This window comes from Bradyrhizobium sediminis (genome assembly GCF_018736085.1).
Taxonomy (GTDB): Bacteria; Pseudomonadota; Alphaproteobacteria; order Rhizobiales; family Xanthobacteraceae; genus Bradyrhizobium; species Bradyrhizobium sediminis.
Window position 1 is genome coordinate 1281403 of sequence record NZ_CP076134.1, and the last position, 56420, is coordinate 1337822.

The 56420-nt window shown below is 60.6% G+C and carries 49 protein-coding genes and 1 tRNA gene (2 of these 50 only partly in view); 26 read left to right on the forward strand and 24 right to left on the reverse strand.

Going from position 1 to position 56420, the window contains the following annotated elements; genetic code table 11:
* Positions 1 to 490, forward strand: the 3' portion of a protein-coding gene (locus KMZ29_RS06160) for an AI-2E family transporter (protein ID WP_215622897.1). Its footprint begins 563 nt before the window's first position; the window shows 490 of its 1053 coding nt (coding positions 564-1053); its start codon lies beyond the left edge, outside the window; its stop codon occupies positions 488 to 490.
* A 19-nt stretch (positions 491 to 509) separates the two neighbouring features.
* On the opposite strand, the gene KMZ29_RS06165 is transcribed toward KMZ29_RS06160, so the two are convergent.
* Complete coding sequence (locus KMZ29_RS06165; RefSeq protein WP_215622898.1) at positions 510 to 2015, reverse strand: lysozyme inhibitor LprI family protein; 1506 nt, start codon at positions 2013 to 2015, stop codon at positions 510 to 512.
* Positions 2016 to 2283: 268 nt separating this feature from the next.
* Here KMZ29_RS06165 and KMZ29_RS06170 point away from each other — a divergent pair, with 268 nt between their 5' ends.
* Entirely contained in the window at positions 2284 to 3963 is a 1680-nt protein-coding gene (locus KMZ29_RS06170; protein WP_215622899.1) for a flavin-containing monooxygenase, read from the forward strand.
* Positions 3964 to 3989: 26 nt separating this feature from the next.
* On the opposite strand, the gene KMZ29_RS06175 is transcribed toward KMZ29_RS06170, so the two are convergent.
* The gene (locus tag KMZ29_RS06175) at positions 3990 to 5582 is read right to left on the reverse strand and encodes a gamma-glutamyltransferase (protein ID WP_215622900.1); all 1593 of its coding nucleotides are present in this window, start codon (positions 5580 to 5582) and stop codon (positions 3990 to 3992) included.
* A 99-nt stretch (positions 5583 to 5681) separates the two neighbouring features.
* On the opposite strand from KMZ29_RS06175, the gene KMZ29_RS06180 reads away from it, so the two are divergent.
* Complete coding sequence (locus KMZ29_RS06180; RefSeq protein ID WP_215622901.1) at positions 5682 to 6455, forward strand: enoyl-CoA hydratase-related protein; 774 nt, start codon at positions 5682 to 5684, stop codon at positions 6453 to 6455.
* A 163-nt stretch (positions 6456 to 6618) separates the two neighbouring features.
* Positions 6619 to 7731 (forward strand): Fic family protein, encoded by a 1113-nt coding sequence (locus KMZ29_RS06185; protein ID WP_215622902.1) that lies wholly within the window; start codon positions 6619 to 6621, stop codon positions 7729 to 7731.
* Between the two features lie 158 nt (positions 7732 to 7889).
* Here KMZ29_RS06185 and KMZ29_RS06190 read toward each other — a convergent pair whose 3' ends face one another.
* Positions 7890 to 8429 carry a GNAT family N-acetyltransferase gene (locus KMZ29_RS06190; RefSeq protein WP_215622903.1) on the reverse strand — a complete coding sequence of 180 codons (540 nt, stop codon included), beginning with the start codon at positions 8427 to 8429 and terminating at the stop codon, positions 7890 to 7892.
* A gap of 703 nt (positions 8430 to 9132) precedes the next feature.
* Here KMZ29_RS06190 and KMZ29_RS06195 point away from each other — a divergent pair.
* Positions 9133 to 11157: a hypothetical protein gene (locus KMZ29_RS06195; protein WP_215622904.1), complete on the forward strand. Its 2025-nt coding sequence runs from the start codon at positions 9133 to 9135 to the stop codon at positions 11155 to 11157.
* A 103-nt stretch (positions 11158 to 11260) separates the two neighbouring features.
* Here the strand turns inward: KMZ29_RS06195 and KMZ29_RS06200 are convergent, their stop codons facing one another.
* The 4 genes from KMZ29_RS06200 to KMZ29_RS06215 all read right to left on the reverse strand — a co-directional run bounded on the left by KMZ29_RS06200 (position 11261) and on the right by KMZ29_RS06215 (position 15015).
* A complete protein-coding gene (locus KMZ29_RS06200) occupies positions 11261 to 12244 on the reverse strand; it encodes a S1 family peptidase (protein ID WP_215622905.1) in 984 nt (327 codons plus the stop codon).
* 119 nt (positions 12245 to 12363) lie between these two features.
* Positions 12364 to 12630 (reverse strand): HGGxSTG domain-containing protein, encoded by a 267-nt coding sequence (locus tag KMZ29_RS06205; protein WP_249779841.1) that lies wholly within the window; start codon positions 12628 to 12630, stop codon positions 12364 to 12366.
* Positions 12627 to 13328, reverse strand: a complete 702-nt coding sequence (locus KMZ29_RS06210) for a hypothetical protein (RefSeq protein WP_215622906.1) — start codon at positions 13326 to 13328, stop codon at positions 12627 to 12629. The genes KMZ29_RS06205 and KMZ29_RS06210 overlap by 4 nt, the downstream gene beginning before the upstream one ends.
* Before the next feature lie 478 nt (positions 13329 to 13806).
* The gene (locus KMZ29_RS06215; RefSeq protein WP_215622907.1) at positions 13807 to 15015 is read right to left on the reverse strand and encodes a tyrosine-type recombinase/integrase; all 1209 of its coding nucleotides are present in this window, start codon (positions 15013 to 15015) and stop codon (positions 13807 to 13809) included.
* 1032 nt (positions 15016 to 16047) lie between these two features.
* Here KMZ29_RS06215 and KMZ29_RS06220 point away from each other — a divergent pair.
* Both KMZ29_RS06220 and KMZ29_RS06225 read left to right on the forward strand, forming a co-directional pair.
* On the forward strand, positions 16048 to 17301 hold the full coding sequence (locus KMZ29_RS06220) for a helix-turn-helix domain-containing protein (protein ID WP_215622908.1): 1254 nt from the start codon (positions 16048 to 16050) through the stop codon (positions 17299 to 17301).
* 60 nt (positions 17302 to 17361) lie between these two features.
* Positions 17362 to 17922 carry a hypothetical protein gene (locus KMZ29_RS06225; protein WP_215622909.1) on the forward strand — a complete coding sequence of 187 codons (561 nt, stop codon included), beginning with the start codon at positions 17362 to 17364 and terminating at the stop codon, positions 17920 to 17922.
* A gap of 588 nt (positions 17923 to 18510) precedes the next feature.
* Here KMZ29_RS06225 and KMZ29_RS06230 read toward each other — a convergent pair.
* The 3 genes from KMZ29_RS06230 to KMZ29_RS06240 form a co-directional block, all read right to left on the reverse strand.
* Positions 18511 to 18747, reverse strand: coding sequence for a hypothetical protein (locus tag KMZ29_RS06230; protein WP_215622910.1), 237 nt, complete (start codon positions 18745 to 18747; stop codon positions 18511 to 18513).
* Between the two features lie 19 nt (positions 18748 to 18766).
* On the reverse strand, positions 18767 to 19111 hold the full coding sequence (locus tag KMZ29_RS06235) for a DUF3768 domain-containing protein (RefSeq protein WP_215622911.1): 345 nt from the start codon (positions 19109 to 19111) through the stop codon (positions 18767 to 18769).
* A 165-nt stretch (positions 19112 to 19276) separates the two neighbouring features.
* Complete coding sequence (locus KMZ29_RS06240; RefSeq protein WP_215622912.1) at positions 19277 to 19540, reverse strand: hypothetical protein; 264 nt, start codon at positions 19538 to 19540, stop codon at positions 19277 to 19279.
* A gap of 266 nt (positions 19541 to 19806) precedes the next feature.
* Between KMZ29_RS06240 and KMZ29_RS06245 the strand changes: the two genes are divergently transcribed.
* From KMZ29_RS06245 to KMZ29_RS06265, 5 genes are all read left to right on the forward strand, one after another.
* On the forward strand, positions 19807 to 20274 hold the full coding sequence (locus KMZ29_RS06245; RefSeq protein ID WP_215622913.1) for a hypothetical protein: 468 nt from the start codon (positions 19807 to 19809) through the stop codon (positions 20272 to 20274).
* Positions 20271 to 20834 (forward strand): hypothetical protein, encoded by a 564-nt coding sequence (locus tag KMZ29_RS06250; protein ID WP_215622914.1) that lies wholly within the window; start codon positions 20271 to 20273, stop codon positions 20832 to 20834. Before KMZ29_RS06245 ends, KMZ29_RS06250 begins: the two co-directional genes overlap by 4 nt.
* Positions 20835 to 21362: 528 nt before the next feature.
* A complete protein-coding gene (locus KMZ29_RS27070; protein WP_215622915.1) occupies positions 21363 to 23780 on the forward strand; it encodes a helicase HerA domain-containing protein in 2418 nt (805 codons plus the stop codon).
* Complete coding sequence (locus KMZ29_RS06260; RefSeq protein WP_215622916.1) at positions 23773 to 23982, forward strand: hypothetical protein; 210 nt, start codon at positions 23773 to 23775, stop codon at positions 23980 to 23982. Before KMZ29_RS27070 ends, KMZ29_RS06260 begins: the two co-directional genes overlap by 8 nt.
* A 134-nt stretch (positions 23983 to 24116) precedes the next feature.
* Positions 24117 to 25076 carry a replication-relaxation family protein gene (locus KMZ29_RS06265; protein ID WP_215622917.1) on the forward strand — a complete coding sequence of 320 codons (960 nt, stop codon included), beginning with the start codon at positions 24117 to 24119 and terminating at the stop codon, positions 25074 to 25076.
* A 27-nt stretch (positions 25077 to 25103) separates the two neighbouring features.
* On the opposite strand, the gene KMZ29_RS06270 is transcribed toward KMZ29_RS06265, so the two are convergent.
* The 7 genes from KMZ29_RS06270 to KMZ29_RS06300 all read right to left on the reverse strand — a co-directional run bounded on the left by KMZ29_RS06270 (position 25104) and on the right by KMZ29_RS06300 (position 33238).
* Positions 25104 to 27407 (reverse strand): NACHT domain-containing protein, encoded by a 2304-nt coding sequence (locus KMZ29_RS06270; protein ID WP_215622918.1) that lies wholly within the window; start codon positions 27405 to 27407, stop codon positions 25104 to 25106.
* Between the two features lie 212 nt (positions 27408 to 27619).
* Positions 27620 to 28855 carry a type IV secretory system conjugative DNA transfer family protein gene (locus KMZ29_RS06275; RefSeq protein ID WP_215622919.1) on the reverse strand — a complete coding sequence of 412 codons (1236 nt, stop codon included), beginning with the start codon at positions 28853 to 28855 and terminating at the stop codon, positions 27620 to 27622.
* A 1103-nt stretch (positions 28856 to 29958) separates the two neighbouring features.
* On the reverse strand, positions 29959 to 30237 hold the full coding sequence (locus KMZ29_RS26965; protein WP_215622920.1) for a type II toxin-antitoxin system RelE/ParE family toxin: 279 nt from the start codon (positions 30235 to 30237) through the stop codon (positions 29959 to 29961).
* Complete coding sequence (locus KMZ29_RS06285) at positions 30227 to 30475, reverse strand: hypothetical protein (RefSeq protein WP_215622921.1); 249 nt, start codon at positions 30473 to 30475, stop codon at positions 30227 to 30229. The genes KMZ29_RS26965 and KMZ29_RS06285 overlap by 11 nt, the downstream gene beginning before the upstream one ends.
* A 7-nt stretch (positions 30476 to 30482) precedes the next feature.
* The gene (locus KMZ29_RS06290; protein ID WP_215622922.1) at positions 30483 to 31937 is read right to left on the reverse strand and encodes a replication initiator protein A; all 1455 of its coding nucleotides are present in this window, start codon (positions 31935 to 31937) and stop codon (positions 30483 to 30485) included.
* Positions 31938 to 32068: 131 nt separating this feature from the next.
* Positions 32069 to 32650, reverse strand: a complete 582-nt coding sequence (locus KMZ29_RS06295) for a hypothetical protein (protein WP_215622923.1) — start codon at positions 32648 to 32650, stop codon at positions 32069 to 32071.
* 96 nt (positions 32651 to 32746) lie between these two features.
* Positions 32747 to 33238 carry a very short patch repair endonuclease gene (locus KMZ29_RS06300; protein ID WP_215622924.1) on the reverse strand — a complete coding sequence of 164 codons (492 nt, stop codon included), beginning with the start codon at positions 33236 to 33238 and terminating at the stop codon, positions 32747 to 32749.
* 140 nt (positions 33239 to 33378) lie between these two features.
* On the opposite strand from KMZ29_RS06300, the gene KMZ29_RS06305 reads away from it, so the two are divergent.
* Together KMZ29_RS06305 and KMZ29_RS06310 are read left to right on the forward strand one after the other, a co-directional pair.
* Complete coding sequence (locus tag KMZ29_RS06305) at positions 33379 to 34737, forward strand: McrB family protein (RefSeq protein WP_215622925.1); 1359 nt, start codon at positions 33379 to 33381, stop codon at positions 34735 to 34737.
* A gap of 170 nt (positions 34738 to 34907) precedes the next feature.
* On the forward strand, positions 34908 to 36041 hold the full coding sequence (locus KMZ29_RS06310) for a 5-methylcytosine restriction system specificity protein McrC (RefSeq protein WP_215622926.1): 1134 nt from the start codon (positions 34908 to 34910) through the stop codon (positions 36039 to 36041).
* Between the two features lie 14 nt (positions 36042 to 36055).
* On the opposite strand, the gene KMZ29_RS06315 is transcribed toward KMZ29_RS06310, so the two are convergent.
* The gene (locus KMZ29_RS06315) at positions 36056 to 38461 is read right to left on the reverse strand and encodes a DNA cytosine methyltransferase (RefSeq protein WP_215622927.1); all 2406 of its coding nucleotides are present in this window, start codon (positions 38459 to 38461) and stop codon (positions 36056 to 36058) included.
* Positions 38462 to 38627: 166 nt separating this feature from the next.
* Here KMZ29_RS06315 and KMZ29_RS06320 point away from each other — a divergent pair, with 166 nt between their 5' ends.
* Positions 38628 to 38891, forward strand: coding sequence for a helix-turn-helix domain-containing protein (locus KMZ29_RS06320; protein WP_215622928.1), 264 nt, complete (start codon positions 38628 to 38630; stop codon positions 38889 to 38891).
* Positions 38888 to 40144, forward strand: coding sequence for a hypothetical protein (locus tag KMZ29_RS06325; protein ID WP_215622929.1), 1257 nt, complete (start codon positions 38888 to 38890; stop codon positions 40142 to 40144). The genes KMZ29_RS06320 and KMZ29_RS06325 overlap by 4 nt, the downstream gene beginning before the upstream one ends.
* A gap of 76 nt (positions 40145 to 40220) precedes the next feature.
* Here KMZ29_RS06325 and KMZ29_RS06330 read toward each other — a convergent pair.
* From KMZ29_RS06330 to KMZ29_RS06340, 3 genes are all read right to left on the reverse strand, one after another.
* Positions 40221 to 40296: transfer RNA gene (locus KMZ29_RS06330), tRNA-Ile, on the reverse strand.
* A gap of 183 nt (positions 40297 to 40479) precedes the next feature.
* Positions 40480 to 41670: an ABC transporter substrate-binding protein gene (locus tag KMZ29_RS06335; protein ID WP_215622930.1), complete on the reverse strand. Its 1191-nt coding sequence runs from the start codon at positions 41668 to 41670 to the stop codon at positions 40480 to 40482.
* A gap of 136 nt (positions 41671 to 41806) precedes the next feature.
* Positions 41807 to 42691 carry a substrate-binding domain-containing protein gene (locus KMZ29_RS06340; RefSeq protein WP_215624163.1) on the reverse strand — a complete coding sequence of 295 codons (885 nt, stop codon included), beginning with the start codon at positions 42689 to 42691 and terminating at the stop codon, positions 41807 to 41809.
* A gap of 85 nt (positions 42692 to 42776) precedes the next feature.
* Between KMZ29_RS06340 and KMZ29_RS06345 the strand changes: the two genes are divergently transcribed.
* The 5 genes from KMZ29_RS06345 to KMZ29_RS06365 all read left to right on the forward strand — a co-directional run bounded on the left by KMZ29_RS06345 (position 42777) and on the right by KMZ29_RS06365 (position 48255).
* The gene (locus KMZ29_RS06345; protein WP_215622931.1) at positions 42777 to 43469 is read left to right on the forward strand and encodes an ABC transporter permease; all 693 of its coding nucleotides are present in this window, start codon (positions 42777 to 42779) and stop codon (positions 43467 to 43469) included.
* Positions 43470 to 43471: 2 nt separating this feature from the next.
* A complete protein-coding gene (locus tag KMZ29_RS06350) occupies positions 43472 to 44194 on the forward strand; it encodes an ABC transporter ATP-binding protein (protein ID WP_215622932.1) in 723 nt (240 codons plus the stop codon).
* A 22-nt stretch (positions 44195 to 44216) separates the two neighbouring features.
* On the forward strand, positions 44217 to 45053 hold the full coding sequence (locus KMZ29_RS06355; protein ID WP_215622933.1) for an ABC transporter substrate-binding protein: 837 nt from the start codon (positions 44217 to 44219) through the stop codon (positions 45051 to 45053).
* A 108-nt stretch (positions 45054 to 45161) separates the two neighbouring features.
* Complete coding sequence (locus KMZ29_RS06360) at positions 45162 to 46286, forward strand: molybdopterin-binding protein (protein WP_215624164.1); 1125 nt, start codon at positions 45162 to 45164, stop codon at positions 46284 to 46286.
* Positions 46287 to 46299: 13 nt separating this feature from the next.
* The gene (locus KMZ29_RS06365; protein ID WP_215622934.1) at positions 46300 to 48255 is read left to right on the forward strand and encodes a molybdopterin biosynthesis protein; all 1956 of its coding nucleotides are present in this window, start codon (positions 46300 to 46302) and stop codon (positions 48253 to 48255) included.
* A gap of 172 nt (positions 48256 to 48427) precedes the next feature.
* Here KMZ29_RS06365 and KMZ29_RS06370 read toward each other — a convergent pair whose 3' ends face one another.
* Genes KMZ29_RS06370 through fdhD form a run of 3 tightly spaced genes read right to left on the reverse strand, consistent with a single transcriptional unit; the run spans position 48428 to position 50700 of the window.
* Positions 48428 to 49165, reverse strand: a complete 738-nt coding sequence (locus tag KMZ29_RS06370; protein WP_369810080.1) for an SDR family NAD(P)-dependent oxidoreductase — start codon at positions 49163 to 49165, stop codon at positions 48428 to 48430.
* 25 nt (positions 49166 to 49190) lie between these two features.
* Complete coding sequence (mobA, locus tag KMZ29_RS06375) at positions 49191 to 49760, reverse strand: molybdenum cofactor guanylyltransferase MobA (RefSeq protein WP_249779925.1); 570 nt, start codon at positions 49758 to 49760, stop codon at positions 49191 to 49193.
* A gap of 49 nt (positions 49761 to 49809) precedes the next feature.
* Positions 49810 to 50700 (reverse strand): formate dehydrogenase accessory sulfurtransferase FdhD, encoded by an 891-nt coding sequence (gene fdhD / locus KMZ29_RS06380; RefSeq protein WP_215606580.1) that lies wholly within the window; start codon positions 50698 to 50700, stop codon positions 49810 to 49812.
* A 220-nt stretch (positions 50701 to 50920) separates the two neighbouring features.
* Between fdhD and mobB the strand changes: the two genes are divergently transcribed.
* From mobB to KMZ29_RS06405, 5 genes are all read left to right on the forward strand, one after another.
* Entirely contained in the window at positions 50921 to 51448 is a 528-nt protein-coding gene (mobB, locus tag KMZ29_RS06385; protein WP_215622936.1) for a molybdopterin-guanine dinucleotide biosynthesis protein B, read from the forward strand.
* A gap of 9 nt (positions 51449 to 51457) precedes the next feature.
* A complete protein-coding gene (locus KMZ29_RS06390) occupies positions 51458 to 52714 on the forward strand; it encodes a molybdopterin molybdotransferase MoeA (protein WP_215622937.1) in 1257 nt (418 codons plus the stop codon).
* A gap of 60 nt (positions 52715 to 52774) precedes the next feature.
* Positions 52775 to 53023 (forward strand): sulfurtransferase TusA family protein, encoded by a 249-nt coding sequence (locus KMZ29_RS06395; protein WP_215605219.1) that lies wholly within the window; start codon positions 52775 to 52777, stop codon positions 53021 to 53023.
* Positions 53020 to 54675, forward strand: coding sequence for an OFA family MFS transporter (locus KMZ29_RS06400; protein ID WP_215622938.1), 1656 nt, complete (start codon positions 53020 to 53022; stop codon positions 54673 to 54675). The genes KMZ29_RS06395 and KMZ29_RS06400 overlap by 4 nt, the downstream gene beginning before the upstream one ends.
* A gap of 97 nt (positions 54676 to 54772) precedes the next feature.
* A protein-coding gene (locus tag KMZ29_RS06405; protein WP_215622939.1) for an NADH-ubiquinone oxidoreductase-F iron-sulfur binding region domain-containing protein crosses the window boundary here: on the forward strand, positions 54773 to 56420 show its 5' portion. It continues 56 nt past the right edge of the window; only the first 1648 of its 1704 coding nucleotides appear in the window; it begins with the start codon at positions 54773 to 54775; the stop codon falls past the right edge of the window.

The window sequence follows — 56420 nt, forward strand, 5'->3', positions numbered from 1 at the left end:
GTCGGAAAGCGAGTTCGGAAGGGTAGCCGACCGGGTCGTCGACACCATTTTCGCCACGGTGCTGGGGACGGCGGCCGTGGCCGCGCTGCAGGGCGGGCTCGGTGGCGCGATGTTCTGGTGGCTGGGATTGCCGGCGCCGGTGTTCTGGGGCGTGCTGATGGGACTGCTCGCCATCGTTCCATTCCTCGGGGCGTTTGTGATCTGGGCGCCGACGGCGGCAGTCCTCGCGCTCAGCGGCAATTACTCCTCCGCCATCATTCTGGCGGTCTGGGGCACCATCGTCGTCGGCCTGGTCGACAATGTCGTCTACCCGATACTGGTCGGCAACAAACTCAAGATGCACACCGTGCTTTCGTTCATCGCCGTGGTCGGCGGCCTGATGCTGCTGGGCGCGCCCGGCGTCGTGCTGGGCCCTCTCATCGTCGCCGTCTCCCTGACGTTGATCGAGATCTGGCGGCAGCGAGCCGCGGATCGCGTCGAGGCGGCTTAGCGCGCAGGAAGCCCCGAGCTTACCGGATCGAGCCGCCGAGGTTGTCGATGTCGGGCGAGGGGCGGGCGGGGAACAGCCGCGCGGTCGACGAGTTGGTGTAATTGCGTTTGCATTTCGGCTCGTCGGCCTCGTCGGAGCCGTCGCGCTTTCTGGCGAAGACGTCGTCCAGGCGGTTGACGATCAGGCTTGCGTGATCGCGCTCCAGCGTATCGGGGTTCTTGTCGGGGTTCTTGCGTCCCGATCCGGAGCGAAAGGCGCCGTTGACGATCTTGCCTGTCATCTCGTAGTCGCAGCCGGCCTTCCAGTCGCCCTGGTCCCATTTCCAGCCCTCGGCCTTCAGGCCGCCGTCCTTTGTCGCGGTCACTTTCAGGATCGCGTTGTAGCCGAGCCAAATGCCGGCCAAGCCGCTGCGCTTGTCGTCGAAGCCGTCGAGCAGCGCGATCCGTTCGCGCTGCAGCCGGTCCAGCTTGTCGCGCGCGTCTGACGTGAAATGCATGTAGGACGTTGTCTTCTCCCAGGCGGGATGCAGGAACTGCGGATACTGGTTGGTCTGCGAACCGACCCAGTTGCGCTGGTCCTCGGTCAGGGCGCGGCGCGTCGCCTCGTCGAGCCGCGGCAGCAGCGCTTTCCACGCCCGGTTCAGCTTCCGGTCGTTTTCGGCCAAATCAGGATCGGCGCAGATCTCCTCGTCGCTCGCTGTAATCGGCCGCGTGCAGTCGAAGGTCGGCGCAACGAATGAAGCGTCGGCCTTGTCCGCCGCCGCCACCGCGTCCGGTCTGCCGTCGGCGAAATAGCTCGCGGTGACCTGCCACATATATTCGCAGCTCGGCCGCTCTTCGTCGAGCCATTGCTGGCCGCCGATCACGCGTAATGTCTCGCCCTGACGCCTCATCTTGATGCCGCCGCCCTCCGCCTTCGCCGGCTTCGCATCGTCGGGCAGGACGACGCCGGTCAACCAGCCTCCCGGCCCAGGCCTGACTTCAGCCATCGCCTTGCATTCCCGGCGGCGGTCGCTGCCGGTGCCGTAAACCGCGCTGGTGTCGATCGCCAGCCGATAGCCGCCGTCGGCCGGGGTCACGGTCACGCTGCCGAAGGCATTGACCCATCGCCCGGCGACGCCGGGGCGGCCAAAACCTTGCGCTACGCCTTCGAGCGTGGTGGCGCGCCGGCGCAGCGTCGCCACGAACGCCTCCCGAAAATCGTCATCGGGTTGTGTCATCGATTCCGCCGCATTCAGCATGATTTCATTGAACCATGCCTGGTCGCGCTTCAACAGCGGCCGGATCGTCGCCGGCGCCTTGGCGAGCGCAACCTGCAGCGCCTTCTCGATTCGAGCGGTCAGCGCGTCCAGATCCATTTCCGTGCAGGCGGCGGACGAGGCCGCCGCGCCGGCGCCGCCGCACAGTCCGAGCAGGGTCGGCCCGTGACTTGAGGCGCGCAGATATTCGTCCATGGCGTTGGCGGAAACGGGTACCAGACATGCGGCGGCGACGGCCAGTGCCGAGAGACGGCGTGAAGCGGACATGGATGTCAGGCCCTCGAAGGCGGGCGGAATGCCGCTCCCGCGCTTTAAGTCGCACCGTTTGCGGTCGAGGTTCAGGCCGATCTCCGCGGACGGGCCTCAAACAGGCCGATCTGGCGTCTCGCTTTCAAACAATGTTCTACGGCTGATTTCCACGCTGCAATCCCGGCGTCCTGACGCAAGTGCAAAGCGCGGATTACTGGTATAGTAAGCACAAAAGCGCCGATGTCGTCTGTCGTCGACGTCAAAAAGACATGGACCGGAGCGGAGCATGACCGAGGAAACCAAGTCACACTACGAGGTCATCGTCGTTGGCGCGGGTGTGGCCGGGATCTATCAGATCAAGCGGCTCGCCGACCTCGGGGTGGATGCCCTGGTGCTCGACGGAGCCTCCGACCTCGGCGGCACTTGGTACTGGAACCGCTACCCGGGCGCCCGGTTCGACTCCGAGAGCTACACCTACGGCTATTCGTTCTCCAGGGAAGTGCTCGACGAGTGGCACTGGAAGGAACGGTTTTCGAGCCAGCCGGAGAACCTGCGCTATCTCAACTTCGTCGCCGACAAGTTCGGCTTGCGCAAATACATGCAGTTCAACTGCAAGGTCGAGGCGGCGCATTTCGACGAGGCGCGCGACCTGTGGCGACTCCGGATCAGCGACGGCCGCGAGCTGACCTGCCGCTTCGTCATCATGGCGGTCGGGCTGCTCTCGGCGCCGACGCTGCCGCGGATTGAAGGCATGGACCGCTTCAAGGGCCGCTCGTTCCACACCTTCTACTGGCCGCACCAGCCGGTCGAGATGGCCGGCAAGAAGGTCGCCATCATCGGCACCGGCGCCACCGCCATCCAGATCATCGGCGAGATCGCCGACAAGGTCGGCGAACTGACGGTGTTTCAGCGCCGGCCGAACTGGAGCGCGCCGCTCAACAACTCGCCGATTTCGGACGCGGAGATGACCGACATCCGCTCGCGCTACGACGAAATCTGGGCGACCTGCGCCCGCACCCCCGGCGGCTTCGAGCATGAGCCTGATCGCCGCGGTTTCTACGAGGTGACGCGCGAGGAACGGCTGAAGCTGTGGGACCGGCTCTACGACGAGCCCGGTTTCGGAATCTGGCTGAGCAATTTCCGCGAGATCTTTACCGACGAGGCGGCCAATGCGGAGTTCTCCGCCTACATTGCCGACCGGATCCGCCGCCGCGTCAGGGATCCCGTGGTCGCGGAGAAGCTGATCCCCAGGGATCACGGCTTCGGCGTGCAGCGGGTGCCGCTGGAGACCAATTATTTCGAGGCCTATAACCGCAGCAACGTGCACCTCGTCGATATCAGCGAGACGCCGATCGAGCGGATCACCGAGACCGGCCTGCGCACCAGCGCGCGCGACTACGACTTCGACATCATCGTCTATTCCACCGGCTTCGACGCCATCACCGGCGCGTTCGACCACATCGACATCAGCGGGGTCGGCGGCGAGAAATTGTTCGACAAGTGGAAGGACGGCCCGTCGACCTTCCTCGGCATGCTGGTTCACGGCTTCCCGAATCTGTTGATGCCGACCGGGCCGCAGAGCGGCTCGGCGTCGACGAACTTTCCGCGCGGCATCGAAACCGGCGTCAACTGGTGCACCGCTCTGCTCCAGCACATGTGGGACCGCGGCTATGCGCGCGCCGATGCGACGGCCGCGGCCGAAGCGCGCTGGACCGCCCACGTCACCAAGATGTATTCGATCATGCTGATGCGAAAGGCCAAGTCCTGGTTCACCGGCTACAACTCCAACGTCCCCGGCCACGAGCAGGGCAAGGTCCGCTACTTCGTCTACAATGGCGGCGCGCCGAAATATGTCGCCGCCATCAGCGAGGTCGCCGCCATGGGCTATGAGGGGATCGTCCTCACCCCGGAGATACGGCCCTCGGTCAGGCCGCTGGCCGCGAGCGTCGATGCCAAGGCGGGCTGATACGTTCGCCGATCAGACCGCTTCATCTATCCCTCCGCCACCGCGTCGCCCCAGGGCTGCGCGATTTCGGTGGCGCCTGAGTTGGTCTCGCCGTTGCGCAGTACCACGCTCGGGCAGGCGAACTTCATCGGGAACGTCTGCACCCGCGCCTCTTCGTAGTCGAAGCGTCCGCGCAAGGTTTCCCGCACCTGCGCCGGCAGGCGAACGTCGCCGATCACGACCGCGCCTTCGCTGGCATCGATGCGCGGGGTGTGGATCGCCGATTCCAGGTCCATGCCGTAATCCATCACGAACGACAGCAATTGCGTCACCGCCGGCAGGATGCGTCGTCCACCCGAAGCGCCGACCGCGAGCCGCCGGCCGTCGGCGGCCTCCGCCAGTACCGGCGTGTAATTGGTCAGGCAGCGCTTGCCCGGCTCGAGCGAGTTCGGCTGGCCCGGCGTCGGATCGAACCACATGATGCCGTTGTTCATGGTGATGCCGCTCTGCGGCGTCACGAATTTCGAGCCGAAGGTCGACAGCAGGGTTTGCGTCACCGCCGCCATGTTGCCGTCGCGGTCGACGATCGAAAAATGCGTGGTGCAGCTGGGGGCCAGATGCTCGGCGCCGAGCGCGCGGCGGCCGTCGGCGTCGCCCATGTCCTGCAGGCGTTCGCGATAAGCCGATTGCAGCGCCAGCGCATATTCGGTGTAGGCGGCCGCATCCGGCCCATTGCGCCCGGGTTTCAGGTTCTGCTGCAGCAGGCGCAGCGTATGCGCCAGCGTCGGGCCGCAGGTCAGCTCCGGCGTCGCGTAGACGTTGCCGCCGCGATAGGGAATGGCCAGCGCTTCGCGCCCGTAAGCGCGGAACGCAGCGAGGTCTGCGGCCGACAACGAGCCGCCGGCGGCCTGCACGTCGGTTGCGATGCTGCGTGCGAGGTCGCCCTGGTAGAAATCGCGCGGGCCTTCGGCGGCGAGGTAGGACAGCGTCGCTTTCAGCCGGTCCTGCGGCAGCCGCACGGTCGACTTGATGCCCCATTGCGCGTTCGGCGGCAGGCCGTCCTTGAGATAAGCGGCGGCGCTGGCGGGGTAGCGGCGCAGGTCGGCAGCGGTGCTCGCAATCATCAGCGTGGTCCACCAGTCCACCGAGAGGCCCTTGCCGGCGAGATCGACGCTCGGCGCCAGCAGGTCCTGCCACGGCATCCTGGCGTGGCGGCGATGCGCCTCCTCCATGCCGGCGACCACGCCGGGCACGGCGATCGAGCCGGGGCCGTGCAGGTTGCGGTCGTCCGTGACCCGCGGCCAGGGGAAGATGTCGGAGGCGGCACCTTCGCCGGTCAGCGGATAGTCCGCAGGGTTGAGGCTGTTCGGCGCGCGCATGCCGTAGTCGATCACCTCATAGCGGTTGTCGCGGGCGCGGTAGAGCACCATCACCCCGCCGCCGCCGACGCCGCTCATCCAGGGCTCCAGCACCCCGAGCGCGAACGTGGTGGCGATCACGGCGTCGACGCAGTCGCCGCCATCAGCCAGCACCGCGGCGCCGATCTCGGCGGCCTTGCGCGACTGCGCGGCGACGATGCCGCCTTTGGAGGATATGGCGGGTTTGCGGATCTGCTGGGCGTTGGAGAACTGGTCGCTCATGGTGTCGCCTTGTTGTTCTTGACCTTGCGCCGAGTTGGCGAAGTGCTGCCAACAATGCCACATTGCCAACGATCGAGACAAACGCGAAGGAGAGCAAGCATGGCCGGTGTGAAGCAGACGCGGGACGGCGCCGTCGGCCTCTTGACCCTGAGCGAGCCGGCGAGCCTGAACGCCATGACGCCCGACCTGCTCGGTGCCTTGGCTGCGGCCATCGCCGAGATGACCGCTGACGCTGAGGTGCGGGCGCTGGTGCTGACCGGCGAGGGCCGCGGCTTCTGCTCGGGCCAGAACCTCAAGGCGTCGGAGGCGCTGGGCAGCGACATCGCCGCCGGCGTGATGCGTTTCTATTGGCCGGCGTTCCGGGCGCTGCGCGAATGCCGCGTGCCGGTCGTGGTCGCGGTCAACGGCGTTGCGGCCGGCGGCGGCTTCAGCCTGGCGATGGCAGGCGACATGATCGTCGCGGCGCGTTCGGCGAGCTTCATCCAGGTCTTCAGCCGCATCGGCCTCGTGCCCGATCTCGGCTCGACCTGGCTGCTGCCGCGCCTGATCGGCCGCCAGCGCGCGCTCGAACTGATGCTGCTGAACGAGCCGCTTTCCGCCGAGCGGGCGCTGGAATGGGGCCTGGTGCGGCAGGTCGTCGATGACGCGAACCTGCTCGACGAGGCGGTCAAATTGGCCCAGCGCCTCGCCGCAGGACCGACCCGGGCGCTGGTCGCGACCCGCGCGCTGCTCGAGGAAAGCGAGCACGCGACTTACGCCGCACAATTCCGCCGCGAAATCGAGACGCAGGCCGAGATTCGCAAGAGCGAGGATGCGCTGGAGGGCCGCAATGCGTTCGTGGAGAAGCGCGCGGCGCGGTTCAGCGGGAGGTAGTGTTCTTTGCTCTGCGAGTTCCAGTCCGGTCTTCGCTTTTGCTTTGCTCGAGCTGCGTCGGACACGCTTCCAACTTCCCGCGTCGAGACCCATGAGCTATAGAATTTGTTGCTATAACTCATTTTTAGCGTAATAATGAGTTATAGAGAGGCGCCCAAGGCTCATGAGCTGGAACTGGGAAAAACCGGATTGGCCGAATTTCACATATGATTCAACGGCTTTGGCGCCGCTGGAAGAGCGGTTCCTGCTCCAGTCCGGAGAGTTCATCGGCGCTTTCAAGCATATAGGGGCTGATGACCAGGATATCCTCAAAATCGAGCTCATCAGCGACGAGGCCGTAAAAACCTCCGAAATCGAGGGCGAAATCCTCAACCGCGACAGCGTTCAATCGTCGCTGCGCCATCAGCTTGGGTTGGGAGCAGAAGGGCCCGGCATAACACCGGCTGAACGCGGCATCGCGAAAATGATGGTCGATCTCTACCGCAGCTTTGCGGACTCACTTACCGACAAGACGATGTTCGACTGGCACCGCATGTTGCTGGGCGCCGACAGATCCATCCGGGTCATCGGCGGCTACCGGACGCACGCCGAAGCCATGCAGGTCGTCTCGGGCCCGATCCATGAACCCACGGTGCATTTCGAGGCCCCGCCGTCCAGCCGCGTGCCGGACGAGATGAAGCGGTTCGTCACTTGGTTCAACGATACTGCGCCCGGAGGCAAGACTCCGTTGTCGCCGCTGACGCGCGCCGGCGTTACCCATCTGTACTTCGTGTGTATTCACCCGTTCGAAGACGGCAACGGCCGCATAGGCCGCGCCCTCGCGGAAAAATCCCTCGCGCAAAATCTTGGTCAACCCAGCCTGATTGCGCTCGCCTATACGATTGAGCGGAAGCGCAATGATTATTACGCCTCCTTGGAGCGCAATAACAAAGAGACCGAGATCACCAGCTGGCTCAAATATTTTGCGAACACGATTCTGGAAGCCCAGAACAACACCATCAGGCGTGTGGATTTCTACGTCGCCAAGGCGAAGTTCTACGAGAAGCATCGCGGCACGATCAACAAGCGTCAGGAGAAAGTCATCGCCCGGATATTCCGCGAAGGCATCGACGGCTTCAAGGGCGGCTTGAGCGCAGAGAACTATATCAGCATTACCGGAACCTCCCGCGCCACGGCGACGAGAGATTTGCAGGATCTTGTCGAGAAGGGCGCATTGACCAAGACCGGAGAGCTGCGTCACACCCGGTATCAGCTTAATTTGGCCAAGCCGTCGTGAACTGCACGGGGGCGCGTAGCTAGAGTCGTGTTCGCTGTCGGACGAAAAGCGGAAGTAACCTGCTCAAGTTGAGCTTTTCGGCTCGTGACCCAGCGCCGGCGAGAGAATGCTCTGATCCTTTCGTGTGTACGATAAGTCAGGCAGCGTCAGGCAGGGGGTCAAGCGTTTGCTGGCCTTCGCCGATGTCCTGGAACGTGTACAGCGATTGGCGAGCGATAAATCACAACCTGGTCGCCGTGATATATCCCGCTCCTCTCGAGGATAAATTCTGCTCTTTCCAGAACGTGCCGGGACGCCGTATTCTCGACAGCTACCACGCCGACCAGGGACGGCAACTTGAGCTGCACCAGACCGAGGTTCATCAGTGCCTTCGTGATTTCGCTCGCCAATCCCTGGCCCCAAAGTGCGCGCTTGAACGTGTAGGCAATCTCGACCTCGTTTACGCCATCGAGGACGAGATGTCGGATCCCCGCTCGCCCGGCGAACTCTCCCGTATGCGTCCTCAATACCCAGAGCCCAAATCCATGCCGCTCCCAATGTGCGATGTTGACGGTTAGGTACGTCTCCGTCGCCTCCGGTGAACGCACGCCACCCAGGTAGCGAGAGACGTCCGGGTCGAGGTGCAGCGCCACCAGGTCGGCAAGATGGCCTTCGTGTAGCTTCTCCGCGGTCAACCTGCTGGTGCTGAAGTGTTCCATGGAACTCAATAGCTGCCCGCACCTTTCATTGTCGAATCGTATGGAAAAACGTCGATCGCTGGATGAAATTCCTTCTGATCACTGCGGGCGCAGGTCGCCACCCGCGCGCTGCTCGAGGAAAGCGGGCATGCGACTTACGCCGCGCAGTTCCGTCGTGAGATCGAGACGCAGGCCGAGATTCGCCGCAGCGAGGACGCGCTGGAGGGCCGACGGGCGTTCGTGGATAAGCGCGCGGCGAGGTTCAGCGGGAAGTAGGCATTCTTGGGCCAGCGAAGTCCGTCTTCGCTTTCGCCGCGCTCAAGCTACGCCGGACACGCTTCGTCCTGGCGTGGTTTGCCGAGCCGTAGCTCGCGGGCCGAGTAGCCCACCTTTGCCCCATGGGCTCCGGCGTGGCGAGCCTTCACTCGCTCGCGCGTATGCGGACTACGAAAGAACGATTCGGCTAACTGCTTGATATCACATGGGGTCGCTTTTCAAGAACGACTCGGTTTCCCCTCTATGAACGCCTCGATTTGGGGGGCGACAAGAACGATTCGATTTCGTTATGTTGCTGGAGGCAAAGATAAATTCATCCAGAATTTTGTGAATTTATTGGGCTTGGATTGCCTCGGATTTAGTTCAGGTCACTGACAATCTGGATACACAAGCGAATTGTGCAGAACGCCCGCCTCAACTACCGTGATCCAAGGATAGGAGGGGGGGTATGGCAATAGAGACGCTTTCGCTTTCCTTTTCGTCGTGGCGGGAAGGACTGCTCGCGCTGGCCGGCGCCCTAGAGGATCCCCACCGCGAACGGATCGTGGTCGATAGACTTGAGGCGACCGCCGCGAGAATAGGGATTAAACCACGGGACATTTGTTCGCTGGCACTGCTTGTCACATCGCGGGCTCGTATCGAATCCTTTCCGCGACCCGCACCGCCTCCCGAAATAGCTCGCTTGATCGAGGTCGCAAACGCGAGTGGCGAGCTCAATCGGCTAATGGTGGGCATCGTCGACGATATCGAGTCCCGGCAGGAGGCCCAGAAGAGAAAGGTCTTCTCCGCGTTCCCGGAAACCGATCCGAGACGACTACTGAACGATACGACCTTCGGGTCCGCTGCCGCCGAGTTATCAGACGTCGCGCAGAGGCTGGGCGAAGCCGATCCATTTTCGCGCATGGCTGTTCGCTTGTCTCTGTGGTTCAAACGCTTCGACGACTTTTCGCGTTACGGCTGTCCCTTTCCCCACGATGGTTGGGCAGTGGTCGGTCTCGTTCGTCGCCTCGCCGAGACCCTCCAATGCGATGATGCGGACAGGGTCAAAAGGCTGATCGCGATCTGGTCTGGCGACGTGGAGGTGCTGTCGGGTCGCGAAGGGGTCGAAGCCCTGACTTCGCTGCTGCCAGGGCCGGACAAACTATTCGGCATGGATAACCTCGACGTCATTCTCGTCTTGGAGATCCTCGGAGAACTGGCCGGCGATAGCGAGAATTTCGACGTCGAGATGATCGAGGAGATTCCACGGGTCCTCGAAAGACTGCCCAGACGCTTGGACGATGGCCGACCGAGGACGGCAGACTTGATGGCCTGGCTCGACGCGCAAGAGCCCGACGGAAGCAATCGCTTTAGACTGGTCTACGATCCAGGTCCCGCATTCTCGTCGGCCAAGTATTCCGATCAGGCTGACGTCCTCGAACCTTTGCTCGAGGCGACGCTCGAACTGACGAGTCAGGCCGGTCATTCGGTCTTTCCGACCGGACCGTTGCCCATGCGGGGGACAATTTTTGAGCCCGGGCGGAAGATGAGGCGAACGCTTGAGGAAAAGGCTCCAGAGGCCTTCGAGTTGTTCAGACTGTTCGGCATCGGAGGCGATCGGAACGAGATGGACGGGCCGCATCCCTGTCAATCCTTATGGACCGGCGATCACGATCCTAGCGCGATAACGTTTCCCGAAGTAATCGCCAATGCTGCCGAGCGGGGGGACCACGCTCTGTGCGACATGTTAATCGGCGGATGGCTGTTGTTTTGCACGCTTCATCGCCGCGAACCGCTACCGGACCTCGTCGTACTTGCTCGGCTGATAACAGGGTTGCCGGCCGATCACCGGTCGAGCGTCTACGCAGTTCTTGGTATCCTCAAAAGGGAGTCGGCCAACATTCCGCAATTGCGCCGCGACGTCGGCGGCGTCTTGTCATGGCTTCCGCTGATCGACACGGCGCCGCAGGAAGACTTCTCGTCGATCCTGCGCGAGGTGTTTTCTCCTGCAGTTTGGGACACGATCGGACGCGAGGAAAAGGATAGTCTGGTCGAGGCCGAGTCCTTGTTCCTCCGGGCCCGTCGCATGCGACAACATGAACGGAATAGAGAGCCTATCGACGCGATGATCGTCCGCTGGTCCAGGGTAGCGGAGTCCATCCTACGGCGCGTGCTTTCGGTGTTGGGTACACCTGCAGAGGGGAGACCTCTAGGTCAACTGATCAGGGCGGCGAAGAAGACCTTGGAGCAAAAGAGCGGTTCCTGGAGCCCGGAAGACCAAGAGCGGTTTCGGTTCCTGCCGGTCGCGCTGCACGAACTCGACCGCTTAGATCTGGTCAACAAGAAGGGCGTCAAACATACCGACGGTCTGGAGTTGAAGTGGACGCACGTCGTCCAGATTCACACCGGTATCCATTGGACGATGAAGACCCTATTGGAAGCCGAACTCGGTCCCGCAGATCACGGATCAACCAAGCTTCGCTTCGTGGAGTAAGCTCGGAAGGAAAGGCGTCGGGCGAAGACCGATACTTGCGAGCAGGTCTTCTCTTCCCCGCGGCCCACTCCTATACGGTTCCGTCCCTTGTTGGCGTAACGCGCTATTGTGCCGGTTCGGTAGGCTTGATTGAGGCGGGCTCTTGGGGCTTCTTATCTCCACCGATGGCCGCCCGCATTTTTACCAACGGTTCGGAGTACAGAATATCGTGCAAAAGGTGAGCGGGTGTAACCGCGGCAATGCCGATGTTCTGAGTTGAGAAAGGAATCACAGCTGTCGGGGACTGCCTAAACTGAATTGGTGATCCATTCAGGAATGTGCCTCGCATAACCCCGGCGAGCTTAATGTCTGCGCCGGTGAAAAGCTGGCCCGGAATGCGGTCTGGCCCCAAATAGAAGAATACGGGGGAACCACTATTACCTCCGTAGGATTGCGTTTCAAGAAGGTACAAGTCTGCCTCTTGGATTGGTTGGCTCGGTCCATCTCGCCATGGAATCTTTTCGTCCGAAATCATGGCTACTCGCCCAAAGCGAGCGATTGGGAAGTTCTTGCGCTGCCCGTAAAAGCTAGTGAACAATCCAACAAAGAAAACGTCGGACCCTTCGCCTATCTTAAGCTCTTTGAGCGACTGTTTGGTGGTTAGCAGTTCCTCGCCGATGAATCTGAAGTCCAAAATGCGTTCGTCCAACGCGACCGGAACAACGGCAAGGTCTACCGTAGCATCACTGTGAGTGTAGACATTCGAAGCTCCCGGTAAAACATCTAGGGGTGCGAGATTTGGGTCTCCCTCTTTTGAATTCACCCGGACATAGACTCTTTTGCGATATCGACCTTGTTCGTCCTTCAGGACATGCTTGGCAGTAACAAAATAGATGCCCGACTTCGTAGGGTCTTCCAGCTTGATTCCGATAAAAAAACCGGTCCCCATAGGTATTGGCTTTTTTGAATCGTCTCTCGCTACATTCCCAGTGTCGTCGGCGTGGAAGATAAACGAGACGACCTTCGTAACATCTGGCGGGAGCGGAGCGGCACTTGCGGGCACCCACATGCCCGCAGCCGCGAATACAACGGACAAGAGCCACTTCATACTCCGCTCCCATAATTCCACCGATTCGACTAAACTTATCACGAATAAGCAGCTTTCTCGCTTCCGTTTAGCGAAACCCGCAACGCTGCCGAAGGTGGTGGTGTTCAAACCTACTCAGATCACTTCATCTCCTGCAGCAACTTCCGCGCTTCGCCCAGCAAGGCCCGAATCTGCTTGCGCTCGGCAATCGCCTCCCCGGTGAACAGGCCGTGCCGGCGCGCGTTCCGGTTTCCTTTTTGAGCGCCGGATCCCGGCGCACCGCCGTGCATGCGGCAGCGCCGCTTGCCGCGCACCGCCGGCGAGCGGCACGATCCGCCGGCGTGGGTTTTTGCGCCGCACCGCGGGCTCGCCCGCATCGGGCCGGTATTGCGGGCGTGATTGCTCAAGCCTGGGCCCGCCGCTCGGCGTGCCCGTCCGACACGATCACGTTCGCATGCTGCGTGACGTTGCCGACGATGGCGTTGCCGCCGTCCGCGACCGACACGTTCTGCACGGTGATGGCAGGCTCGCCATTGTCGCGATAGCGGTTGAGCGCGTCGATCTGGGCCGGAAACGTGCGGGCCAGCCGGGCCAGTGCGCGCCCGGCGCTGTCTTGTTGAGCGATGTCTTCCGCGTTGGCGAGGTGATGGGCGCATCGCATCGCCATCACGTGAACGGATACCATCTGCGCCACCAGCATGGCCTCGACGGAATCCCTGGGCTTGATGCTCTTCACCATCGCAATCATGAAGGCGAGGTTGACCTCGTCTGGTCTCCCGCCCTTCACGCTGGCCTTCACCAGTTGCCGGAGCATGCCATGCATCGCATCGCGATCGGCGACCCCCAATGCATCAGCCATCAGCTGTTCGCCAAGCTCCGGATCCGGATGGTCGATCGCGAATCCGTGTGACGAGAGTTTTACCCGCAGGGGCGGGCATCGCCCTTCGGTGCTCGCCCGCCCGCTACGCACAGCGCCTGCAGCAGCCCTGGTTTGACCGGTTGCGGCCAATGCCGTTGCCTTGTCGGGATCGGAAATTGCGTTCACGTCGATTTCTCCTCGGGCGCGCGCATGGCAAGCGCGCGGGTTGCGGCAACGCGCAGGCAATCGTTCGCTGCGGCGAGCCGGTGCAACTTCAATTGTCGGGATTTTTGGCTTGCAATCGCGCCGAACAGCCGTTTGGCAGGGCCAGGGGCGGTTCTAAAAATTGCGCGATAGTGGAAGTGTGCCGGTGATTTGCCCGACGTGTCAAAATGTTTTTGCCGACCAGGCATCCATGCCGGCGACCCCCTTGTTACTTTGCATGGGGTTGTTTTCGATATTTTGGTTGGGAGCGAGAACCGCGTCGGCCGTGCGGTTGGGAAGTGTGGCTCGCCGAGCCGCAGGCTCGCGGGTCGAGCAGCCCGCCTTCGCCCTTTGGGCTTCGGCGCGGCAGCCTTCACTCGCTTCGCGTTGGATAGACCTTTGCTGGCTTGCCGAGCCGTAGCTCGCGAAGCGAGCGAAGGCTGGTGGGCCCGGCAGGACTCGAACCTGCAACCAGACCGTTATGAGCGCCGGAAAGAGCCTTCTTGCAGCGTGAATGTCCTTATTTTCCAGGCATCTTGACGACGTTCGTGCTCATTTCTGTCACTCGTTTCTGAGGCATAACTGAGGCGGTAGGCTTGGCCGCAATCTTGGCTACGGCATCTTTCATATGGTCCGGGTGATGGTGGCCATAGACCTCGATCAGCATCTTCACCGACATCCCAAGGAAGCCGGCCGACTCCCAAGGATCGGCCGCATTCTGCATCAGCCAAGTTGCTGCCGTATGACGCAGGGTGTGGGGAGATACGCCCTTTCCTAGTTCGGCCAGTGTGACGGCTCGCTTGAAAGCGGTTTTAACGGACTTGACCGGCTGCCCATTGAACTCAACAAAGTATCGCTGGATGATGCCGCAGCGGTGCCACCGTCGGAGGTGCGCCAGCAAACGAGAAGGGACGCGGACGGGGGTTTGGCGCTTATTCGTTTCTTGCTTGCCGTGTGCGCGGCGGTAGTAGACGCCGCGCTCCAGGTCAACAAATGAGCGGCCAATGGCAGGGGTAGGGGATGCTGACGCAATAGCCGCGGCTCGGGTGCCGGTGTAGAGACCAATCAAGATGAATCTGGCCAAATGCCGAAGTGGTCGCTTGTCCGTCTCGATTTTCTGACCCTTCAGCGGTCCGCGATGTACCGTCTGAATTTCGCGAGCTCGCCAGCAGGACCAAATAAGGGACGCCGCTTCGGCTCGTGTCAGCCATCGATCACGTGGCGGTCCCTTCCTAGGCAGCTTTACCTTGACGACGCCGCGGTGAAAGCCTTCGTCCGCGTGGTGTTCGACAGCTGCACGAAGATCCTCTAGGTCGCGTCGAGCACCACCGGTATTTCCGCGTTCCTTAACGTATTCGTTGCACTTGGCCTTCGTGATCTCCGAAAGCGTAAGCTTGCCCCAAAAATCTTTGAGGCGGCCCATGCGGGCGATGTACTTCTTGGCATCGGGATTATCGATGTACAAGTCAGGGCGGTCGTCGATAAAGATCGAAAGTACGTCCGCGATCGGAATTCGCTCTAGCTCGCGCTCCTTCCGTTGCGGCGCGTATTTCTGAGCGATGTAATCCTTGAGCGCCCGCTCAGCCTTTGCAACTTCGCGCTCAGAGCATCCAGTGGCGTAGTAACCAATGCCATCTCGGATGACCCATGTTGCCTGATGGGTGAGCCGGCCATTCTTGTATCGCGCCGGCCTGAGATGGAGTCGGGCGCCTTTGCTTCTACGCGACATCGCTCGCGCATCCTCCGTATCTCACCGAGTGTGACAAACAGTCGTCCCGCGATACGCTCGGAAGTCAGCCGCCCCCGTCTGATCTCACGCCGAAGACTATTGGCCGTCAGTGAACCGTCAGGAAAGGCAAGCCGTGCGGCAACTTCGAGCCGAAGAGGAACATCCTCAGCCACTGACCCAAGCGATTCTATGGTGTCCAGAGTCATAGGTCACCAGATTTTTGCTCCGTTTCAACCGAGAAAGCTTAGCGTACGTCGGGTAACCGACGGCGCTCATGAGAGGAAGCAAACCTAGGGGGAGGCAATTTTGTTACGTTGCGGACGGAATTCTTTCGTAAAATGCCTTGTTCGAAAGACCAGGCGACGAACGCCTGTATCAATACGAGAGTGAAATTTCCAAACCTCCAACCGCGCTCACGAGCCGCCTTATCGCGCAACCTGCTAGCGAAGGTGGCGCTGATTCTTTTCAAAGGCGTACATGCCTCCCGAGCTGGCATCCAGACGATTATGGTTTGAAAACTCATTCGCACTGACAGAGGGTAGATGCGAAACTGATCTGAACTAACGAATTCACGCAAGCCGTGGATAAGGGACGTTTGCTGTGGGGTTAGATCGCTTTGGGTTGCATTTTGAGTTGCCTGGGGCATGGCACACCTACCCACAAGCACAGCTTGAGAACTTGAATTCGGACGAGCCGCAGCACAGCACAAGGCATTCGCCACTGCATTGGCGCTGTCGTGGGGTAGCCAGCCCAGTCCCAAGCTGCGGCTCGGTATCTTGACGCCGGGAAGATTGTGGCTCTAAATTATTGCAACTATTGCGAAATTTGGGTTCTATGGCAGTATTAGGCATGCGCGCGACTCCGGTGAGAGTTGCGGCCGATCGAGTGGCTCTGGTAAAGCCGACTCGGTGGGCCCCAGGGGATGATTCCCCTGGGGTTCTCTGTCTCATATGAGCTTGGTCCGTTACATGTCGTCGAGCTGCGGGATTCTTCTGTCAAAGAACCGCAGAAAACCCGCAAGGGAAGAAACAAATGGCCGGCGCGGGGGGGACTATCGGAGCGAGGATCCGCTACTACAGAACAGCAAATAATCTAACTCAGGCGAAACTCGCTGAAGCAACAGGGGTCAGTGACGGCCAGGTCTCTCGTTGGGAAAACGGAAAGGAAATTCCAAACCAAACGAGCATAGGTAGGTTAGCAAGTACGTTTGGTATCCACGTCCGCGCGCTTACAGTGGGCGATAAAACCACGTGGCCTCCCCATGACTCCGCGGAGGTTCGTGAGGAGACTTCCGGCCACGATTCGAACATTTGGAACTACCCGAAACTCCGAACTCTATTTTTTGAAGAGCGGATAGCGCGCGGGCCATTCTCGTACCAGGGAGAAACCGTGCTCCTCTACGAGCCACGCCCCTTTCGTAGTTTTCAAACGGTAGCCCTGCACAGGGCCTCATTTGAGGGCACGGGACTTCCAGAGAAGCCCACACTTTCGGATCTCCTCGCGTACATCGACAGCCTGCGCTCGCGCTTCCGTCCGGACGTTATCGAGTATTTGATCCGACGTGCCAATATGCCCAACACGACCTCGGGGATTAAGTTTTCCGATGAAAAGGTTGGCGTCGAAATGATTAGCCTACCAACGCCGATCCACCGCCAGGTCGCGCTCTCGGTGTTTTGCAGTTCGTTTTGGCTAGAGCGCGAACTTAATCGTCGAATTGTCTTGCCAAGCGTCGAGTCGGCACTCTTAGAACTAGCTCGACGCGAATGGCACCACTGTCTGATGCCTCATGTTCAGGTTGTGGATCTGTACACACCCAGTACCTTGTACTTGGAGATGGCGATAATAACTCAGGACGAAGACTTGTTGCTGTTGCGGAAAGCGCCGAGTGTGCCAAATTTTTCTGTATGGTCTTGTTCTGTCGAACGTGGATTTCGATGGGGAAACGCCATTCGTGAAGCGGAATTGCCCGTTCAAGAGGCGCTAAACACCTGTCTTGGAGAGGAATTACAACTAAGCAAAGCATCCGTGTGTGATTGGGGGCTTCTCGGTATAGGACTTCAGGTACACTTAAACACTTGCATACTGGGTTTCGTAAAGCTGTCCCTTTCGACTCGGCAACTCCAGGATCATCTCAATGAATTCATCCAAGATTCGGATCACTTCACTGAGTATAAATTTCTGCCAATGAGAGAAGTTTGGAGCCAGTTAGCGGACATGGAGAACGAGTTGCACCCTTCGGCTTTATTGAGAGTGCACTTGGTGCTGAAGGCATACGGCCATCTCTGAAAGGACGAATGCTAGGAACACCGCAACAATTGAGCTGCCGGCGTTTTGAGATCTCATTTTATGAAGAAGGTTCTGTACACCTGGCTAGAGGGACCTGTTGCCGCCTTTGCGGTGCTTTGCGTTGTCTTCCCATTGGTTGTCTTCCCGATAGTGCTCTTGCTTGAGCTCCTCGGTGTGAACCCGGTTCAATGGTTCGGGGAGCTGGCGGTGGCGCTACGCGTGGTCGCCTTTCTAGCGGTGGGTATCTTCCTTTGGAGTTTCTCGCGTCAGATTGAGCGGGATCGCGGCAAATGGTTAGCGGAACAAGCCGAGAGGAAAGCTAAGGCATTGCAGACGATAAAGCAGCCGTCCTATTGGTCTAGCAAGACAGAGTTGTCCAAAGAGCCCGGTCAAAGGTTACAGTCTCCGGTCACGCCGGAAATTATGACTTTGAGGAGGTATCTCGCGAAACAGAGAGTTAAGAATGAAATGAAGAGCCAAGGATTGCACGTAAGCCAGTTCACGGCGGCAGACGTTTCCAAAGCCGCCGACGCGCTCCTTTCAGTGCATGGCGAAAGCCTACTTGACGAGGCAATCCGTCTCAGTCGAACCATGAACCTTGGACGTCGCCGCCGACATTAAAAGAAAATCCCACCTCATTGCTGGGTGGGTGGTTTGCCTCGAAGGAACACGCCGCAAAACGTTTCAAGGTGGACGTACAGCTCGCGGCCTAGGTCCCTTTCTACCATCTCTCGTAGGTCAACGTAGGGACCTTGCCAGTCGCCGCCGTTGGTCGAGAAGTAATGGCCGTCATGGCGTAACTCGACTTCGAGTGCCCAGAGTACCTGGGTGCGAGGATAGTCACTCATCCGCTAATGCCCTCAGTATTCGCTCAACGTACATTTCGATACGGAGTTTAAGTCGCTCGTTCTTGGTTGCTGCGTGGAGCGCCATGAGGTCTGGAAGCAAGTCGTGTAGAACCTGCTCCATTAGAGCGCAGTTGCCCATTGCAAGCTCCTTGATGAGTTTAGCCCCGCCCGCTGGTGGAGCACTGCGTCGACTTGAACGACGTACAGGGGCGATCTCGGACGGTCCCCCAACAAAGGAATAGCGCTCGCCTGCGCATGATCCGTTGCTGGCCTAGGCGGGAGGAGCGGGGCTAACCGGTGAACTTCTGACCCTATTATATCGCCCAAAGAAAAAGGCCCCGTCAAAGCGGAGCCGAAGCAACTATCGATCGCGCCGGCCGCGGCTGTTGTCGCGCCGTTGCTGCGGAGGCGGGTCTTCTTGGCCGTCCCGCGGCGGCCGAAGAACAATCTTGCCGTCGATCGGCAACGCCTGAAGGACAACGTTCAGGCCCTTCCTGTCTTGATGCTCGAACGCGGCACCGATGCACAGCCAGAAGTCGTCCTGGCCTTCGCGCTTGGATACCGTGTAGGCCTGATACGTCGGCTGTTGATTAGCCATTGCGATCTCCTTCTGGGTTTCAATACTCCGACGAAAACATGAGCGTCAGCACGCGCGTAGTTTTGGTTGGATCGGCGGGGTCTTCCGAGCCCGCCTCCATAGTCTCATCGTAGTAGTCGATCTTCCAAAAGATCGTTTCATCGCCGACTTCGATGCTGCCGAAATCGTGCTGACCATGCGGGTCGTTTTCCCGATCAAACTCGGAAAACTGTTGAACCGCTAGGACTGCTCTTGCCTGCAGATCAATCGGCAGCGCTGCGACGCCCGCGGTCATGACAACCCGACCACCAAGGAAGGTGGATCGGAAGAAGTCATTGAGGACACGAATGCGCCGCGACTGATCACTCGCTTCTGCGGTGCTCATGGTGGGGCTCCTCCATCTTCGTTGTCGTCGACGTCTTCAGAGTCATGCGGCGAGCAGGAAGTCCCGCAGGTCGGACAACGATCGTCACAGGTAGCCGACCACACGTCTTGCCATCGCGTCCCGCAGGGGCAGCGATAGAAGTTCCGAAAGAGGGCCATGGCGACCTCAGCTAAGCTTGTGCGAAGTGCTGGTCGTCGGTTCGCCAATCCGCACATGCGCGCGGATGAGCGCAATCAATTCGTCGAACGATGAGATAGCGCTGTCGACCACTTCGATGTCGACAAGTTCGGGCTCTTCAGGATCAACCGATGTTGCCGTGATCGAGGCGAAGACTCTGCCGTCGGCAGTCTGCGACAGTGACAATCTGACGAATTCGGGGGCGGGGAAGAGAGGCGTAGCCGCATGCAAGCGGCTCGTGATGTCAAGCATCTGGTTGCTCCGTGTTGCGACCGGCGCCCGGAAATCAGGCGGCGGTAGCAGCGCGGGGCTCTAATTGAATCGTACCCCACCAGCGCAGGACCGCAACCGCTCGCCGTTGACAGAGCGACACGACTCTGCGAAGAAAATGTCCAGTAAGCCATTGAAAATACGGAATAAAATGGACTTAGACGAGGGGGGATGCGGCTAACTCCAAAGAGGCACAGGAGAATTTTTGGGACTGCAGGAAATTCGAGAATCTTAGCGAGGAGTAACAGATGGACGGCGTTTCGTTCGCGCTCTTGATTGGTGTGGTGTTGGTTGCCGCCTTCCTCATCTGCGGCCTCCTTATCGACAACCAAAATCTGAGAAACCGGCGGTCTTGGGAAGAACGCGACCGAAAACTCAAGATTAAAAGGCTGCGCGAAGAAAACGAGATTATCGCGCTGGAGCAGCACAAGAAATTCCTTGAGGAAATCAGGCCGCTCAAAACGGAGGCGAAGGGCGCAAGCCTGCTCAAAATTCGCGATGAACAAACCGTCGACGCGCTCCTGGCACGCGACGCACTCTCAAAGACCATTGAAATGCTTCGCGGCGCTCCACGCCTGATAGACGGCAACCCGCTCGCATCGTCCGTAAGCGCTTTGGTGGAAGAGATTGAAAATCGGCGCGCCGACGGCGCCGAAACCACTGAGCTCGAAGAGATCGTGCGGCAGCTGCGCACAATTCCGGCAGGACGGTCATGACGGGTGGCCAGATCGCTTTCGCATTCGTCGTTGCCGTCATCGTCGTTCTGGTGATGCTCTATTGGGACGAGCGGTCCAAGCCTGCGCCTGCCGATCCTGAAGCGGATGAACTCCTTGCAGAAATCGCCGCCCTGCAGAGCGCGGCGGATGACGCGGATCGCTTTGCAGCCGCTCTTCGACGGGAGCATGCCGAGCTCACGGGTCCGCGAGACACGCTGCGGCATGCAATAGCGGTCGTTAATGCGGCGCGTACGGGCTGGCACTCGATGCAGTCGCAGCAAACCAATAACTTGCGCTTGCAGCAGGAAGTGCTGGTGGCTGCGCACGACCGCGATTCGAGATGGATCGATGCATTCCTGATGGCGCAGGCCCGCTCGGAGATTGTGGGAGGAGGGAAGGAACGGAAGGACTTGGCGGGCGAACTCCAAGGCAACCTTCGCGCGCTGATCGAAGAGAAAAAGGCAGATGGGGCAGAAACCCGAACGCTCGAAGAGCTGCTGCGGGCACTGGATGCCTACACGATAGAGACCAACGCGAGAGGCTCCCATGAACGCGTATGAACGCCGGCAACGCTACTTGAGAGGCCTCAAGAACGAGGTCCACCGACAAAAGAAGCGATGCCGAGAGGCGCTATGGCGAGCGCGAAAGTCAGCTTGCGAAATACGCTACCTGCAAAATGCCTATGATGAGCAGTATGTCGAGCTCATAGCTGTCTTGACCTCCCTTGAAGGTTCAATCCGAGAGGGGAGTGCGGAGAGCATCCTCGTGGCCCACCACGGGAAGGGAGCGGGCCAGGTGCTCCGCGGGGCTTCGTCAGAGCGTGCTCGTATGTGCCAGCTAAATATTCAGCGCGTGGACGTCTGGCTCGCTGAATTTGGACGCGCGGTCGATGATATCGATCAACCGGCTATTCGAGCGGCGGTTGCCCCTCTCTCGACGGAGCTGAGGAACATACCAATATGAAGAGTCCGGCCAGCCGCATCGCTCAAGCGCAAGAACGACTTTGGACGCGGTTTCCGCAGCTCCGGCCCAGCCCGCGGTCCACGGTAAACGAGCCTCGGCTCGTGCTCGGCCGGGACGGCGCTCAGATGCCCTTTGGGCTCGATGTCCGTGCGCTCTCTGGCCACGTCGGAATTGTCGGCGGCATTGGTGGCGGCAAGAGCAACGCCATGCGCCACATCGGATGGCAGCACATGGAAACCGACGGTGCACTAATCCAAATCGATCCGCACGGTACCCATGAGGATTCACTACATCGAACGACGATCCGGCGGGCAGTCGATACTGGACTGTATAAGCGCCAGCGGGTCTGCATCATCGATGCGAACAGCGAATGGTGTACCGGGCTACGGCTTCTCGCCGGCACACCAGTACCGAGCGTTATGGCCGATCACATGATCGAAGCGTTTGAGCGCATGCAGGGCGACGAAACGCTGCTTGAGAAACCCACGCTGCGACGCGCGCTGCATGGGCTGCTTGCCGTGCTCTCGGAATTGAAGCTCTCCCTTGCCGAAGCCGATCTGCTGCTGGATCCGGTCGACCCACACGGGCTGCGAGCCTGGGCGCTCGACAAGGTGCGGGACCGGTATGCCGCAAAGGCGCTGATGCGGCTAGAGCGCCTAGCCAATGAGCCGCGGCTCATGAAGGAGTTCGAAGTCGAGACCATTGGCACAGAAAACCGGTTGGCTCCGCTCCTTTCGTCGCCAGCGATGCGAGCGATCGTCGGCTGTCAGATGCTCGATATGGTCGATGTCCTCGATGCTGGTGCCAAGGTGTTTATCAACACCGGCGGGCACGACGCCGCGAGCGAAGCGGCCGGCGACCTCTTGGGCAAGCTCGTCTTGCGCGCCGTGCTCTTTGCCGCAAAACGAAGGCGGACTGCCACGCCGGCACTGGTCATTGCGGACGAGTGCGCCCGCTACGTCAGCCAGGACTGCGAAAGGGCACTCGCAGAGCTCAGGAAATACCGCGTCGGATTGATCCTGGGCTTTCAAACGTTTGCCATGTTGGGCAAGCCCGGCGACCCGGTCCGCGAAGCGATCGAAAAGATACCCGCAACGCGCATGGTGTTCCGATTGAACTCGATGGAAGAAGCCACGGCGCTCGCGCCGGAAGTGATGGAACTCAACCTCGAAATGCCCGTCGAAGTGCTGAGGGCGCCGGCCGTCGTGGGATACGAAGTACGCCGGCTGCAAAGCGCGTCTCAAGGTAGCGCACTTACTCATACCCGCCAGGCGGCGACGACCCAAACCGAAGGCACGGGGACAACGGATACGATAGGTGAGGCGACCGGCGACAGCTACACCTACGGCACCAACCAGGCACGTTCGCACACTCGCTCGGCCACGAACAGTCTCGGGCGAAACTACGGTGCACAATACAGTCAGGGGAAAAGCTCCAGCCAAGCCGAAATGAAGGGAGAATCGCACAGTGAAACAGATAGCAGGTCGGAGACCGTCGGCAGCAATTACAGCCGTTCTAGGTCGGAGGGCGAGTCATCGGGTGAGGTGACGAGCGACACGCACAGCCACAGCCATACGCGAGGCGGTGGTCGCAGCAACCAAACGAGCGCCTCGCGCGGTTCCAATTTCGCGCAAGGCTTCGAGGTCGATGTGGATATTTGGAGATCCGGGGAGCAGCAGTACCGGAGAGCCGTGGGCTGGCCGGGAGATGCCAAGAGCCGCAACGTGCAGGCCGGATATAACGAGAGCACTTCGCAGGGAACAGCAGCCGCGGAGAACTGGAGCGAGTCGGATGCAACGAGCACTGGCCGGTCCACGCAGCAGAGTTGGTCGACGAGCGTTTCAGAAGCGGTAGGCGAGAGCGAAGCTCGGTCTCGCGGCCAAGCCGTACAGCGTGGCCGCTCACGCAGCACGGCTGACACCGTCGGCACATCAGAAACGACCGGCATCTCATTTGGAACAAGCGAACAGCAGGCAGAGGGCGAAGCAGATACCGAAAGCTACGGAAGCTCGCAGGCCTGGGGCACTCACAAGGACCGCAGCCGCAGCCACGCAAGGTCGGTACAAAAATCGATAGGTCAAATGAAGGGTGAAGCCCAGGCGAACGGCACCACGCTATCGCGGGGCTGGTCAGAAACGCTGGCTCCGATCCTAGAGGTCCGACCTACCTCGGTGCATAGTCTGCCGAACGTGACGTACATGGCGGCGCGTACACTGTGCACACTGCCCACCGGCGTTGCCGTGGTGCGGACCATCAGAGGAAACCGGGTCGACGCCGCTGTGGTGCTTATGCCTGAGCGCCGCAGTCCGCCCGTGACCGACCAGCAATATGCTGCCGATCTGTCATTGCTCGTGCCCCGAAGCGAGGTCGGCCTGCCAATGCGGAATGCCGAGCGGGCGATCGAACAACGTCAGAGTGAGCTCATTGAAGAGGCACAGCTGTGCCGGCTCCCTCCACCTGAGCCGGCATCGGCCGCAGAATTTAGAGTGCCCATCAAGAAAGTCACCAAACCTAAGTCCAAGAAAGGAACGAAAGATGATTGAAGAGAAGATTGCGCGAGTGAAAAAGCTCATCGAGCAGCGCGAGGCTATCGATGCCGAGCTCGCTACCTTATTCAACGTTTCGACAGCAAAACGGGGTCGGCCGAGAAAGGATAGTGGGGCAGCCGAGGAGGGGAGGGAAGAGCGGAGCGAAGCCACGCAGAAGCTCCAGACTGACATTCTGTCTCAATCTCGTCCGTCGTAAGCATGGGAGGCAAGCTGCTGCCGGAGCGGAAGCTGTCAAGGGCGGGTGACCCGCCGCGCAGCGGTTCCCTTGATAGCGAAGCAAGGCAGCAATGCTCCCCACAGCTGGAGACAATCCCGGGGTAGAATTGCGTGATGGAAACGCTCTTCGGCAAAAAGCAAAGGGTCAATCGATTCCGACGGACAGACAGTCCACGCAACATGCGATTGACCGAGCGCGACTTGAATCTCATTCGTCACGTCGCCAAGCACCGATTCCTAACGACCGAACAACTGCAGGCCTTGGATGGCGGAAGCCAGCAAAACGTTAGCCGAGCTCTGCGAGCCCTTTATGACCACGGCTATCTCGACCGTCCCGGCGCACAAATTGCGTCAATAGTGCTCGATGGCCCCAAGCCCACGGTGCACGCGCTCGGTAAGCGTGGCGCTCAAGCGCTTCGCGAGCGCGGCCATAAGACAAGTAGCGACGTGGACTGGACCGAAAAAAACAAGCGAGCTGGCGCGGTGTTCATTGAACACACGCTCGAAAGAGCGTCATTTATGACCGCAATGGAAATCGGGTGCCGGGAAAAGCCCGGTATTGAGTTGTTGGACGCATCAGCAATTATTGCACAAGCCCCCGAACCTACGCGACGCGCACGCGAGCCACTGCGCTGGGTAGTTGAGCGTCTCGAACGCGGCCGAAAGGAGATATTCTCGGTGGTACCAGACGGCCTATTTGGCTTGTCATTTCCTGACGAAACCGCGTCGTATTTTCTGCTGGAGATCGATCGGGGTACCATTCCTCTCCGCCGCACGGACACGTATGGGACGGCGGCATGGCGAAAGAATATCGAATACAAATTCCGAACCTACTACGAAGGGTGGCGGGCGGACCGCCACATGAAGCAGTTTGGCGTAAAGCAGCTGCGCGTTGTCTGGGTGACGAGCTCGCAGACCCGCCTTGAACACATGCTCGAACTCCAGCGCGACGTTGCGGGCGGAAATGGATCTGCATTTTTCTTGTTCGCGGACAATGACCATTTGCGGTCATCCAATCCGCTTGACCTTGAGTGGGTGAATGGAAAAGGCGAGTTACTCAATCTCGCGGCCTAGGACTTCCTGAGCGTGGTACTAGAAGATTCAAAGTTCCCTGGCCGCCTTGACCAATGGGTCGGGAGAGGTCATTGGGGCTGCCAGTATTTGACGGACTCGAAATGTTTCGGTTCTATTTGGCCTCCACAAATCTAAGCCCCGGTATCTTGATTTCTCGGCAATAGAAAACCTCGCAATTAGGTTGAGGACCTCAGGAACGATGCGCTCCGCTCGTGAATCAAGTGCGCCGCGGTAGAACGCTGCTTCTTGTCGTCCAGAGCCCGGCTGAAGAAAGAGCTTTCTCAGCACGGTTAGGAGTATCTTCAAGCCTTCTGGAATATCCAAGTGAAGTATCTGAGCAGCTGTATTTCCTCCAAGAACGAATGATGAAACATCACAGTCTCTGAAATTCATGGGAAGATCACTCCCCCCAAAGAAGCCGTCGAGTGTGCCGAAGACACATTTCTCGAACTGAGGAAGGTTGTCTGGGTGCACATCTCGCGAAATCTCGCAAGTATTAAATAGACAATCCTGAAAAATCAAATTTGAGAACTTGCGGGAGAAATCGTCGATCAAGAGATAGTCACAAACCGCGGCTCTAATAATGGCCTTATCTACCAGTGCGACCTCAGGAGAGCGGGTTAGGATATTTGCCAGATCCATCGCGAGCTGAGAATTTATGTCTGGGTTACAGGCGACGTTGAGCGCGTTCAGAAAGATTGCTGGCTTGATGGTTTGAGCGGATATCTTGTTAGAGACAATATTGATTGCGATTTCGCCTAACGGACAGACGACTGACTCGAAGGCGTTTGCCGCAGAAGCGTAGGGATGCTCCACATAACGAATGACATCGCCCGCGCGAGCAGCATCCGCAATTTGCGGATCCACAAATTCCCGAGAGCTGTCTTCAAGCGAGGAGGGACCTAGCGCGGGAAGTCTCAGAATAAATTGCTGTGCGGCGTCATCAGGAGGAAAACCTGCTACATCCCGAAAGGTATTTTGTATTGTTAGGATATCGATTCGGCCTCTTCCATCCTCCGTTGAGCGTGCAATCGTCGCAAGTCTCTCGATGATCAATCTAACAGTCGTCGGGTCAAGCCGACTATCTTGCTGTGCTTCTCGCTCGCAGATCATAGCCAGTAGATGATCCCAACCTTCTGCAGGCCCGAGATCGACCGACTGTTTAGCGGCAGACGCTTGCAAAAATCCTCTTCCCGCCAAATAGGCTAGCAATAGCGGGCGACGTGGCATCCAGTCTGGGAGGGGGCTCGCAATTCCCAATAAGCTCAGAAACTCTCTTGCTTGGGCCTCCGAGAAATCTTGGGTGTACAGAATCTGGAAGCCACGCTCCACCCCCAGCGATTTTGCCATTTCCTTCGTGCTATCGAAGAAGTTGTGGCGACCGGCAACTATGATTGAGGTGTTTGAAGGTGATTCGGACACAAATCGCCTAACTAAAGTCATTCCACTGAAACGATGAGCTTGAACTTTTTGTAAAGATCCTCCCCAACCCGTCGTGGCCATTTCGTCGAAACCGTCTAGCAGCAAGTTGACCAACCCACCACGCCATGCCCTGACAAGGTCGCTCGAGCTACCGGGATAGCCAATAATTCTGGCGTGGCGCTCAAGCGCTTCAACTGGCTCGGACTGACCCGTATGATCTCTGAGATTCAAATAAACGGGCACGACATGTGAGGTGTTACGAAGGTATGCGTCGTTGCATCTGAAGAAAAAATTACGGAGCGTCATGCTCTTTCCGGAGCCATACTCACCCAGAAGGACAGTTCGCGTGACACTCCCAGTGATGAGGCCCTGGATGTAGGAGTCCTGATTGATTGCGGTTTGCGCGGCTTCGTTGAAGAGATCAATTGGAATGATCTTTGCGTCCGTAATGGCGGCCTTGGTGATCGGATCGGCCACACTTCCAAACCGATATGGCACACGGCATCTCAAGTATTCGGCGCCATTAAACAGCTGACTACGAAATTGTTCAAAGCCAAGGATTCTTACGCTGTGTTCAAACCTCTGGATCGCCGTTCGCTGGTCTGCCGTCGGTTCGTCTCTCGTAACGAGCCATCCGTTGACGTGCTTCCGGCTCGTTTTTCGGTACTTTTGGACTAGCTCAGCGGTTTTCTTCGCATCCTCGACAGCTTTGTCACGCGAACGCGAAATCGTGCACTCAACTACGTGAACAGCATCACGTGTTTCGAACACGCCGTCGCGCTCGCGGTCATCAACGATTTGAGCGCCGCCGAATTGAGCCTCGGACCAGAGTAGCCGGGCTATTCGTCGAACATCTTTTTCAAAATTCTGTCCAGAGAGCGTCAGCTTAGGCCTCCATACGGTCTGCAATAGGGGAATTCGCGTGGCGCCTGCTAAAGAACGGGAGCCCGCCCAGAGGAGCTTTCAAAGTTTGCTGCTGAATAGTTAAACCAAGAGCCTCCTGATAATGGTACCACCCACGGTGGTGGCGTCAATATTGCTCAAGATTGCAAATTTATTGGAGGCATTGGGTCCACATGCAAAAGATCCCAATCATCTCATAGATGGAAGGAATGCGCCGGTCACTTCGGCCGACGTTGATTGTGGGCTCTGAGAGAGCGGCCGAAATTTCTGCGGCTTTGAGCGACCGTTAGCTCTTTTCGGTTGAGCGGAAGAAATAGCCGCGGCTCGATAAACGCGACCCGGTTGTTGTCTTCCAAGCGACGCAGCCAAGCCCGGAATGGTGGTTGGTCAACGAGTTCTGGTGCCGGCAGTGGATGAAATTCGGGTGCCAGCACCTCGGCGTCCGCCGCAGAGACGCGGAACGCCATGAGCGTGCCAACGTTGCCAAGCACTGACGCACGCACCGTGGGGGAGAGCTGCTCGGTGTATTGGCCGACGAGGCAGAATCTGGTTTTGAATTTGCGAGACTCTGAGAGGAGGGAGGCGAGCGCATCGGTCGCGAACGATTGGACCTCATCGATGTGGCAGTAAAAGGGAACACGCTCTTGCTCGGGTATCTGGGAGCGGGCCATAGCGGTTAGCTGCAAATGAGAGATGAAGAGTGACCCGAGAAGGTTGGCAGCCTGCTCACCAATTTGTCCTTTGGCCAGGTTGGCAATGAGTATTCGGTGATGGTCCATCGCGTAGGCGAGGTCAAATTTCGGAGCGTATTGCCCCAGGATATTTCGCACGGGAGGGGAGGCGGTAAACTGTCCAACCTTGTTCAAAATCGGCGCTGTTGCCTCGGCTAAAAGCCGTTGATCGTAGCTTGGAAATTCCTGCTGCCAGAACCGGGCGACGATGGGGTCCGTGACTTTCCGGACGAGTCGGTCGCGAAACTCCTGGTCAACAAATACGCGCGATAGGTCGGTCAGCACCGGCCGGGGGCCGGCGAGCAATGCGGAAATGCCCTGAAATAGAAAATATTCGAGCCGCGGTCCCCAGCTGTCGCTCCACAAGTGTTTGAATGTTGAAACGATGCCGGCGGCGGCGAGCGCGTGCCGCTCTGGCGGTACGCCCGCGAGCGGATTAAATCCAACCGGAAAGTCGGTGTCAGCCACATTTAGGTAACAGACATCGTTTGTCCGGCTCGGGGGCAAAGCATCCAATATTGCTTGAGCCAGGTCGCCGTGGGGGTCGAGCACGGCGACACCTTCGCCCGAACAGATGTCGTGCATTGCTAGGTTAAACAGCGCAGTGCTTTTGCCCGAGCCGGACTTCCCGACAATGTATACATGCCGCTCGCGCTCTTCGGGCGAGAGAGCAATGCCGCCGCCGGTCGACGATCTGGCGATGATTGGGGGTTGGCGCTCCATAAATCCGGGACAGCCCCTCGTGCGAAACACCCGCGGATGCGATGTGTCGGCCTGAGATCCCAAGAGCTCGTGTTGTGGAGTAGGCCCACCATGGGCCAAATGGAGAAGGGGAGAGGCCCGCCGGGCGTGCTTGTGGAGGAGCGTTGCCGGCGCGGTACGCAGGGGCTGTCCCGAGCCGTGAGCGGGACCGCCGCTCTATGAAGTATACGGCTGCGTCGAAGTTGGTAGGGTGTGGATAGCCATGGTTAGCACATCGCCGATGTGAGTACCGAGGAGCGCCAGCGATCCGCGTGAGAAATTGTGCCTTCAGGTTGGGATCGGCCGAGCTTTACCCCCCGCATTTGTCGGCAGACCGCACACCGTAGGGCGCCCCAGCGCCCAAGGGCACCCGCCCCAGCGGGTGTGCGGTCGGCGGCGAAGCCGCCCGACCCCGTGCGCCCAGCCGAGCACCGCAAAGCCTCACGGCTGCGGAGCGCAGCCTCCGCGTGCTCTATCGCGCGGAGGTCGGCGATTTTGCCCGTCCACGGGCAAAATTCGCGGAGAGCCCCCAGCTCAGCCTAGCTTTGGCAAACGCACGCTACAGCGCCGTGTTTGCAGGCTGAGTGGGGGCACGGGGTCGGGCGGAAAGCCCGACAAATGCGGGGGGAAAGAGTGAGCACCTGCAAGGATTTGCGGGTGCGGAGTAAGGACGCGAGGGTACAAACATAGATGTACCCCTGTTTGTACCTCAACGATCGCGCCTTTCCTTATTCAAAGAGAACACACCCTGTGTATTGAATATATTAGATTCTATTAGAGCGGAGCGATGATTTCACAATAGCTTTTGCTTGCAACGTATTTTGCCGATGTACATCGAAAATCGTTGGGTCAAACCCCCCAGGACGTTGGGTCAAACCCCCCAATGTCTTGGGTCAGACCCCCCGGGTCTGAGCAACGATATCCACACCGGACGCAGCCCGTTATTCAACCAGTCTTATGAGAGGTGGCTCGTTGACGGATTTCAATTTGTGTGTCGGAAAACAGATATTGTCCGACGCTTATATATGGCTCTGTTGAGCCATATTTTGGCGACGCCTTATTTTGTGGCTCTGCTGAGCCATTTTTCAAAACGGTCGACGCGACGTGTGGCGAATGTGGATCACCTGCAGCTCCATCCCGTGCGATCGGTAGAAAATTCGGTACGGCAGCCCGGGCACCGCTGCGGCCCAGAAGTCACGATCAACTAGCTTCGGTGCGATATCTGGAGCGAGTGAAATCCGTCGAATGGCGAGGCGTAAGCGGGCTTCGACGACGCCAGCGATTTCTGGAGAGGCTACTCTGCCGTAATAGCCTGCGATTGCGTCAATGTCGGCGAGGGCCTGCTCGGAGTACCTAACCCTCATGACTCCTGAATTTGGCGAATGCGGCCTCGACGGCCTTCTCTGACGCGAACTGTCCCCTATCAATTTCCGCTAGCGCAGTGTCCAATACGCGCAATTCCTCCTCGCTCGCGTGGTATTCTCCCGAGCGCCACTCATCAATCTGTCGGGCCGCATTATCGAGCATCTCAAGGTCATCCTCAGACCATGAGGCTACCCTTTCGTTTATCTGATTGAGTATTTTATCGGCCTTTTTGCTCATTTCCCTATTATACCACATTCGGCCTATCGCTGCCGCCTCGGCGGCTAGCATCCCAGGTGGCTAAGTCATCGATCTTGTCAGGATACCGTTCGGCCGTGATGCGAGCCCGCGCCATGTCAGCCAGATAGGATTTCATCGGACCACTTCCCTTCTCCCCCAGTTCACTCTGAACGAGAGCCAATATTGCCTGCTGTTCGTTGAGCGGCAGGGACGCAAACAACGCGTCTGCGGCTCTTCGCCGGTACGTGCTGTACTCGATGCGGTCATCTTCGGCGCGCTTCTCGGCGGCAGCCCGCTCGGCGGTCTTAGCATCGCTCCGTCGGCGTTCCTGGCGGTTGATATAGCTGGTTAGATACTGCTTAAGGCCTCCAAGCGTCTTCACGTCAAAACTTGTCTTCTTGGCCTCCGAAAGCGCGTAGGAGAGGAATTGGGGCATCTCATCGAATGAGACCTCAGTCAGTAGAAATTTGGCCGTCTCCACGTCCTTAGACGGAACATAAGGTATGGCGGAGGTCGGCTGGCCGGTCCTCTTTTCTAGAAACATGTACGCAACCTTGAGCGGCTCGGCTGTTTCCTGTTTGTCGCTTTGGAATTCGAACTGCATTTCTGGCTGATGTCGACCACGATAAAAGCGATCGTAATCATGAATAAACGCAATACCCGGACGGAAGGTCAGGATAAGGCCCTTGCCGTCTGCGGCGGCTGCAATGCTGTAGGAAGCCAGAAAGCCCACTTCGCGCAATTTGCGAAGATGCGACCCTAACTGATCTCGCTCAATGACAGATGGCTGGGTGTGCACGGTGATGCCGCCGAGCCATTCGGTGCAGATGTCCTCGTAGCGCTTTCTGAATGTCGGTCGTTTGCGCGGATTGTCCGTGTACAAGTTTGCGAAGTGGAAGAAGAGGCGCATGTAGAGCGCTTGACCAATCGTACCGAGTTCAGCCATGAGCGTATGATTCAGACACGTAAAATGCTCATCGTTCAGTGACGAAATTATCGGGCGAGCCAGCGTTACCGTGCATCGCTCAACAGGATCATGCTCGGACTCCCTTCGTTCGAGATACACTTCCGGAAAGATATTGAATGTGTGCTCGGCGAAATGACCTCCACTCGTTTTAAAAGCGGTACGGACAAAGGCGTATTGAATTTCGTGAAGTGCTCGCGTCAATTCCTCGCTGTCGCGACCACCCCACTGCTTGCGTCCGATTAGGCGGACGAGTTCGCGTTTCGTGAAAGAGATATCACTCTGGATCGGCCGGCCGTAATTTGAGTGCTTTTTTATCAGCGCCACAAAGATTTTGTGCGCAAGTGGTCCGGGCTGGCCAAGCGCTGGATCGGGGCGAATATAAACGGCTCTATCTTTAACGTTCGAATTGAGCGCAATCTCTCGTGTTCGTGTCGAAGCGCGCTTCGGATCGTGACAAAACAATGCACCGGAAACACGCAAGAGCGTGTTCTCCATGTACAGCTTTTCGACTGGGGTAGGCGCTGCCTGGCTCGTCGTTTTCGTTTCGCTTGCTGCCATAAATCGGCAGCTAAATTATATCCCGAATGTTGGCGCGGGTCCTTTGCTACCGTGTGGAGAGCGGCCTGCTACTGTATCTCTCCCCCATTTCGGTTCTCCGGAGCAATCAGCAACGGTGCGAGCATTGATTGAAGGCGGTGGATCAGAGTGTTCGTTTCCTTTGATCGCTCCGTAAGCTCGTGTATCTGGGTGTTCTTTACCGAAATCTCGCCGCGCAAGAAATCGTTCTCGCGTTCCAGAGCTGCGACATATCGCGAATCTTCTTCACGAACAGTCGCGACTTGTCGCGTCTGGTCGGGACTTGTCGTCGCTTGTCGCGGCTCTTCCTGGACCTTATTTCCCAACGGCCGAATGGTCGCGTCCGGTCGCGAATTGTCGCGACTAGTCGCGCCCGGTCGCGACACTTCTTTAATGTATTTTATGTGCCGCTCAACAGAGTAGGGCGCGACAAGATATCTCTCGCCGGTTGGCGTCTCCGCCTTATGGCAGTCGAGTTTATCGAGGGCGCAATAGCGCTGGATAGCGCGCGGGGTGCGGGGAAAGCCCGCCTCCTCGTACATGTCCGCGACCTCATCGATCGACAGGGAATAGAGCTCGTTGGGCGAACGGTCGCGACTTGTCGCGTCCTGTCGCTTCTGATCGTCTTCCATGGTTTGATGATAACCGGCAGCCCTCCACCTGCCGCCGGTTATCCCCACCGCGATGCACGCTCAATGTGACGGCTAATACTGAAGCTTGCTGAAGCGTTACACGTTCCAAGCTCCGGTAATATCCTGTTTGGGCGACGTAGTTGTTAGCCAATCAGAGACGCGGTCCGTTAGCTCGTTTAGGTTCAATCTGGCTCGACCTCGCAATGCGCATTCCCAAACCTTGAGGATTCTCCAACCATCGCGCTCCAGCTCAATTTCGGCAGCGATGTCGCGATCGCGATTTCGCAGAATTTTTGCGTTCCAAAAAACGGCGTTCGTCTTTGGCATCACCCCCTTGGGACAATCGTGGCCGTGCCAGAAGCAGCCGTGGACGAAAATAATAGCTCGGTGCGCGGGGAATACGATATCCGGGGTACCTCGCAGAGTTTTCACGTGCAGACGATAGCGGAGGCCACGCGCGTGAAGCGCCTTCCTTAATATCAATTCCGGCCCAGTATCGCGCCCCTGAATACGCGACATGTTGTAGCTTCGCTGCTGCGAAGTGAGTGGATCCGGTAGTGTCGCTCTACGCTTTGGATCGCGATTCATTTCTTGCTCCACCTTACACGCGCATTGGTAACAGACGGAATCTCTGAGCAAAATATCTTCTCCGCCAGATCTGTCCCTTACTGGGGTGACTCTGCCTGTCGAATCGCCACTATTGCGGTAGTCTTACATTCGGGGGCTCCATGGCAGTTATGAAGGTGTTCGCCGGATCGCCCGGCACTGGCAAAACCTGGAGCGCGGCTCGCGCCGCAGTCGAATTGCTGCGACCGGGTACGGCTGCTTCCGACGTCCAACGCGTTCATGAACAGCTGGTCGAGGAGGGACGTATCGTCTGGGTGACCTTCCACCCTAGCTATTCTTATGAAGATTTCGTTGAGGGGTTTCGCCCAGAAGAGACGCCGACGGGCAACGTGGTCTACTCGATTGTCCCAGGTCCATTCCTTCAGGCCTGTCGTACTGCGAGTGCAGCAGTGAGCGCGAATCGCTTCAGTGTTGGGCAGCTCCTTGGGCCGGGCGGGCGATATCGCGTGACGCATGTGGAAGCGGGTGGCCTTGTTCTAACGACAGTGGCGAACAGGCGCGGCGATGCAGTGGCAGGCGAGGGCGATGAGCCAGCACAGGCATTTGTTGATTTCTGGACGCTGAAGAGATTCGCGGATCATAATCTGCCGGTGTCTGACCTAAGGCTGCCCGGAACACAGAATGCTCGCCGACAGGAAGTCTCGCGACTGACCGGCGTGCCTACTACCTTCTTTCCAAACTCTAGTCGGCACGCGGCTGTATATGAGGCCCTTCAGACCGAAGGCGATATTATTGAACCCACAGAAGTTGTCCTTGTCATTGATGAGATTAACCGGGCGGATCTCAGTCGGGTGTTCGGCGAACTGATTACGCTTTTGGAGTTCGACAAGCGTCAGGGAGCTGCCGAGGAGCGTAGAGTTACTTTGACTTACTCAGGAAAGCCGTTGTCTGTGCCGAAAACATTGTCCGTAATTGGCACCATGAATACCGCCGACAAATCTCTTTCTACGGTCGACTTGGCATTGCGCCGCAGATTCGAGTTTGTGCTAGTTCCGCCCGATCCACTCCTTATCCCTGAAGAGTATGGCGGTACGAACGTGCGCGCTATGTTCAAGACCATGAATCGCAGGCTCGTCGCGTTGAACGGGGATGAAAATCAAATTGGGCATGCTGATTATATGTCCAACAAATTGGAAGAGCTTCGGGATCGAGAGAATTATGTCGCCGATGCTGGCGGCCAACTTTCAGCCGTAGCTCACACGCTACGTCATAAAACCATACCGTTTCTTGTCGATCTTTTTCGTGGAGATCAAGACTTAGTCCGTTTTGTCGCAGGTGCAGATCTATTCGACGAAGAGGCCATGGATGATCTCAGTGATGCTTTGCAGGCACTCGGGCGGCTGGACGCGAAGCCAATTGTCACGACTGCTTCATGGTGGAACGCGAGGCACGTGGACTGGAATCAATCTCGATTCGCAGCTCGATTTCCGATCTCGACGACTATTGATCCGGCAGGCTGACGGCAATGCGAAGACCTGTACCGATAGTCTCGGCACATGAGTTTGGTCCGGTTATCCTGCCGCGCGGTCTTGATACAGCGCGTACTCGCGAACGCCTTGAGGGAGCGGGACTGCGCGCTGGGCTGCGGGTATTTGAAACACGTGATCGACGCTTGTATGCGAGGGGCATAGTGGGCGTCGTCGATGTCGGAGACGTTATTGTAGAAATTTTGCCCAAGACAGCAGATGGTGACGTTCGCTCAGATGGTGCGGCGTTCCTCGGCCGTCTCTTAAGGTTTGCTGGTAAAGAAGAAGCGCCCGTGCTGTCCGATGCGAGCATCGCTGCCGGCGAAGGTGGGTTGCTGGAAATAATCTTTGCGTGGGCGGCACGTACGATCGCCGACAACCTTCGCGATGGAGTGCCGCGGCGGTATGAAGTGTGTGAGGAAGTTTCCACGGCCGTTCGCGGAAGAGTGGAGCTTCGTCACGTTGTTCGTCAGAGGCCCGGCAGAGCTTTCGAGTTGACCGTGCGTCACGCGCCGTTACGAGAAGACAATCCAGTCGGGCGCGTGGTGCGATGGTTAGTTGAACGACTTTGTACTCAAACACGAAGCTTACGCACACGCGCGCTATGTCTGAAATTGCTGCAGTCACTTCTTCATATTGCTCAGATAACGCCGACAAAAGCAGACCTGGAACGCCTGACTTTAAAATCGATGGAGACCCGCTGGCGTCCGCTAATTGCGTTGGCCCGAATTTTTCTTTCGCAACAGAGGCCAGATCCGGCGCTAGGCGGCAGTCTGCCTGCCGTCGCAGTATTGTTTACGTTGCACGATCTCTTTGAGGCAGCATTGCGGCGTGTACTCCGGGAAGGCCTCGGTGCTCATGGGCTTTTGCTCCAACGCAACAGCGGCCAATTATTGTATCCGATCAGTGGAGGAGGCGGCTCATTAGGATTACGGCCTGACTTCCGAATCGGCCAGAAAGGTGCGACCGAGGCTACAATAATAGGCGACGCTAAGTGGAAATCGATATTCGATCGGTCAGGGCTGCTGCATTTCAGCGAAGCTGACGTATATCAGGTGACCACTTACATGGCAGCACTCCAAGCCAAGGCGGGTTTTATCGTTTGCCCGCTATTGGAGACATTCCCACAAACCCTTTGTCGCTCAACTTTCGCAGTCTCGGGCCTTAAGCGCCCACTGGATTTCCTGGGAATTCGATTATCGGTGCTCATTTCCGACGGGCCAGACGGTGTCGATCTGAGGAAGCTTGTGTGCGACTTCATAGCAGAGGGGCAGCACGCTTCTGTGCTCGCGGCCTAATCCCGTCCACGTCGCTATCCTCTTCTAACTGCGGCTGGTTGTCTTCGCCCCAATTCAATGGCGCTTAAAACGCGAGCCACTCTGTTGGCTATTCCATAGCTAAGCATCGGCGGTACGGCATTGCCGATCATCTTAAACCCATCGGTCAATGCAGTTTCCTGCAAAGTAAACCAATCTGGAAAACTTTGAATGCGCGCGGCCTCCCGCACGGAGATCGTTCTCGGTGCAGCTGGGTGTATGTAAGCGTAGGTGTCCTTCCCCATATGACTAACTATTGTTTTCGACGGCCGCGAAGCATCCATTCGAGCCACCCAATCGCCATGGTGTCCGTCTTTTTTCGCGAGGTAGCCTTCGGTGAGCAAGTGGTGGGGCGCGCCAAGCTTACTGCTCGCTTGTTCTAAAAGCAGCCGCAATGGCAGACTTCCGTTCAACCGTCCCCGTAGCTCTGCTATAGCATCGCGTTCGGGAATTTTCTGTCCAACCTTCCGAGCCGCCCGTGCAGCTGCATTGAGAGCTGCGGCCGGAAGTGCAAGAAATCCGTCGAGCACTGCTCCGAGTTCATCTATCGTTTGCGCTTCGTCGGCTCGATAATCCATCCATCGTTTGCCGGGACCCATGAGGGAGAAGAAGGTTGCGTCATCAGTGCGGGCCGACCGAGCGGCGTGGCCATCAACGCAATCGGGGGCCATTGATGTTGTGGGTATCGATTGGCGAATCCATCCTGTGTACGGATGAACGTCGGAACTTGGGCCTGTTACAGGTGCGGACGTGTTCATGGCCTCACCGCCGGTCATGACGCCACCGACCATTTCGGGCTCGGGGAGGCCGGCTAAGGCGAGGGCAAGTGTGGCCTCAGGTAAGCGTCGAAGTGAAAGGCAGCTTTCGGCGTAGCGTGCCGCTGCGTCGACCCCCTCTGTCTGAATTACCCCCGCCATGAAGTAGCGCTGTCGCGTCTGAGGTATGCCGTGCCGAGAGGCATCTAAAACCTTCGAAGAAACCTCGTAGGTAACTTCACCATTCGACATATTAGCAATGGCTTCAGCCAGCACTTCGGTAGCTTGGAACTCAACGCCGTCCGCCTTCACCGTCGACTGGAAGTGCTGAACATTCTCGAATAGAAAAACACTCGGTCGTAAAGCGCCCAGCACCATTACGTATTGGAGGAACAATAGGTTCCGCGCATCGCCAGCCTCGGCGTCCCCGTGAACTTGCACGCGGGCATCGCGCAAGCTCCGGATCTTACCTCGACCGATTCGGCTGAAACCTTGACACGGAGGGCCGCCAACCAGCACAGTGACTTGGCAGTGCGTCGCATATAGCCGACGCAATGACATGGCAAAGCGCTCGTCGCTGAACAGTTTGGTCCGAACGGTCAAGCGCCGAGCTCGCCATCTAATCCAAGCGTCCCGGACGGGCACCATTCCTTTACTGGCGAGGAAAGCGACAAAAGCACCAACGCGCCGCGCCGAGGCGCTTAGCTGACCGCGCCCGGACGCTTGGCGTTTGGCTGAGAGATTCGCAACTTCTTGGTCCCATTCTCGTTTAGCGTGCGCCACGAAAAGGGGATCAGGTTTGATGGGGGAGTGAGCCGGCGCGATATCACTGTTTTGCTCCCAAAGAAGCCGCGGTAAAACGGCCGTTCTGAGAGAGGGGCGCGGGAGCCGAAGTTTGTCGTGAAAGCTCGCTACCGATGTCTGATTGAGCGACTGTCGGTCGAGATGTTCGTAGGCGTTGCGCCACGCCAGACCATCTCGGATTTCATCAAGTTCCTTAATGAGTGAGTGATCGACTGCAGCGACCGCGGCAAAGAACGTGGGAAGCGCTCTATTATTTAACGACGTCAGACTTGTGAGTAAGCTCTTGTCATCGGTAACGACTGCGGTGTGCTGAATAAAGAAGGCAAGAAACTCTGCTTCATTCATGAACTCGGTAAGATCGACTTGACGGCCAATCGGGTGGTCGCCAGCTCCCATCAACTGGGCATTGCGATTTAATACCTCTATGGGTGCAGCCTGATTGTCGATAGCCAGAATTGTGCGAAATTGGCGTCGGCCACCCTGGAGGTCAAATCCCAGGCTCAGACCGCCACAGCCTGAAAAAATATCAACAACGAGCCAAGGGTTTGCGGGTGGCGTGAGCGGAGCAAATGGCTCGTCTTCTTGATAAACGTCCTCATCAGGACGGCTCTTCGACACCACAAAAATATTGCGGCTTCGGGTCCGACCCGTGAGCCAATTTTCATATTTTTGAGCCGAATCGCTTCGAACGTGCTCGCCAGCCAGATGGTTTTGAAGGGTCTGCAGGCCAACACCGATGATTTTCGCCGCAACTCCAACCGGAAGACCGCGGCTAGCGATAGCCGCAGCCACTCGGCCCATCAGGGAGCCGATAGCCGGTGGTTTTGGATCATGATTCGTCATCTATTCTACCAATAGCGGCATCTGTTTCACGCAGCCAGATGGTGTCGTTGAGGCCCAGCAGAATTCGGTGGACGCTTGACCTCTGAAGGAGCCATCCTTTCTCGAACCCCAGTATGCACACTGACAGTGTGTAGCGAAAAGGTCCGTGCGGAGCAAGGCTGTTCCCATGGAAGGGAATCAAGACCTCCAGGCCGTGGGCCGCGAAATCCGACGCCTTAGGCGAGGCGTAGGGCTCAGCCAGGAGCAACTGGCCGAGCGTGCGGGCTTGCATCGCAATTACGTGGGGCTCTTGGAGCGCGGTGAGCGCAATGCCAGCTTGACGACGCTTTTTGCGGTAGCTCGTTCTCTCGGTGTTAGTTTAGGGGAGTTGTTTTCCAATATACCGGTTGCCACTAAAGTCGGGCGAGAACGGCGAGCCAGAAAACGATGAACATCTCAGCAAAACCCGACGTCGCCGGACCGCTTCTTGCGCTCTGGCGCGACCGGCCAGACGAAGTTCGTAAGCTCAGCCTCCGGCAGATTGTCAATTTGGCTGGAGATGGCCGGGTGCTCGACAGTACCGCCTGCTCAACTGAGTTGCGCACCTTATTGTCCGAGGTGGAGGCAGACGATCTGGAGCGCTTTGTCGCGGAGTGTCTTGAACGGGAGCCCGGAGGAATCGCTCGAAAGGGATTTCCAGACAGCGGTTTCGTTCTTCAGGACGTCGTGAATGAGATTGGCCGACGGCTTGATTTCAGCGTTGTCAACGGACTCTACCAAGGACGCAGGGGCGCGACCGGCTATGACGGAATCTGGCAGGACGGGGCCGGAACTGACCTAGTCATTGAGGTGAAGACAACGGACACCTACACTATTGCACTCGACCAGGTGGAGCGTTATCGACACGAATTGATCGAAGCTGGCCGTATTGCCGAATCTAGCACCGTCCTGTTCGTCGTGGGACGGGACGAGACAGGTGCGCTTGAAGCGCAAATCCGCGGGTCCAAACACGCCTGGACGATGCGTATGATTGGTGCCGCCAGTTTGGTTCGACTACTTCAAGTCAAGGTCAATGCGGAATCCTTGACTGTAGTGACCAGAATAAAATCATTGCTTCGGCCGATCGAGTATACCCGCATCGATGGCATTGTTGATCTCATGTTCGAAGTGAGAGCGGATACAGATGAACCAGTGCCGATAGATGAATCTATCGTAACAGAAGCCGCAAAGTCGGAATTGGAGGCGCCGACTCGCGAACCCTCATCGCCGCCAAGCGCAGGCATTGAAGACGCCCGACAGATTGCCGCCGGCAGGTTGTCCGAGAAGCTCGGGATACGTCTAACGCGCAGGCGAAGATCCTTATTCGAATCTGCGGACGACAAGGTTCGCGCAGTCATCTCTGTATCGAAGAGGTATGATCGCGATTACCAATCTTACTGGTACGGCTACTATGATAGCCAGCGCGCATACTTAAGTGAGGCTAGCGACGGCTATCTCGTGTTGAGCGCGCTGGATACAGGACGTGTTTGGGCCGTGCCTTTCGGCGTTGTCGAATCGTTGATTCCTTCTATGAACTCTACGAGCCGTCCGGAGGGACAAGTCTATTGGCATATCTTGACCAAGCTCGTCGGGGACGATTGCGTTCTGGTAGCAGGCGACAAGCAAACCTCGCTGCAACCCTACGCTATTGATGTGAACAAATAGGCATCGTTTCTGTGGCGGTAGCTGAGGCGGTTCGAAAAAAGCTGCTTTGACTGATGCCGCAAAGGCCTGATTTCTTTGGTGGGCCCGGCAGGACTCGAACCTGCAACCAGACCGTTATGAGCGGCCGGCTCTAACCATTGAGCTACAGGCCCCGCCGCAGGAGTGCCGCCGCGGGCGGCACGCAACGGTGCCGCCACCGTTTACAGGGGCGGCGGCGATCCGGCAATGCCGGGTTGGATGGGCAGCTTTCCGCGAGATCCGGGTGGCGAAGTAAGGGGCGAATAGCGAATGGCGAGCAGCGAATCGGGGAACTTCCTGCTCGCCGCTCGCCTACCTCACTTCTTCACCAGCGAACAGGCCGGATCGGGCGGGCCGAACGCTTCCTGTCCGGAGATCTTCGCCAGGATCTTGTAGTAGTCCCACGGATATTTCGACTCTTCCGGCTTCTTGACCTCGACCAGCATGAGGTCGTGAACCATCAGATTGTCCTCGCGCAGCTTGCCGTTGCGGGAAAAGAAATCCTCGATCGGCTTCTCGCGCATCTTCGCCGCCACCTTGAGCGGTTCGTCGGTGCCGCTCTCCTTGATGGCGTTGAGGTAATACATCACGGATGAATAGACGCCGGCCTGCCACATCGTCGGCATCCGGTTCATCTTGGCGAAGTAGCGCTTCGACCATTCGCGGGTCTTGTCGTCCATGTCCCAGTAGAACGACGTCGTCAGCAACAGGCCCTGCGCCGCCGGCAGGCCGAGCGAATGGATGTCGGTGATCAGCGCCAGCAAGGCCGCCATCTGCTGGCCGCCCTTGAAGACGCCGAACTCGGCGCCGGTCTTGATCTCGTTCATGTTGTTCGGCGGCCCGCCGGCGATGCCGATGATCTTGGCTTTCGAGGCCTGGGCCTGCAGCACGAAGGACGACAGGTCCGGCGTCGCCAGCGGCGGGCGCACCGATCCCAGCACCTTGCCGCCGCTCTTGGTGACGACGCTGGCGGCGTCACGCTCCAGCGAATGCCCGAACGCGTAGTCGTCGGTGATAAAGAACCAGCTGTCGCCGCCGCGCTTCACCACCGCCTGCGCGGTGCCGACCGCGAGCGCACGGGTGTCGAACACCCACTGCATCGCATAGGGCGAGCAGAATTTGCCGTGGAAGTCGGCGGTGCCGGTGGAGTGAACGATCAGCAGCTTCTTCTTTTCGGTGGCGATGTTCTGCACCGCCAGCCCCACCGCCGACACCGGCACGTCCACGATCAGGTCGACCTGGTCGACATCGTACCAGCGCCGCGCAATGGCGCCGCCGATATCCGGCTTGAGCTGATGGTCGCCGACGATCACGCTGATCGGCTTGCCCAGCACCTTGCCGCCGAAATCATCCACCGCCATCTGCGCCGCGGTCACCGAGCCCTGGCCGGTCGGCGTCGATGCCGGTCCGTTCATGTCGGTGAGCACGCCGATCTTGACCACGTCGTCCGACACCTGCGCCACCGCCGGTGCCGATGACAGCACCACGGTCGCGAATGCGCCGAGCATGGATATTGTTCTGGCTGAAATCACTCTGGTCCTCCCATGACCGTTCGGCGCGTTGGCCGTCATTGCTTGTTTCGGCGCTCGATAGCGCCAATTGGTCGCAATTGCAACTATTGGAAGGTCCGCGTCGACCAGCAGTTCAGGCGGCGAAGCGAATTTGGCCCGCGGGAGCAGGGTCATATCCGCCGAGTTCCGCGGCCCGCTGCTTCAGCCCCTTTTGCCTGATGAAATCGATCAGCGCCTGAATCGAGGGGCGGAAATAGCTGCGTTGCCGCATCAGGAGGTCGAAATTCTCCCAGAGCAGCGGGACGAAATCGAGACCCGCCGATTTCGCCGCGGCGCGGGTGGCAACGCCGCAGTCGGCCCTGCCGGCGCGGATCGCGGCCGCGAGATCGGGGCCGGTGAGACATGGCGGCTCGAGCCGGCGCAGGTCCTTGAGGCTGGCGCCGGCGCGCGTCAGCAGCACGTCGAGCAGCATCTGCGCGCCCGCGCCGGGCTGCCGGACGGCCATCTGCGCGCCCGCGGCAACAACGTCCGTCAGGCTGTGCAGTTGTTTGGGATTACCTGATGGAACCAGCAGGCCCTGTTCGCGCCGCGCCAGTCCGACCAGCACGGCATCGTGCAGCCCCGGCATTGCGCGCACTGCCGCGACATTGGCGTCTTCGACCGTAACGTCATCGCTGTGGAAATGCACCGCCGCGGCGATCACCTCGCCGCGCTGCAGGCGATCGACGCCGCGCGCGGTGCCCTCGGTGAGCGACGCCAGACCGGAGCCGGATTCGCGCAAGGTCCATCCCAGCAGATCGTCCTGGCTGCCGCCGACAATGGGCGGCGGGTCCGCGGCGATCATGCCGGCGGGACGTGCCAGTCCCGCAAGCACCCAGAGATCCAGCTCCTGGCGCGGAAACAGCCACTTGCCGGTCACCTTGCTGCAGGGGATCGCGCCCGAAGTCACGAGTTCGTAAAGCTTGCGCTCTCCGAGCCGGACATAGTCGGCGGCCTCGCTGGTGGTCAAGAACTCTATCCTGCATTTATATGCATATTTCTGCTTTTGCTCAATAAGTTGACATAAGCGGAATTGATGCGGAACAAGGCGGGTGGAGGGAGCGATGTCCGACCAGCTGAGCGCCTGGGAACTGATCCTGAACGGCGATGCCGCGCTGTTCGCGATCGTGAGGCTTTCGCTTGCCGTCAGCCTGTCCGCGGTGGCGCTGGCCGCTCTCGTCGGCATGCCGCTCGGCGCGCTGCTCGCCCTGAGCCGCTTTCCCGGACGATCCGTCCTGGTGGTGCTGCTCAATGCGCTGATGGGGTTGCCGCCGGTCGTGGTCGGGCTCGCGGTTTACCTGCTGCTGTCGCGCTCCGGGCCGCTCGGGGCGATGGGCATCCTGTTCACGCCAACCGCCATGATCATCGCCCAGACCATCCTGATCGTGCCGATCATCGCGGCGCTGGCGCGCCAGACCATCGAGGATCTCTGGGTCGAGTATCGCGACGAGTTGACGGCGATGGACGTCAGCCCTGTGGGGCGCATGATGACCTTGTTGTGGGATGCGCGATTCAGCCTGCTCACGGCGCTGCTGGCGGGTTTCGGCCGGGCCGCCGCCGAAGTCGGCGCGGTGATGATCGTCGGCGGCAATATCGATGGCTTTACCCGCACCATGACCACGGCGGTGGCGTTGGAGACTTCCAAGGGCAATCTGCCGCTGGCGATGGGACTGGGGCTCGTTCTGGTCGCCATCGTTCTGGCGATCAACGCCGCCGCTTGGGGAACGCGCGTCTGGTCGGAACGGCAGGTGGGCTGACGATGCGCGCACCCTCCAGCGATCTTCCCCTCGTGCTCGATGGCGTCACGCTGCAGGCGGGCGCGACCGTCATCCTCGACCGGTTGAATCTCGCGATCACGCCGGGCGCGCCGACGCTGATCGTCGGGCCGAACGGCTCGGGCAAGAGCACCCTGCTGCGGATCTGTATGGGGCTGGCGGCGCCGTCGGCAGGCCGCGTCACCTGGGGCGGCCGGACCGACAGCAAACCGGTGCGGCGCGCCATCCTGTTTCAACGTCCGATCATGCTGCGCAGAACCACTGCGGCCAATGTCGCCTATGCGCTGGCGCAGGCCGGCGCGCCACGCAGGGAACGCGCGGCGCGTGTCGCGGCATTGCTGGAACGCGTTGGGCTCGCCGATCTGGCGCAACGCCCGGCGCGGCGGCTCTCCGGCGGCGAACAGCAGCGGCTGGCGCTGGCCCGCGCCCTGGCGCGCGATCCCGAAATCCTGCTGCTCGACGAGCCCACCGCCAGCCTCGATCCGGCGGCGACGCGCGGCGTCGAGGAGATCGTGCTGATGGCGGCGCAATCCGGCATCAAGATCGTGATGGCGTCGCACGATCTCGGCCAGGTGCGCCGGCTCGCCGGCGAGGTGATTTTCATGGTTCGCGGCGCGCTGTGCGAGCGCGGCCCTGCCGCGGACTTTCTCGACCACCCGACGACGCAGGAGGCCGCCGCATTCCTGCGCGGCGATCTCGTGATCTGATTTTCCGCAACAGGAGTTCCCGATGACGTTTCGCTTTTCCTCATTCGCCTCGGCCATCTTGCTCGGCACGCTCGCCAGTCTCGCGCCGGCACAGGCGCAGGATCGCTCGATCGTGGTGGCCTCGACCACGTCGACGCAGGATTCCGGGCTGTTCGGCCATCTCCTGCCGATCTTCAAGGCCAAGTCCGGCATCGAGGTGAAGGTGATCGCGCAGGGCACCGGCCAGGCGCTCGACACCGCGCGGCGCGGCGATGCCGACGTGGTGTTCGTCCACGCCAAATCGCAGGAGGAGAAATTCATCGCCGACGGTTTCGGCGTGAAGCGATTTGATGTGATGTACAACGACTTCGTGCTGATCGGCCCGAAGAGCGATCCGGCGGGAATCAAAGGCACCAAGGACATCGTTGCAGGGCTGAAGGCGATCCAGGCCAAGAGCGCGCCGTTCGTTTCGCGCGGCGATAGATCCGGCACCCACTCCGCCGAACTCGCGCTCTGGAAACAGGCCGGTATCGATATCGCGGCCAGCAAAGGCCCCTGGTATCGCGAGATCGGGCAGGGCATGGGCCCGGCGCTCAATACCGCCGGCGCCATGAACGGCTATGTGCTGTCCGACCGCGGCACCTGGATCTCGTTCAGGAACCGCGGCGAGCTCGAGATCGCGGTCGAAGGCGACAGGCGGCTGTTCAACCAATATGGCGTCATGCTGGTGAACCCCGAAAAATTTTCCTCGGTAAAGAAGGAATTCGGCCAGGCCTTCGTCGATTGGCTGGTCTCGGCCGAAGGCCAGGCCGCGATCGCGGCCTACAAGATCGACGGCCAGCAACTGTTCTTCTCCAATGCGGAGAAGAAGGGGAGCTGAGCGCAACAGTGAGCCGAATCCATCATGTCGTCCCGGCGAACGCCGGGACGACGCAAGTTTGGTGAGCGATGGTTGCCAAGGTGGCGATGAGTGGTCCACCATCGCCTGATGATACCGACCCAGCGCCTGCCGGCCTCGCTCACTCCGCTCGACGTCGCGCTCGCGGCGCTACTCGATGGCCTTGCGCCGGTTGCGCCTGTCGATCTTCCGCTCGCCGATGCGCTCGGCTGTATCGCCGCGGACATGCCGCCGCTGCAAGCGCAGCCGCCGCACGACATCGCAGCCGGCGACGGCTGGGCCTTGCGCGCCCGCGATCTCGTCGGCGCGTCCTCCTATTCGCCATTGCCGCTCGCGACGCCGCCGGTCTGGGTCGAAGCCGGCGATTCTCTGCCTGAGGCTTGCGACTGTGTGCTCGATTCCGACTCGGTAGATCAGGCGGGACCGCTCGTTCAGGTGCTTTCGGAGGCGATACCGGGGCAGGGGGTGCGCAGGGCGGGCAGCGACATCGCCGCAGGAAGCGCCGTCGCCGAGGCCGGGCGGCGCGTGCTGCCGCGCGATCTCCTGATCGCGCGCGCCGCCGGGATGGAGAAGTTGAGGGTGCGGCGGCCTCGCCTGCGCGTCGTCGATGTTCCCGCGACAGGCCGGTCCGTGACGGCGCAACTGATCGCGGAGAGCGCCCGCAAGGCCGGCGCCGATGTCGTCTCCGTCGAGGCCGCGGGACGCGACGCGGGGTCGATTGCCAAAGCGCTCGACGCCGCCGAGGCAGGCTGCGATCTGCTGCTGACGACAGGCGGCAGCGGCGTCGGCCGCACCGATGCGACCGTGACGGCGCTGGCGCAGCGCGGGAAACTCATCGCGCACGGCATCGCCCTGCAGCCCGGCCGCACCTCCGCCGTCGGCCGGATCGGCCAAACGCCGGTCGTTGCGCTGCCCGGTGCGCCGGACCAGGCGTTCGCGGCGTGGTGGACGCTGGGGCTTCCCGTGCTGGATCGGCTGTCGGGGCGGCGGCCGCGCAAGACGTTCAATTTGCCGCTGGCGCGCAAGATCGCCTCCGGCGTCGGCATCGCCGAAATCGTGCTGCTAAGGCGAGAGCAGGGCGTCTGGGTGACGCTGGCGGCGGGCGATCTGTCGCTCGATGCCATCGCCCGCGCCGAAGCCTGGCTCGCGGTGCCCGGCGGCGCCGAAGGTTTTGCTGCGGGCGCGCCGGTCGATGCTTATATGCTGCGGGAATGATAAGAGCCCCAGTATGAGCAACGCCAAGGCCCCGCTGCCGAACAATCCCGAAGGGATCGATCAGGACCAGTTCCTGACCGTGCTGTCGCGCGAACAGGCGCTGGCTCGTTTCGAGGCGGCGGTGTTTCCACGCCCCGTACCTGCCGAATCACAACTGCTGGCGGACGCGCTCGGCCGTGCGCTGGCAGAGGATGTCGTGGCACCGATCGACGTGCCGCCGTTCGACCGTTCCAATGTCGACGGTTTTGCGGTTCGCTCTGTCGATCTGGCGCTGGCGGGAGAAGCCACTCCCGTTCGCCTGATGCTGAATGACGAAGCAATCGCCTGCGGCACAGTACCTGTGCGGCCGGTGCTGTCGGGTACCGCGACCTCGATCGCGACCGGCGGGCCGGTGCCGCGCGGCGCCGACGCCATCGTCATGGTCGAGCATACCCAGCCCGCGGGCCCGCGCGCGATCGAGATCCGCCGCGCCGCTTCGCCCGGGCAATTCGTGTCCTATGCCGGCTCCGACATCGCGCGCGGCGAAGCCTTGATGCGCGCCGGCACCCTGATCGGTTCGCGCGAGATCGGCATGCTGGCGGCCTGCGGGATTTCGCGGGTGTCGGTCGCGCGGGCGCCTCGCGTCGCTGTGATCTCGACCGGCGACGAGCTGGTGCAGCCGGGAAAGCCGCTGCGCCCGGCCGCGATCTACGACACCAATGGCGCGATCGTCACGGCCGCGGTGAACGAGAACGGCGGCGAGGCGGTGTTCCTCGGCGCCATCGCCGATGACGAGGCACAACTCGAAGCCGCGATGCGCGAGGCGCTTGCGGCCAACGACATGCTGGTGCTTTCCGGCGGCACCTCGAAAGGCGCCGGCGATCTGTCGCATCGCATTATCGCGCGGCTCGGCAAGCCTGGCATCATTGCGCACGGCGTCGCATTGAAACCGGGCAAGCCGCTGTGCCTCGCGGTTTGCGACGGCAAGCCGGTGGTGATCCTGCCGGGATTTCCGACTTCGGCGATGTTCACCTTCCACGACATGATCGTGCCGGTACTGCGCCGCATGGCGGGGCTGCCGCCGCGCTCCGATGCCAGGGTCACCGCCAAAGTCCCGGTGCGGATCGCCTCCGAACTCGGCCGTACCGAATTCGTCATGGTGTCGCTGGTCGAGGGCGATAGCGGCCTGATCGCCTATCCCTCCGGCAAGGGTTCCGGCGCGATCACCTCGTTCGCGCAGGCCGACGGTTTCCTGAAGATCGATGCGCTCGCCGACCAGATGCCGGCCGGCACCGAGGCCGAGGTGACGCTGTTCACGCCGCATGTGCGGGTGCCGGATCTCGTCATCGTCGGCAGCCACTGCACCGGGCTCGATCTCGTCACCGCGCCGCTGGCGCGCGCGGGTCTCGTCGTGCGTTCGATCGCGGTCGGCAGCCTCGGCGGCCTCGCCGCGGCCAAGCGCGGCGAATGCGATTTTGCCCCCATTCATCTGTTCGATGAAAAATCCGAGAGCTACAACACGCCGTATCTCGCCGACGGCCTTGAACTGGTGCCGGGCTGGCGGCGGATGCAGGGCATCGTGTTCCGCAAGGGCGACGAGCGCTTCGAGGAACTGAGCGCGCAAGCCGCGGTGCGCGCGGCGCTGGTCGACCCCGCCTGCATCATGGTCAATCGCAACCAGGGCGCGGGCACGCGCATCCTGATCGACCGGCTGCTCGGTGACATCAGGCCCGACGGCTACTGGAACCAGCCGCGCTCGCACAACGCGGTTGCCGCCGCGGTGGCGCAGAATCGCGCCGACTGGGGCATGACGATTGCGCCGGTCGCCCATGCCGCCGGCCTCGGCTTCATTCCCTTTTCCGAAGAGCATTATGATTTTGCGCTGGTGACGGCGCGCAAGCAGCGCCCGGCGGTGCAGGCGTTCCTGAAGGCGCTGGCGTCGGAAGAAGGCCGCGCCGCGCTGGTGCGCGCGGGATTCCGGCCGGCCTAGCCGTCACTCTCCACACACGTCGTCCCCGCGAACGCGGGGACCCATACGCCGTGGCGGTAGTTGTTGCGGAAGGTGTCTGACGCAGCGCCCTAACGATAGATCACGCGGTATGGATCCCGGCTCGCGCCCGCAAGGCTCGCTTGGCCGGGACGACGAAGAATTGACAACCCGCTCAAATAAACGCCATGCCGCCGTTCAGCACAATCGTCTGTCCGGTCATGTAGTCGTTGCCGAGCACCATCAGCACCGCCTGCGCGACTTCATCGGGTTGCCCGAGTCGGCCGAGCGGGATGCGGGCGGCGAGATCGGAGCGGCCCTTCATCATGTCGGTTTCGATCAGCGACGGCGCCACCGAATTGACGGTGATGCCTTCCTTGACCAGCCGCGCCGCATAGCCGCGCGTCAGCCCTTCCATGCCGGCCTTGGAGGCGTTGTAGTGCACCCCGATCGCGCCGGCGCCGCGCGCGGCCCCCGACGAGATGTTGACGATGCGGCCCCATTTCTTCGCGCGCATCGCCGGCAGCACGGTCTGGGTGCAGAGGAACGCCGACTTCAGGTTGACCGCGATGGTCGCATCGAAGTCGGCCTCGGTCAGGTCATCGATGCCGCGCACGATCGCCATGCCGGCATTGTTGACGAGAATGTCGATCGGGCCCAGCGCGAAGGCAGCGTGATCGACCATCTCGGCGACGGCTGATGCCCGCGATACGTCGGCGGCGACCGCGATCGCGCGGCCGCCCTTGCTCTTGATGCTGGCCGCCACCGCGTCGGCGTCAGCCGCGCGTTCCCGGTAGTTCACCGCGACCGCGGCGCCGGCTTCGGCAAGCGCCATCGCAATCGCCGCGCCGATGCCGCGCGATCCGCCCGTCACCAGCGCGACGCGGCCGTTCAAATCCGGCTTGATGGTCATGATCTCGGTCCCTGCCAGCGGTGAATCAGCCCCCGTCCAGCGCCGCCAGCCGCTCGGCTTCGGCGATGTCGTCCATGGTATTGGCGTTGAAGAAGGGATCGAGCGGCACAATGGGCCACTCCACGGTGGCGAGTTTGTAGCGCGCGGTCCAGCGGTCGATCTTGCGGATGTCTTCGACGACCAGCGCGTGGCGAAGCTCTTCGCGCAAGTCGACGCTCCACAAGCCGATCACCGGATGCGACTGGCCGCCGGAGGCCGCGACCGCGAGCTGCGCGTTCCCCGCGATCCGCGCCGCATGCAACCGCGCGACCAAATCGCGCGGCAGGAACGGGCAGTCAGCGGCGGCGCTCAGCACCCACGCGACCCCGGGCCGGTTGGCCGCGGCCCAGTCGAGCGCCGCCAAAATGCCGGCGAGCGGTCCCGGAAAATCCGCAACGCCGTCGGGCACGACCGGCAGCCCGAAGCCGGCGAACCGTGCCGGATCGCCATTGGCGTTGAGGATCAAGCCATCGCATTGCGGCTTCAATCGCGCGATCACGCGCGCCAGAATGGTGCGGCCGCCGATCTCGCGCATCGGCTTGTCGCCGCCACCCATCCGCCGCGCCAGCCCGCCGGCGAGCAGCACGCCCGGCGTCGCCGGGGTCTTACTCGTCACGTTCGCCGCCCTTGCGCTTGTGGCGCGCGGACTCTTCCTCGACGAAAGCGAGGTTCTGGTCGTAGACGATGCGCTCCTGGCCTGACAGCGCGATGAAGCGTTTGCCGCGCGCGCGGCCGACCAGCGTCAATCCGACCTGCCGCGCCAGGTCGACGCCCCAGGCGGTGAAGCCGGAACGCGAGACCAGGATCGGAATGCCCATCCGCACCGTCTTGATCACCATTTCGGAAGTCAGCCGGCCCGTGGTGTAGAGGATCTTGTCGGCGGGATCGACGCCGTGGCGGAACATCCAGCCCGCGATCTTGTCGACCGCGTTGTGGCGGCCGACATCCTCGGTGTAGCAGACCGGCGTGCCTTCCTTGCAAAGCACGCAGCCATGGATCGCGCCGGCCTCGAGGTAGAGCGAGGGCATGGTGTTGATCGCGTGCGTCATCTGGTAGAGCCAGGAGGTGCGCAGTTCGGCTTGCGGCAGCGCGACGCTTTCCACCGCCTCCATCAGATCGCCGAACGCCGTTCCTTGTGCGCACCCCGAGGTCTGCGTGCGCTTCTTCAATTTCTGTTCGAAATTGGTGTGATGCTCGGTGCGCACCACCACCACCTGCAGGTCGTCGTCATATTCGACCTCGGTGACGACGTCGTCGTATTTCAGCATGTTCTGATTGAGCAGATAGCCGAGCGCCAGATATTCCGGATAATCGCCGATCGTCATCATGGTGACGATTTCCTGCGCGTTCAGGTACAGCGTCAGCGCCCGCTCGACGGGTACGTTGATCTCGACCGCGGCCCCGGTCTGGTCGGTCCCGGCGACGCGCTCGGTCAGCCGCGGGTCGTGCGGGTCGGGGACGATCAGGGGGACAGGGGCCTTGTCGATCTTCATCATGGTCCGGGAGGCTAGCATGACATTCGCTGCTAGCCGATATAAAGCATCTTAGGATATGAACGAAATGCGGCCAATGTCGTCATTGCGAGCCAACGGGTCGCGCGAATGCGCGCCCGATGACAGGCTCCGCGAAGCAATCCATAGCCAGCCAAGGAAGTATGGATTGCTTCGTCGCCTTGCTCCTCGCAATGACGATGGGATGCGGGTTCCGGAGAGTAAGATGAAAGTGATTGGGCTCGCCGGGTGGAGCGGCGCCGGCAAGACGACGCTGTTGAGCCGCGTCATCCCCCATCTGCTCGGCCAGGGCCTGCTTGTTTCCGTCATCAAGCATGCCCACCACAGTTTCGATGTGGATACTCCGGGCAAGGATTCCTGGGTGCACCGGCAGTCGGGCGCGACGGAAGTGCTGGTGTCCTCCGGCAAGCGCTGGGCCCTGATGCATGAATTGCGGGGGGCCTCCGAGCCCCGGCTGCCGGAATTGCTAGCCAAACTGTCGCAGGTCGATCTGGTCGTGGTCGAGGGTTTCAAGTCCGAGCCGCATCGCAAGATCGAGGTGCATCGCGCCGCCAACGGCAAGCCGTTGCTGTTTCCCGACGATCCCGGCATTGCCGGCATCGCCGCCGATGCGGCGGTGGAAACCACGCTGCCGGTAGTCCATCTCGATGACATCCCGGCCATTGCCGCTATGATGCAGGGGTCCGCGATACCGATCGAGGATGTGCTGGCGCGCAGCGCCGGCAGAACCTGAGAAGGCGAGATGGCGCAGTTATCCGACGATTGCTTTGCCTTCGGCGGGCCGATGATGTCGGTCGATGAGGCCGTCGGGATCATCGCCGCGCGGGTCACGGCGGTGCACGACACCGAGACCGTTGCGCTCGCGCAAGCCGACGGGCGGATACTCGCTTGCGACATTGCGGCGCCGCTGCCGCTGCCGCCGTTCACCAACTCCGCCGTCGACGGCTACGCGGTGCGCGGCCGCGATCTGCCGCAAGCCGGGGAGCAGGCGTTTGCCGTGACCGGCCGCATCCAGGCCGGCGCCTCCGCCGGGAACGCGATTCCACCGGGCCATGCCATCAGGATTTTCACCGGCGCGCCGATGCCCGATGGCGCCGATACCGTGTTCATGCAGGAAGATGTGCGGATCGACGACGCGGGCAGGGTGGTGCTGCCGGCCGGCCTGAAACCCGGCGCCAATGTGCGCCCCGCCGGCGAAGACATCGCTTTGGGTTTTGCCGCGCTCAAGGCGGGCCGGCGGCTGCGGCCGCAGGATGTCGCGCTCGCCGCTGCGTTCGGCCTGACCCAGATCGATGTGATGAGGCGCATCCGCGTCGCGGTGTTTTCGACCGGCAACGAAATCGTTTCGCCGGGAATGCCGCGCGCGCCATCGCAGCTGTTCGATTCCAACCGCTTCATGCTGATGGCGATGCTGGCGCGGCTTGGCTGCGATGTCGGCGATCTCGGCATCATCAGGGACGATCGCGCCTCGCTGGCCGACGGCCTGAAGAAGGTGGCCGGCACCCACGACCTGATCCTGACCACCGGCGGGGTTTCGACCGGCGACGAGGATCACGTCAAGGCCAGCGTCGAAAGCGCGGGCTCGCTGGTCTTGTGGCGGATGGCGATCAAGCCCGGCCGTCCGGTCGCGATGGGGATTATCGGCGGCACGCCGTTCATCGGGCTGCCGGGAAATCCGGTGGCGAGTTTCGTCACCTTCGTCCATGTGGTGCGGCCGACTATTCTGGCGCTGGCCGGCGCCGCGCAAGCGCCGCTGGTTCCGATGCCGGTGCGCGCCGCCTTCACCTACAAGAAGAAGGCCGGCCGCCGTGAATATGTCCGGGTGAGCTTGCGCAAGGGCGACAATGGCGTGCTCGAAGCGGCAAAGTTTCCGCGCGAAGGCGCGGGACTGCTGTCGTCGCTGGTCGACACCGACGGACTGGTCGAACTCGGCGAAGAGATCACGCAGGTTCAGCCGGGCCAGACCGTCGGCTTTCTCAGTTATGCAAGCCTGATCTGAATCTCGGCTGGCCCGGCGTTGTCCGTTGACGATGTGACCTCGCTTCGCCATGTTCGCCCCATGACACAGACAACACTCGACCTCACCGGCCTAAAATGTCCGCTGCCCGCCTTGAAGACGCGCAAGGCGCTGAAGACGCTTAAGCCGGGCGACCTCCTGGAAGTTCTTTGCACCGATCCCCTGTCGGTGATCGATATCCCCAATCTGATCCGGGAAACCGGCGACAAGGTCGAGATCACCGAGCGCGCCGAACGGCGCATCGTGTTTCTGATCGAGAAGACCGATAGCGCCGGGGCGCAGGCTGGATGAGCGTGAGCCAGGCCGAGCAGGTGGGCGCGCTGCCCGGCGTCGGCATTCTCGATCGCGAGCGGACGATTGCGATCGCCGGCTTCAACCGCTGGCTGGTGCCGCCCGCGGCGCTCTGCATCCATCTCTGCATCGGCATGGCCTATGGCTTCAGCGTGTTCTGGCTGCCGCTGTCGCGTGCCCTCGGCGTGGACGCGCCGAAGTCCTGCCCGGATATGTCGCTGATGCAGGAGCTGTTCACGACGACCTGCGACTGGCGCGTCGCCAGCATGGGCTGGATGTACACGCTGTTCTTCGTGCTGCTTGGGGTCTCCGCTGCGATCTGGGGCGGCTGGCTCGAACGCTCCGGCCCGCGCAAGGCCGGCTTCGTCGCCGCTTTGTGCTGGGTTGGCGGCCTCTTGATCGGCGCTCTCGGCATCTACCTGCATCAGCTCTGGCTGTTGTGGCTTGGCTCCGGCGTGATCGGCGGCATCGGCCTCGGCATCGGCTACATCTCCCCGGTGTCCACTTTGGTGAAGTGGTTTCCCGATCGCCGCGGCATGGCCACCGGCATGGCGATCATGGGTTTCGGCGGCGGCGCCATGATCGGGGCGCCGCTCGCCGACCTCCTGATGAATTATTTCAGGACCCCGGCCTCGGTCGGCGCCTGGGAAACCTTCGTCGCCATGGCGGCGATCTATTTCTGTTTCATGACGATCGGCGCGTTCCGCTATCGCATTCCGCCGCCCGGCTGGCGTCCTGACGGCTGGACGCCGCCGCACCAGGACAATGCGATGATCTCGCAGTACAACGTCCACCTCAACGACGCGCACAAGACCAGGCAGTTCTGGATGGTCTGGATCGTGCTGTGCATGAACGTGTCGGCCGGCATCGGCGTGATCGGCATGGCCTCGCCGATGTTGCAGGAGATCTTCGCAGGCTCCCTGATCGACCAGCCCGGCGTCAGCTTCAACGCCCTCTCGACCGAGCAGAAGGCAGCCATCGCGGTGATCGCGGCCGGTTTCACCGGCCTGTTGTCGCTGTTCAACATCGGCGGCCGGTTCTTCTGGGCGTCGCTGTCGGACTATATCGGCCGCAAGAATACCTATTACGCGTTCTTCCTGCTCGGCATCGCGCTTTACGCGCTGGCGCCGACCTTCGCCAGTATGGGCTCGATACTGCTGTTCGTCGCCGCCTTCTGCATCATCCTGTCGATGTATGGCGGCGGCTTCGCCACGGTGCCGGCCTATCTCGCCGATATGTTCGGCACCCAGTTCGTCGGTGCGATTCATGGTCGGGTGCTGACGGCGTGGTCGACCGCCGGCATCATCGGTCCCGTCGTGGTGAACTATATCCGCGAGGCGCAGCTTGCCGCCGGCGTGCCGCGCGATCACCTCTACAACACCACCATGTACATCCTGTGCGCGATGCTGATCGTCGGCCTAGTCTGCAACTATTTGATCAAGCCGGTCGACGCCAAATGGCACATGAGCGCCGAGGCAGTCGCCAGGCTGCAGGCGGCGAGTGCGAAGAGCGCGGCGGCGGCGCAGCCCGGCTCGTTCGGCATAGGCAAAGGCGGGCTCGACGTTGAAGCCGCGCTGTTCTGGGCCTTGGTCGGGGTTCCGCTGGCGTGGGGTGTGTGGAAAACCTTGGAAAGCGCGGTCAAGATCTTCTGATCGGGCGCGAAGCTCGGAATGGCGCTCTTTTTCCTTGGCATGTGGTATGCCACGAATTAGGATTGCCACCGGGGGAAACCGGGAATGAGATGTTTCAATGAGTCATGACGTCCAGACAGTGCGCTCGTTCGAACATCCCGGCGCGGGACGAAAACGGGCCAAATCGACCCCCAAGGGCCGCCAGGTCGATCCCCAAGCCGCTGAAGAGATTGCGCTTTTGCTAGGCGACCGGCCGCGCCGGCGCGACCTGTTGATCGAGCATCTGCACCTCATCCAGGACCAATATCGCAAGGTTTCTGCAGCGCATCTGGCAGCGCTGGCCGACGAGATGAAGCTGTCGTTTGCAGAGGTGTTCGAGACCGCGACTTTCTACGCGCATTTCGACGTGGTGAAGGAGGGCGAGCCGGATATCGCGCCGCTGACCATCCGGGTCTGCGATTCCCTGACCTGCGCCATGCTGGGCGCGGAAAAACTGCTGCATGAGCTGGAGACATCGGCCGGCCCCGGCATTCGCGTGGTGCGCGCGCCCTGCGTCGGCCGCTGCGACACCGCGCCCGCGGCCGAAGTCGGCCACCACTTCGTCGATCACGCCGATGCTGCGAAAGTGCTGGCAGCGGCCAAGGCCGGCGACACCCACGCGCATCTGCCGAAATATGTCGACTACGATGCCTATCTCGGCGGCGGCGGCTACCAGCTGCTCAAGCGTTTGCGCTCGGGCGAACTGGCCAAAGAGGATTTGCTGAAGGTGCTCGACGACGCGTCCTTGCGCGGGCTCGGCGGCGCGGGCTTCCCCACGGGGCGGAAATGGCGCGCGGTGCTGGGCGAACCCGGGCCGCGGCTGATGGCGATCAACGGCGACGAGGGCGAGCCCGGCACCTTCAAGGACCGCTACTACCTCGAGACCGACCCGCATCGCTTCATCGAGGGCATGCTGATCGGCGCGCATGTCGTCGAGGCCTCCGAGGTCTACATCTATATCCGCGACGAATACCCGGCCTCGCGCGAAATCCTGACGCGCGAGATCGCAAGGCTGCCGCCAGGCGGCCCCAAGCTGCACATGCGGCGCGGCGCCGGCGCTTACATCTGCGGCGAGGAATCCTCGCTGTTGGAGAGCATCGAGGGCAAGCGCGGCCTGCCGCGGCACAAGCCGCCATATCCGTTCCAGGTCGGCCTGTTCGGCTTGCCGACGCTGATCAACAATGTCGAGACGCTGTGGTGGGTGCGCGACATCGTCGAGCAGGGCGCCGAGTGGTGGAAGGGCCACGGCCGCCATGACCGCCAGGGCCTGCGCAGCTTCTCGGTGTCGGGGCGGGTGAAGAATCCCGGCATGAAGCTCGCACCGGCCGGCATCACCGTGCGCGAGCTGATCGACGAATATTGCGGCGGCATGGCCGACGGCCACACCTTCCGCGCCTACCTGCCGGGCGGCGCATCCGGCGGCATCCTGCCGGCCTCGATGGGCGATATTCCGCTCGATTTCGGCACCTTGGAAAAATACGGCTGCTTCATTGGTTCCGCCGCGGTCATGATCCTGTCCGATCGGGACAGCGTGAAGGGCGCGGCGCTGAACCTGATGCGCTTCTTCGAGGACGAGAGTTGCGGCCAGTGCACGCCCTGCCGTGTCGGCACCCAGAAGGCGGCGCTGTTGATGCAGAAGCCGGTGTGGAACCGTGAACTGCTCGACGAATTGAGCCAGGCGATGCGCGATGCATCGATCTGCGGCCTCGGCCAGGCGGCCTCGAATC

What these genes read in the sequence shown, in the direction of transcription:
- KMZ29_RS06165 (WP_215622898.1), bottom strand. Translation starts at nt 2,015, where the DNA reads ATGTCCGCTTCACGCCGTCTCTCGGCACTGGCCGTCGCCGCCGCATGT.
- KMZ29_RS06170 (WP_215622899.1), top strand. Translation starts at nt 2,284, where the DNA reads ATGACCGAGGAAACCAAGTCACACTACGAGGTCATCGTCGTTGGCGCG.
- KMZ29_RS06175 (WP_215622900.1), bottom strand. Translation starts at nt 5,582, where the DNA reads ATGAGCGACCAGTTCTCCAACGCCCAGCAGATCCGCAAACCCGCCATA.
- KMZ29_RS06180 (WP_215622901.1), top strand. Translation starts at nt 5,682, where the DNA reads ATGGCCGGTGTGAAGCAGACGCGGGACGGCGCCGTCGGCCTCTTGACC.
- KMZ29_RS06185 (WP_215622902.1), top strand. Translation starts at nt 6,619, where the DNA reads ATGAGCTGGAACTGGGAAAAACCGGATTGGCCGAATTTCACATATGAT.
- KMZ29_RS06190 (WP_215622903.1), bottom strand. Translation starts at nt 8,429, where the DNA reads ATGGAACACTTCAGCACCAGCAGGTTGACCGCGGAGAAGCTACACGAA.
- KMZ29_RS06195 (WP_215622904.1), top strand. Translation starts at nt 9,133, where the DNA reads ATGGCAATAGAGACGCTTTCGCTTTCCTTTTCGTCGTGGCGGGAAGGA.
- KMZ29_RS06200 (WP_215622905.1), bottom strand. Translation starts at nt 12,244, where the DNA reads ATGAAGTGGCTCTTGTCCGTTGTATTCGCGGCTGCGGGCATGTGGGTG.
- KMZ29_RS06215 (WP_215622907.1), bottom strand. Translation starts at nt 15,015, where the DNA reads ATGTCGCGTAGAAGCAAAGGCGCCCGACTCCATCTCAGGCCGGCGCGA.
- KMZ29_RS06220 (WP_215622908.1), top strand. Translation starts at nt 16,048, where the DNA reads ATGGCCGGCGCGGGGGGGACTATCGGAGCGAGGATCCGCTACTACAGA.
- KMZ29_RS06225 (WP_215622909.1), top strand. Translation starts at nt 17,362, where the DNA reads ATGAAGAAGGTTCTGTACACCTGGCTAGAGGGACCTGTTGCCGCCTTT.
- KMZ29_RS06230 (WP_215622910.1), bottom strand. Translation starts at nt 18,747, where the DNA reads ATGGCTAATCAACAGCCGACGTATCAGGCCTACACGGTATCCAAGCGC.
- KMZ29_RS06235 (WP_215622911.1), bottom strand. Translation starts at nt 19,111, where the DNA reads ATGAGCACCGCAGAAGCGAGTGATCAGTCGCGGCGCATTCGTGTCCTC.
- KMZ29_RS06240 (WP_215622912.1), bottom strand. Translation starts at nt 19,540, where the DNA reads ATGCTTGACATCACGAGCCGCTTGCATGCGGCTACGCCTCTCTTCCCC.
- KMZ29_RS06245 (WP_215622913.1), top strand. Translation starts at nt 19,807, where the DNA reads ATGGACGGCGTTTCGTTCGCGCTCTTGATTGGTGTGGTGTTGGTTGCC.
- KMZ29_RS06250 (WP_215622914.1), top strand. Translation starts at nt 20,271, where the DNA reads ATGACGGGTGGCCAGATCGCTTTCGCATTCGTCGTTGCCGTCATCGTC.
- KMZ29_RS27070 (WP_215622915.1), top strand. Translation starts at nt 21,363, where the DNA reads ATGCCCTTTGGGCTCGATGTCCGTGCGCTCTCTGGCCACGTCGGAATT.
- KMZ29_RS06260 (WP_215622916.1), top strand. Translation starts at nt 23,773, where the DNA reads ATGATTGAAGAGAAGATTGCGCGAGTGAAAAAGCTCATCGAGCAGCGC.
- KMZ29_RS06265 (WP_215622917.1), top strand. Translation starts at nt 24,117, where the DNA reads ATGGAAACGCTCTTCGGCAAAAAGCAAAGGGTCAATCGATTCCGACGG.
- KMZ29_RS06275 (WP_215622919.1), bottom strand. Translation starts at nt 28,855, where the DNA reads ATGGAGCGCCAACCCCCAATCATCGCCAGATCGTCGACCGGCGGCGGC.
- KMZ29_RS26965 (WP_215622920.1), bottom strand. Translation starts at nt 30,237, where the DNA reads ATGAGGGTTAGGTACTCCGAGCAGGCCCTCGCCGACATTGACGCAATC.
- KMZ29_RS06285 (WP_215622921.1), bottom strand. Translation starts at nt 30,475, where the DNA reads ATGAGCAAAAAGGCCGATAAAATACTCAATCAGATAAACGAAAGGGTA.
- KMZ29_RS06290 (WP_215622922.1), bottom strand. Translation starts at nt 31,937, where the DNA reads ATGGAGAACACGCTCTTGCGTGTTTCCGGTGCATTGTTTTGTCACGAT.
- KMZ29_RS06295 (WP_215622923.1), bottom strand. Translation starts at nt 32,650, where the DNA reads ATGGAAGACGATCAGAAGCGACAGGACGCGACAAGTCGCGACCGTTCG.
- KMZ29_RS06300 (WP_215622924.1), bottom strand. Translation starts at nt 33,238, where the DNA reads ATGAATCGCGATCCAAAGCGTAGAGCGACACTACCGGATCCACTCACT.
- KMZ29_RS06305 (WP_215622925.1), top strand. Translation starts at nt 33,379, where the DNA reads ATGGCAGTTATGAAGGTGTTCGCCGGATCGCCCGGCACTGGCAAAACC.
- KMZ29_RS06315 (WP_215622927.1), bottom strand. Translation starts at nt 38,461, where the DNA reads ATGACGAATCATGATCCAAAACCACCGGCTATCGGCTCCCTGATGGGC.
- KMZ29_RS06320 (WP_215622928.1), top strand. Translation starts at nt 38,628, where the DNA reads ATGGAAGGGAATCAAGACCTCCAGGCCGTGGGCCGCGAAATCCGACGC.
- KMZ29_RS06325 (WP_215622929.1), top strand. Translation starts at nt 38,888, where the DNA reads ATGAACATCTCAGCAAAACCCGACGTCGCCGGACCGCTTCTTGCGCTC.
- KMZ29_RS06335 (WP_215622930.1), bottom strand. Translation starts at nt 41,670, where the DNA reads ATGCTCGGCGCATTCGCGACCGTGGTGCTGTCATCGGCACCGGCGGTG.
- KMZ29_RS06345 (WP_215622931.1), top strand. Translation starts at nt 42,777, where the DNA reads ATGTCCGACCAGCTGAGCGCCTGGGAACTGATCCTGAACGGCGATGCC.
- KMZ29_RS06350 (WP_215622932.1), top strand. Translation starts at nt 43,472, where the DNA reads ATGCGCGCACCCTCCAGCGATCTTCCCCTCGTGCTCGATGGCGTCACG.
- KMZ29_RS06355 (WP_215622933.1), top strand. Translation starts at nt 44,217, where the DNA reads ATGACGTTTCGCTTTTCCTCATTCGCCTCGGCCATCTTGCTCGGCACG.
- KMZ29_RS06360 (WP_215624164.1), top strand. Translation starts at nt 45,162, where the DNA reads ATGATACCGACCCAGCGCCTGCCGGCCTCGCTCACTCCGCTCGACGTC.
- KMZ29_RS06365 (WP_215622934.1), top strand. Translation starts at nt 46,300, where the DNA reads ATGAGCAACGCCAAGGCCCCGCTGCCGAACAATCCCGAAGGGATCGAT.
- KMZ29_RS06370 (WP_369810080.1), bottom strand. Translation starts at nt 49,165, where the DNA reads ATGACCATCAAGCCGGATTTGAACGGCCGCGTCGCGCTGGTGACGGGC.
- mobA (WP_249779925.1), bottom strand. Translation starts at nt 49,760, where the DNA reads ATGGGTGGCGGCGACAAGCCGATGCGCGAGATCGGCGGCCGCACCATT.
- fdhD (WP_215606580.1), bottom strand. Translation starts at nt 50,700, where the DNA reads ATGATGAAGATCGACAAGGCCCCTGTCCCCCTGATCGTCCCCGACCCG.
- mobB (WP_215622936.1), top strand. Translation starts at nt 50,921, where the DNA reads ATGAAAGTGATTGGGCTCGCCGGGTGGAGCGGCGCCGGCAAGACGACG.
- KMZ29_RS06390 (WP_215622937.1), top strand. Translation starts at nt 51,458, where the DNA reads ATGGCGCAGTTATCCGACGATTGCTTTGCCTTCGGCGGGCCGATGATG.
- KMZ29_RS06395 (WP_215605219.1), top strand. Translation starts at nt 52,775, where the DNA reads ATGACACAGACAACACTCGACCTCACCGGCCTAAAATGTCCGCTGCCC.
- KMZ29_RS06400 (WP_215622938.1), top strand. Translation starts at nt 53,020, where the DNA reads ATGAGCGTGAGCCAGGCCGAGCAGGTGGGCGCGCTGCCCGGCGTCGGC.